The sequence below is a fragment of the Rossellomorea oryzaecorticis genome, from assembly GCF_045897515.1.
GTDB classification, from domain to species: Bacteria; Bacillota; Bacilli; order Bacillales; family Bacillaceae_B; genus Rossellomorea; species Rossellomorea enclensis.
In genome coordinates this window covers 1-44,131 of the sequence record NZ_JBJOSA010000027.1, presented here as the reverse complement: position 1 = coordinate 44,131, position 44,131 = coordinate 1, and the positions used below count along the sequence as shown (strand labels likewise).

The following is a 44,131-nucleotide window of genomic DNA, read 5'->3' as shown; positions in this document are numbered from 1 at the left end:
CTTCAGCTAACCGTTACTACTGCCTTCACGGCTCGGGACTTGAACCCTGTAGATTGTGCGCATGCCTGGCACACACAGAAGAACAGGCCCCCTCGGGAGCCTGTTCTTTTCATATATGCCTCTTCTCCATCAGATTGATTCCAACGCCGATCATCAGCACACCCATTAATATCAGGATTGCAACGGGAAACATTAATTGTTCTGCACCCCATCCATTAATGGTTGCTCCTTTCAATGCTTCCATACCATAAGTGATCGGCACCACTTTCGACAACGCCAACAATATGTTAGAAGTGACGATTTCAAGCGGCCAGTAAGCCCCGCCGATCATCGCCATGCTTACAGCTACAATCGGGATGACTGCGTTGAAATGCTGAACTTTTTTCACCAGTCCGGTGATCAGCATCGACAGTGCCACAATGGAAAAGACATAAGGAATGAGCAGAAGCAGGACAGTGGTGAATCCGCCATAGAATTCCACATCGGTTATATACCTGAACACGAAGAAGATCAATAGCAGCTGGATATACCCGAGGATAAAGCTGTAAACCAGGTTCCCGGCATACATTTCCCACTTGCGTATCGGCGACAGGATCATCCGGTCCCAGACCCCTTCCCTTTTTTCAAAAAGGATCGTCGCGACATTATAAGCGATCGTGTAGATGACAAAAAACAATGAAAAGCCAAAAAGCGACTGCAGTTTCGGGTCATAGATGAACGTATCGCTGCCTTTGAATGAAGACTGATTGATTGAAAATACCGGGGACGATTCTGCTTCTGAATACCATGAGTCCACCTCTTCTGCATCGATTCCTTTGGAATCTGCAGACACTTTCAATGCTTCCCTATGTGCTATGCTGCCATATGCTTTACCGACTGCCTGCTGCAGCAGGGAAGTCGTGCCGGTTCGGGATGAAGTGATGATATTGAACTCACTTTCTTTTAAAATGATGCCTCCATCCCTTTTCCCTTCACTCACCAGCTCTGTTAACTCCTCCTGTGTCACCTCATGAAAAAGGAAGGCTTCTTCTTGGGACAGCTCCTTAATAACTTGGTCTGTCTTCGCGGATTCACCAGCAACACTGTATGGAATCTGAATTTTATCGACCCCGCCATTACTTGTGAAAAAAGCAAACATCACACAGACCGCTGACATGATGACAAAGAGCCAGGGTTTTCGAAGGAACATTTTCATTTTCGCAAAAAGGATTCCGCTCATTTCGCCATTCCACCTCTCTTCGGGAATAGTAACGCAGCTGCAGTCAGGATAATGAGGGTGAAAATCAGCAGCGTAAGCATTTCACTGTATACGGATGATAACGGGTAGCCCTGGAACAACTTGAAATAGGCTGCCATGCCGGCACCATTCGGTGTGAGTACTCCGACTTTTTGAATAAAGTCTGAGGAGAACATTTCTCCAAAACTCCCGCCGACAAAAGCAAATACCGTGACCGCAACAGTAGAGAAAAAGTTTGAGAATGTCTCAGAATTCGCCCGATAATTTAACGATGTCAACAGTGCCCCGATGCTCCCCACTGCCAGACTGAGTGCAGTCGTCACCAGTAAAAAGGAGCCGATATCAGGCCATGTTACATCAAAAATGATTGCACAGACCCCAAAGAGGATACCCAGCTGCAAAATCGCCAGAATGACCGTGGTCACCAGGATGCTGACAAAGTATTTCCAGACCGGGACGTTCGCCAGTATCATCCGGTCGAATACGTGGTCCTCTTTTTCCTGATAGGCGAATGATCCCATATTGGAGGCAATGTACAAAACAAACATGACGCTCATCCCTACCGCAAAATAAGTCACAGAAGTCAGGGGTTCCCGGTCTTCCACATTTGACACCGTCCCCTTTACCCCGGTATCCATTGTGTCTGTACTAAGAGCGGTCTCACTGGACCTGCCGATGACCGCGGATAGCGAGTATTGCTTCTGAAAACTCACCAATAAATCTTCTACTAGATTGGAGGTCAGTTCTTTTCCTTCGTTCCGGTAAAGCTTGAGCTGCGGAGTCTGTTCTCCTTCGAGGAACATAGAAGAAAGACTCTGAAGCGTGAATCCCTCTGGAATTTCGATGATGGCAGAGTAGGAATCGTCCTCTTTCGTCTTTGCCAGGTCACCCGGCTCCACCTCATCGACGGATATATATTTTTTCAGTTCCGGCCTCTTTAATACCTCACTCTTTAACAGTTCAACCGGCATTAGCCTTCTGGCAGATTGAGAGACGGCTTCCCTTGCTTCCGGGGGAAGGGTGGAGGTTTCCAGTTTCTTTTCAAAATCTTTTAGTTCCTGTGCGCTGTCCCCGTGTTCAATGATCGCTACTTTTGCTTTCACGCTCACATCTTCCCCGTTCATCACGCTGCCGAGGGCGAATCCGAGAATCGTGATCAGGATGAGCGGCATCCCGATCAGAATAAGCAGGACCTGTGGATTCCGGATCATCATGAGAAGTTGTTTTTTTATGAATTGGACAATCATCTCTTACCCCTCCTAATCCCTCAATGCTCTTCCTGTGAGATGCAGGAATACATCTTCCAGGGTCGGTGTCTGCCGGTCGATCGTGACAATGATGGCTTCCGTTTCATCAGCGATTTGAAAGATCTGATTGAATGGGTGCACTTCTTTCGGAATGACGACCGTGACCGTTTTCTCATGGGAGGTGACGGACTTGAAGACTGCAAGTTCTTTCAGCTTTTCCACAAATGCCGGCGAATTCTTATCCAGCTTGATGAGAATGGTAGATTCAGAAGAAAGGATAGACTTGATTTCATCTTTTGTTCCAGAAGCGATAATGGTGCCTTTATCCATGATATAAATACGGTCACACAGGAACTCCACCTCTTCCATGTAATGACTGGTGTATAAGATCGTCATGTTTTTTTCCTTATTCAGCCTTTTTACCTCTTCCAGGATATAATTTCTGGATTGTGGATCGATTCCCACCGTCGGTTCATCCATGATGAGGATTTCAGGGTCATGCAGGAGTGCCACCCCTATATTAAGTCTTCTCTTCATTCCTCCAGAGAACGTCTTTACAACATCGTTCTGGCGGTCTGTCAGACCGATCTGCTCTAAAATGTCCTTTATTTTCCCCTTTAATTCCCTGCCGCTCAGACGGTGGATCTTTCCGAAGAATTCAAGGTTCTCTTTAGCCGTTAAATCGGTGTATAATGCAATCTCCTGAGGGACCACCCCCAGTACCTTTCTCAGCTTACCCGTCTCTTGAAGGATGCTGTCATTATGCAGTCTTACATCTCCTTCTGTCGGGGAAATGAGTGAAGAAACCATGGAAATCGTCGTTGATTTCCCGGCTCCGTTTGGCCCGAGAAGCCCCACTGTTTCTCCTTTCTCCAAAAAGAGATTCACACTGTCCACCGCTTTATTTTTCTTGAAACGTTTTGAAAGGTTCACCACTTCCAGCATCAAATCAGCCCCTCTGTCCTTTATACTCTTATTGTATTTCGTATAATTAAATCCTCACACTTACCTCTGTCACTACTTTGCCTGAATCGGTATGACCTCCGTCACTTTTTAAGAAAAGTTCTTTTGCATACTTTGTTGTTTTACACATGGTATTTTCAGCTTGTCTGTCCTATTATTGTTGGAACTTGAGTTCGAAAAGAGCACGTCCTCAAGCTATATTCAGGCTGCAATCAAATTTTTGAAAAGCAACAACCTTTTAGAAAACAACCTTCAAAAAGCGCAAAAAAATGACCGGCCCATGATCGGGTCAGTCAGGCGATGTCATGTTTGACTGCATATATAGCCAGCTGTGTCCGGTCCCGGAGTTCCAGTTTCTGAAGAATCTGGGTCAGGTGATTTTTTACGGTGCCGACGGATAAATGAAGCTCACCGGCTATCTCTTTATTTGTCCTCCCCTGGCCCACCAGCCGGGTAATCGATAGCTCCCTTTCGGTTAAAGGATGATCTGCTTCAGGGTTTTTCTTACGGGACAGCAGTTTAGGAACCACTTTCGCTGCCACTTCATCCTGCAGGCTCATGCCGCCTTTCAAGCAGCTGTGTATGGAACCGATCAGCTTATCCCCTTGAGAGGTTTTCAGCAGGAATCCGTTCGCTCCTTCTTTTAACGCCTGCAATGCATATTCATCATCATTGAAAGTGGTCAAAATAAGGATCTTCACCTGTGGCCATTGTCTTTTTATGAGCCGGGTCGCTTCCAGTCCATTCATTTCAGGCATGCGGATATCCATGACAACCAAATCAATGACATGAATACCCATTTGATCGACGGCTTCACATCCGTTTTCAGCTTCGGCAACGACCCTTAACGCGTCGTCCTGTTCAATCATCATTTTCAGACCCTGCCTTACGATCCCCTGGTCTTCAACCAATAAGATCCTCTTCATGCCGTAGCCACCTCTTCCAACGGGAACGCCCCTCTCAGTATGAATTCTTTATCTGTTTGATGGATTTCAAGCTTGCCGCCAAGCTCCTCCACCCGTTCTTGCATATTGGTTAATCCGAAGCCCATTTGGAAGGGACGGACATCATCGAGTTGATTGGTGATTTTAAAATGGAGATGCCCGAGCGCCGTCTTGCCGAGCATCACCTTCACTTCCTTAACGGAACTGTGTTTCATGGCATTCGTTATCCCTTCCTGAATGCAGCGGTACACCGCAATATTCTGTTTGTTCGACAGCCGGGTTGAGAGCACCCCCTGCTGGGTCGTCAGCTCAACCATGACGGCACTTTCCGATTCCAGTTTCCTGATCAACTGGATGACAGATTGGATTCCTTCGATTTCCCCTTCTTTAAGCGCCTTCACCGCTTCCCTTGTTTCATCCAGGCTGTCTGCGGCAAGGTTTTTTATTTCTTTGAAAAGGGAACGGCCATGCTGAATGGATAACATCTCGATTTTCATCAGGAGTGCCGTCAAATTGTGACCGACAGAATCATGGATTTCCCTTGCAATCCTCGTCCTTTCCTCGGCTTTTGAATTCCGCTCCGTAACATACAGCACTCTTTTCAGCTTCCTGTATTCTCCTAGCAGCTGATCATAAAGATTTCTTTGTTCCTTCAAATCATGACTCCCCTCATTCACTTTCCATGTCATAAAGAAGAACATGGCGAAGAAAGGGATGACAGCAGGTGTATAGGAATCCCCAAAAAGAAAAGCTTCAATCCCAAAGAAAAGAATGCCACTATACATGAACATCCGGTATGTTCCGGGAAGAAGCTGGATGCTTGCTTCAAGATGGAAATAACAGAAGATGCACCAGGCCAGCAGCGGTTCCGGGCTCACTAAGCTTGAAATCAGAAGCAGCAGGGTCTGGCATATGTAAAGGAAAAGCCTGCTCCTTGAAACAGGTGTGATGAAGAAGAGTGCAAATGAAAGAGAACAGATCAACATCAACACAATCATCGAAATGGAATTTTGAGAAGAATCGTAGATATACGTCCCCCAAAGCACGCTCAGAAAAATTGTCCGTACGATAATAGCTGCCAACAAGACTCCCCCTTCCCCTCACTTACTTTGAAACTACTAAAACAACAGGTTCAAGTCAATAACATAATTGGTATATTTCAGTGCGGGTTGGCGGATTTTCATTCATATTCGTCCTGAATGCCAGATATACCTATCTAATGATTGATTGAGGAAACTGTTTGTTTTAGTTCGTTCCAGCAGTTGATTGGAGTGCAAGACGCAGACTCCTGCGGGAAAAGCGGTGCTGGTGAGACCCCGCAGGAGCACAGCGACGAGGAGGCTCACCGCCCGCCCGCGGAAAGCGAAGTCTTGCACGGAAATCAACTGCGTTGTATAAAACCGGCATTGCCAATTCCATCAGATAAAAGCATAATAAAGACATAGAAAATTAACGGACTGAGAGGAATGAGACCATGAGTGTACATAAAGACATCACTAAACATTCAACCAGGCAAAACCAGCTTGTACAAAAGTTTATGAAACTGGACGAAGAACGGGAGATGGCGATCGATGAAGCGGTGAAGCTTTGTCAGGCCGGCGAGGCTTTTACGACAGACCGGATCAACGAGGCAACCCGGGAAATCAACACCCTTGCACGACAGGGAGTCGTTCCGCAGAGGAAAACAGTGACCGTTGAAATGGTCGAGGAGTATGCAGCAAGGCTGAATAAACAATAAAGAAAAGGCTGACCCCGCAGATTCGGGGTCAGCCTTCTTCTTATTATGCTTTTAACGCACTGTTCCAGCCGTCATAAACGAATACCGGCTGTTTGTCATTCTCTGCTCTTTCGACGATGACGTAATTTTTATGGGCGACAACCGTCTGGTTATCTGGAAGATCCAGTTTCTTGGCAGTCTCATTATCTACTTTAATGATGACGGTGTTTTCTCTTAAAGTGGTCACCACTCCGTTTACTATATGCTTCTTACGTTTGAATTCAATTTTATCTCCAAGGTTTGCATAATTTTTCGAGTACACGAAGTTGTTATTCATTTGAATTGTCTCCTTTTATAATTAGTGGTCTATGGCTCGATCTATTTAAGTTGATTGATTATAATTTTCTTACCGTATTTGTACCACTTGTTGAGAAAATTCAAACCTTTTCTGATAAAATTTTTTCCGAAAACTATTTTCTATACCCTGCCAGTCCACTTTCAAAAGCTTGCCTGTCTCCGTTTTCCGCCCCAAACAATGCTTCCTGCAGTGCAAACGTACTCTTGTAAAAATGGATTCTCTCTTGAAATGAAATTATTTCAGGATAATGAGGAATCATCATATTCATAAATTCTTCACCATAGCTCGCTAATATCCCCGCCACATCATAGGCAGGGTCCCCGATACCGGCCCCGCCGAAGTCGATGATGCCGGATACCCTCTCATTCTCCCATAGAATATTCGAGCATCCGAAATCCCCGTGCACGATACTTGCTTCCGCAGATTGAAAGGACCTGAAATAAGCAGTAAAGCGCTTTTCCGTTTCTTCAATCGCCTCCTGTTTCATGAACGGAAATACCTTTGTCTCCAGCCTTCTATACAAATCTTCCATTTCTTCAACGACCGGATTCTGTTGAGCCGGGCTGAGTACAGTGTCCGCGGGAATGCTGTGCAGTTCTTTAAGGAATACAGCCAGGTCCCCTGCTGCCTGCCGCCTCCCTGTATCATCAAGGCCTGTCATCTCTTCTCTCCATAATGGAGATCCGGGTAAAAGGCGGTAAGCTGTAAAAACCTGTCCCGGTTCTTCCGGTTGAAAGGATTGAAATTCCGGCTTCGGTACAGGGATGGAGAGCTTTGGTGAGACACTCTCCAGAATCACTGTCTCTTTCTTCAGCTGTTCGATCCCCCCTTTATACTTTGGAAACCGGAAAACCCATTCGTCATTGATGATCAACACATCATTATTCTGACCTTGTTCATTTTTAGAGTAATGGTGGATGATGAAGTTCGGTATCTTCTCTTTAATAAGATTGATTTTATCTTGCATATTCTTCTCCTCTTCCTGACACATTTATCATTTTCCTTATCTATTAATTTGATGTCACTTCGTTAAATACCTTTTCTGCTATAAAAAAGACGCTCTCCGTTCAGTAACGGGTTCGGTTTTCGAGTACAAAAACTTGATTCGCCCGTAATTTAGCAGTCCAATTCGTAACTATATTGGACTGCTTCTTTTTGTTGATATCAAGGTTTTCAATGATCTTATAAGAGTTTTAGCACCCGAATTCGCACTCCTTTTAGCAAGGTGACAGAAGTTATTGGCAACGTGTGTATTCGAGTGCTTATTGATATACAAATCAAGGCCTATTCAACTAACGGGGCAGTTTTGTCTAATTTTAGATTTTGGGGAAAATGATGTTTGTTAAAGTAAACCAGCAATAAAGCATGCTGCTTAGATGATTCTATTTTGGCGGTAAATTTATAAGCGGAGAAATTCCGTCTAAGGCAGCTGGAGGAGGGTTAAAACGCTGAAATAAGGGGAGAAGTTCCGCTTAACTGCTCAATATGTAACAATATTTAATGGATATTTTACTATAAGCGGAAAAACTCCGGCTATTATTCGTGAAATAGCCGCATTTTTCGATTTAAACGGAATTCTTCCACTAATTTTCAAACGCCAGGGAACCGGCTCTCCTTGTTCTACATAAGGGTGCTAATTATTAATAAAGAATGATGATAAAAAAGCTCGAAACATAATGGCTTCGAGCTTTTTTACGTGCTCATTTCACTGCTAAAGTGTCTACTAATTGAACTGGAAATTACCGTGCGAAAGCACTGCTAATTCAAATGGTGTACTTCAAAACCGAACCCGTTACCGTTTCAGGGAACGTCTTTCTCCTTAATAAGCCAGTGCCTGCTTCTTTTCTTCTTTCATCAAGACAAAGCAAAGGAGGATGCCGATCATGGACAGGAAGGCGAAGAATAGATACACGGCGTAGATGGAGAAGGTCTCCAGGATAAAGCCTCCCACAAACGTGCTGAACCAGTTGCCGAGTCCGTTTCCGATCGCCGAATAAATCGTGACGGCCGTTGCGGTGATGTGAGCGGGCGTAATTTCCCGGATATAACGGAGGCCTGCCGGGACGAACAAACCGATCGCAAGACCCTGCATGACAGCAGAGCTGTATACAAGCCACAGGCTCGGTTCAGTGAAATAAAAGAGCCAGCGGATCATGGAGGCAGCTCCTGCGAGGGCCGCGACCGACAAAAGTCCGAACCTGTCGATCCAGCTGCCTGCGATTCTCATGAACGGAACTTCCGATAATACAGCAATCAAGAATGCGAGCCCTATCCCTGCATATGTCCCGCCCGAATCTTCGACGAATAATCCGAAGTATGTATTATTGGCGAGATTCGGTCCGAATACCATGAAGGTGACGACCAGGAATATGAGGAATTTTTTCAGTCCGAACAATTCTTTCATACCCGCTTTCAAATCGAGCTTGGCCGAGGCTCGTTCCTTTGGGAACCGGAAAGCAAGTACAGCCGACAGCACCAGACATATGAAGAATGTATAGAAAATGATAGTCGGGCCGATGAACCCTTCGGACAGTTTTCCCATCACATATACCGCGACACCAAAGCCCAATGAACCAAATAATCGTATATTTCCATAATTATATTTCACTTTACTCGTATATTTCAGGCTGATACTGTCAGAAACGGGTATGATCGCGCTCTGGAAAACAGCGACAAGGATGGCTGTCAGGAGAATCCCGTAATACAGGTCAGTCACCAGGTATCCCAGTGCAAAAATCCCCGCAACAAGTGACGTAAAAGAGAGTACCTGGGTCGGACGGTTTGTCGTGTCGCTCACCATCCCCCAGACCGGCTGAAAGAAGATCATCATGATGGGTCCGATCGACATGATGGTCCCGATCTGGTAGCCATTCAAACCGACACTTTCACTTAAATAGACGCTTAACAGCGGGTATAGACTGCCCACCCCAAAAAAAGTCAAAAAATAAAAGCCTTGCAAAGTAAAGACTTGATTACGCACCGTTTTTTCCACTTCCGTATCCCCCAGATGTTTTTTTATCCCTATAATACTAGACCTATTTTAGAAGATTGTAAATCCTTTTTATGGATAAAAAAAGACCCTGCGTCTTTCGTCCATTATAAAGGATCCTGTTAGCATAGGGCTTCCCCGGATTGGATCGAATGGACTGGAAATCTTTTATAGTCCCATTAAAAGAATACGGACAAATTTACGTTTGACTTTTTCTCTTAAACGCCTTAAAGTATGTAAGTATAATTTTTAAATGAATATAAACGTATTCTTCTTATCCAGAGAGACGGAGGGACTGGCCCTGTGATGTCTCGGCAGCGGACTCATTTTGAGTGCTGTGCCACATCCAGCAAGCATGATGCTTGAAAGATAAGGGGAGAGTTTCTTTTAATGGAAACCTCTTCTTACCCAAGAAGAGGTTTTTTATTTTCCAACACCATATGCCAAAGGAGTTGTTCAAATGTTTAACGAAAAAGGAAATTTTCTGGCGTTACTGCCATTAGTCATATTTGTTGCACTGTTTCTCGGTGCGGGAATCATTTCAGGTGATTTCTACGCATTCCCGGTACTCGTTTCCATTATTATCGCAGCCGTAGCGGCACTGCTTATGAACCGTAAAGAGTCACTGAATGCAAAAGTGGAACGCTTCGCCAAAGGGGCGGGACACCCTGATATCATGATCATGGTGTTCATCTTCCTATTAGCAGGGGCATTCTCCGGAGTCGCTGAAAAAATGGGTGCCGTTGATTCAACGGTGAACCTGGCTTTATCTGTACTTCCGGAAAATTTGATTATCGTTGGTTTGTTCATCATTGCAGCATTTGTTTCATTATCCATGGGGACCTCAATGGGTACGATCGCAGCGCTTGCGCCGATCGGTGTGGGAATCAGCAACGGCACTGACATCAGCATGCCTATTGCCATGGCAACAGTCATCGGGGGTGCGATGTTCGGTGATAACCTCTCCTTCATTTCCGATACAACAATCGCGGCAGTGCGCACGCAGAAAACAGAAATGAAAGATAAGTTCAAAGTGAATTTCTTCATCGTCCTGCCTGCTGCCATCCTGACGATGCTCATCTTGTTCTTTATCACGGCAGGCAATCAGTCTGCGGTTGAGGCAGGAACGTATGACTGGGTGAAGATCCTCCCTTATCTCGGTGTCATCATCGGGGCATTGGCAGGACTAAATGTGTTCGTGGTGTTATTCGGAGGCATCGTTCTTTCAGGCATCATCGGGTTAGCCGATGGAAGCTTTACCCTTTCGAGCTATTTTGGAAGCGTCGCTGACGGAATGACAGGTATGGCAGAAATCGTCATTCTTTCCGTCCTGATCGGAGGCGTTGTAGAACTGATCCGGTATAACGGCGGCATTCAGGCGCTGCTTTATCTTGCAACACGCAAGATCCGCTCGCCAAAAGGAGCCCAGCTTGCAACTGCAGGACTTGTAAGCTCAACAAATCTTTGCACTGCGAATAATACAATCTCTATCATCATTGCGGGTCCGCTTGCGAAAGAAATCGGTGATAATTACGGTGTCGACGCACGTAAATCGGCAAGTATTCTCGATATCTTCTCCTGCTCCGTGCAAGGCCTGATCCCTTATGGAGCCCAGGCGCTGCTCGTCGCAGAAACAGCGGGAATCTCTCCACTGAGCATCATTGCATATGCTTTCTATCCGATCCTGACAGCAGTATGCGGATTGGCTGCGATCCGCTTTGCGCTGCCGAAGTTCACGCGGGCAAAAGCGCCAAAGGCAAGCACAGCACGCTCATAATATAAAAAGAGACAAAACCGATTAAGGATTTGTCTCTTTTTCTTTTTATAACAAGTCATTCACGTGATACAATTTGCCGGACTCCACGTCTTTTTCCGTTACAAGATCCACAAGGGCGCCAGCTACTGTATCCGCACCCCTCAGCATCCCCTGCTCCTTGTATCGCTTGAAGTTTTCTACATCTGCGAAAGCTTCTTCAGAAGAAGAACGGATGGTGCCCTGCATATCCGTGTCCATCACTCCCGGACTGAACGCAATCACTTTGTGGCGGCTGCCCATTTTTGAAAGTTCAAGACTGACGGTTTCGGTCAGCATATTGATGCCGGCCTTCGTGGAACAATAGGTACTCCACCCATAGACTGGCCTGCTCCCCGCCCCGGAACTCACATTGACCATGATCAGCTTGCTTCTATCAGATTCTTGCAAGGCTTTCAGCATTTCATTTGTAACAATCATGGGGGACAGCAGATTGACATTCACGCTTGTCTCAAGATCGGCATTCTCCACCTGCCCCGATGGATTGATAGGTGTCACCACTCCGGCGTTTTGAATCAAAAAGACTCGTTCGGCGTTGGCTTCCAATACTTTTTCTCCTGCCTTCTTCGCTGCCTTCCCGGTTTCATCGGGATTGGAAAGATCGCATCGCACGAACTCATAGGAGACTCCTTCTCCTTCACACATCGATTTTAGTGCCTCATTATCCGATCTTGAAATATTGATCAGTGAAATCCCCTTTTCAATGAAGAGCTTTGCGATTGACTCCCCAAGTCCCCTGGTGGCACCCGTTACGATTGCATAATCCATCCTATCCTCTCCTTTCTTATATGAATTGATTATATAGGAGAATAGGTGAATCAAGAAAGTTTTTCGTCCTTACCGCTTCTCGTCCCAAGCCTTTGTCGGACGGTCAGTGGGATAGCCGTGTTCAGCCCTGTATGCTTTTCTTTCAGCGGTGAAGTCCCACCAATTCTTTTCACTGTCAGGATGCCGGGCATGGTGGACAACACAACGTAAGGAATCTTCTACACAGGGATCCATCCACACTCCGTATTTTTTCTCGAGTGCGATAATGAGGTCTTCCCCTTTTTCATCCTTGATCTCTTCAAATGTATGAAACTGCAAATCTTCGACGACGTTATGGGCCATGTTCGGACCGATGGAAGGAATCTGCTGGAAATTGGACATCCCGACCAGATATCGAGCTCTTTCAAGCGGGATCCCCAGTCTTTCACCCAGTTCTTCCGGGGAATATGTGTTGATTTCCTTCAATCTTATTTTTTCCCGGCGCAAGGAACTTCTTTCTTCATCCGTCAAAGGAAGCTTCGGACTCTTAGCGCTCATTTTTCACAACTCCTTTTACCCTTTAAAAGTCTGATGATTCGTCAATTTGAAATCCTCCATGACCGGTTGGTACTCTTTCCTTTTCACACGCTTCTTTTTGCTCTTGATCGGTGTGTTGTTTACGAGTACGCCGACCTTCTTCTGCTGAATTTCCTTCACTCCCTGGACGATGAGCTGCATCGCGATGATAGCGATCATGAAAGCAAAAAGCGGGGCAAGTACGACCCAGTATTTACCCGTCATCAGTGAATACCTTGCAGAGCTTATCAGCCCTGACCACTCAAAGGTACCGGTCTTAGGCGGGTCAGGCATGTCGCCGCGCGTGATGATCGTTCCTCCCAAGAATAAGTGAAATAAACCTAGGTGAACTAATATGAGCAGCGTCTGAATGAATTGATGGCCGAAAATAATGAATAGCCGAGGTGCCAAATGGGGGAATAAATGGGTCCACAGCAAATGCTTATTACTTCCTCCAAGCAGCTTGGCAGAAAGAACAAAGTCTTTCTTTCCTATCAACTTCAATTCATTCCCGATAAGCACGGTGGTTAAGGGTAATACCAGTATCGTCAGCAGGATAGCTTCAAAAATCAGCCGTTCAAATATTGAATTTTGAAATCCCTGAGCAGGAGAACCCCATAATACGGGTCTCAGCAATAAATAAGCAATCAAACTCAAAGGAAGGAAATGGATGGAATCCACCATCCGGTCCAGCCAGTTTTTCCGGTATTCTTTTAAATGAAAGTGATACACCACACCAAGGTAGAACCCTCCTACGACCCTTAAAAACGCAACGATCAACGCAAATAAAAGTGTATATTTAGCCCCCACAATCATTTGATCCATGATGCTGTATCCAAAAAAATCAGATCCTAAAATCATCTCTTTGGATGGAGGATGCGGCGGTGCTGAGATAATCCGCCCTTCATCATTTTTCATGTAATTAATAAAGTTGATAGGTTTTTCTTTAAACAGCGGAAATATGAAACTATACGCGATCATGATAAAAATCATGCTGAATCCGGCTGCAAACTTAGGGTTATGCATATGCTGCCACCATAACTTTCTGAGGGTGGCAGCCCATACCCATATTCTCCATTCCCGAAAGTGATTGCGGTCTTTCTTATATTTAGTAAGGTCTTCCCCGCTTCCATCATTCACCCACAGATATACTCCTTGATATATGACAAAGAATGGGGTGAAAATGAGTAATAGGGAGACTGCAATGACAATCGGCCTGAAATCATCAGTGATGAAGTACGTTATTCCTCTCGTATTAAAAATTGTTTCGATGATGAACAAACTTGAGAGCATGCCCCAGATAATGATTTTTCCATGATAAAAAAAGCTCGGTGACACATTTTTCATTACATGTGAACGGAATATTTTCCATTTTGATAACCCTTTGCTTTGTGCGAATTCAATATGGGGTTTCATAAATTCCTCTTCTGTAATTAAAAGAAGAATCCGAAAAAAAGAGATCATCGGTATGACAGCGAGAGTAATCATCGGGGCAAGATATACCGTCTCTTCCCCGTAAGCGGTAAATAGCATTAACTCAACACCGAATTTTTTGAATATAAAAACAATGAATAATTGGAGAAGAAAAGCAAACATCAGATCCGGAACAGTTTCAAGCAGATTTAGAAGCTTCTTGATCGGTTCAGTCAACCAGCGGGGCAGAAAGACGGTAATCAAATTTAAAATTAGTGCAAGCCCGAGACCTATGGCCAAAGCTCCCCCCAAAATCTTTAAGGAGTATAGGTATGGCGTCCATAGAAATTCCAACAGCTCAACAGGTTGATTCTTGTAATAATAAATCCAATTCTCCGGCTCAATGAAATAAAATATAAACTTGATGAATTCTTCGAAGTAACCTATGAAGTTATACACTCCTCGCTCACTGAATGCTTGAGGAGCTATACTAACAGCCAAAATACCCATCAAACCAAGAAAATAATAAAATATCATTTTCATCGGAAACTTCAAAACCCTCATAATAATCCCCTTTTTCCTTTTTCTTCAGTTTAAAGGAAGCTGTAAATTTTTTCAATTTCATTTCAATTAAAACAATTTCATTTCATATGAAGTTTCCGTTCCCCGACAACTCCTATTCAAGCCTTTTTGTTATTATGCAAGCAGCTTACTCGGCTTCCCGAGAAAATATCCCTGCCCAATGGTAATGCCAAGTTCTTTGGCTGCCAGCATATCTTCTTCCTTTTCAATTCCTTCCAAAATAATGATTGCATCATTTCCGTAAAATTGTTGAAAGAAAGAGATGAATCTCTGTTTCCTTTTACTCCAGGCAAGCTCTTTGGCAAAATACCGATCAAGCTTGATGATATCGGGTTCAAATTCGATGGACTTCTTTATCGAGGCCGTCCCTTGTCCGAAATCATCAATAGCATATAAAACATCGTATCGTTTAAGGCTTTTCAGCGTTCTCAACAATAAAGGGTTCTGCCAAAGTTCGTCCGGAGTCGATTCATTCAATTCCAGGATCAACCGGCCGCGTGCTCCGGGGTATGTTTCCATGAGATGATCGAAGTAAGTGTGGAAGCTTGGATGTAAAAGTGTCGTCACATAGACATTCACGAATAGCTTCCCGCTTCCATTGTGATGACCGAGAAAACCCTCGATTGCCTTTGTGATCGACAAGGTATCCAGCTTATATAAGATGTTCGCCCTCATCGCTGTCTGGAAAAGCGTTTCAGGATTTTCCTTATGGGTATTCCTCATCAGCGCCTCATATCCATAAAGCGACGGGGTATGCCCCATCGTGAATAACGGCTGATAATCATGATAGATATAGTCATTTTGAAAAATCGTAAAAATATTCATAAATCCCCTGTACTTTCTTTGTTAAGAGTTTTTGGACGTTTGAACGGCATAAAAAAAGACCACATGAAAGAACGTAAATTCCTTCGTATGTGGTCGGTTGCGCCACTAGCTCCCCTGAATGCAAGCGCCCATCTATCAGTCAGGTTCACAGCTCCCAATGCGAAATGTATCATTTTATGTAGAATAAGGTCTTATTAAGTAAAATATACCATAAAACTAGTACATTGGGATTATTTTTCTATTATTTATTTGAAAATTTAGAATCTGGTTGTTCATCTGGAGACATAAGGATTTCCCTTCACCCAGAAGCGCCACGGATAATCTTTTGCTTCCCCCGAGTTATCGATTCCAATTCTTTTACCGGCGGCAATCTCAGGCGGGGTATACCCTTCTGATATGATAAGCGGGGGTTCAGTATAGAACCTTCCATAGTCCTCCATCGTGATCCCTAATGCTTTCGTCAATTTGCCCGGGCCGCTCGTCCAGTTTTTCATCGGATGGCCCTTCCTTCTCTCTGTCATTAAGTCGAGTCCCTCCAGCGGTTCGACTGCCCTTATCAGGATGGCATTCGGCACCCCGATTTCTGCAGCGACAACATTCACAAGGCAATGGGTATGCATCAAATATGTATAAACCCGGCCGGCTTCATGAAACATGATTTCCGTCCGTTTTGTCCGGCGGTTGCCGAAGCTGTGGGCGGCCCTGTCTTCCGGACCGAGATACGCTTCTGTTTCCACGATATAACCCGAAGCGATTCCTTCTTCGGTTTCCTTCACGAGCACACATCCTAATAAGCCCTGCGCCAGTTCCAGCGTGGGCTGCTCGTAAAAAGAGAGAGGCAGCGGTGTGTAATTCATCGTTTCACTTCCTTTCATTCTTCAACCTTCATCTTATCCTTCCTCTTTTCCCTGGGAAAAAGTCATTTTAAAGGCAGGATACCATTTCCCTTTTCCTTATTTCCTTAAACCGGCAAGCAGCTCCGGCGGAATGGCTTCCACAAGCCGGCCATTCCTTCCGGTGGTTGTTTCTGCCTTGGCCAGGGCATTCCAAATCGCTTCTTCGACACACTCAACAGCCATTTCGAACAGGGTAGAAATGAGCTCTCCGTCTTCTTTGATGAACGGATAAGTGGTTGTATTGGACTCGTCCGGTTGATGCGGGACCTTATGGGCAGTGGAGAATGCGAGGACAATATCACCGCTCCCGTGCGCAGCATACGATCCGGTCCTGGACAGGCCGAATGAAGCCCGCTTGGCCAGCCGCTTGAGCTGTCTATCATTCATTGGGGCGTCTGTCGCGAGGATGATCATAATCGATCCGTCGGGGACCTCCTGTTCTTCCTTCGGGAGGCCGGTATCGAGGGAAAGGTCCCGCCGCCTGCCGAAATTAGCCACTACTAATGCTCCTACAGTATATTCATCCGCTCCAACGGTGCCTCGCCTCGAGCTTGTCCCGGCGCCTCCCTTATACCCAAGACAAAGCATCCCGGTCCCCGCCCCGACACATCCTTCATCCACCAATCCTGAACGGGCATTTCTAATCGCCTGGCATGCATCGTCCGCAGTCACATGAAGCCCCCGGATATCATTCAGGTATCCATCATTGCACTCACCGACAAACACATTCACCGTCCCTGTCGTGTCTCCAATCTCTGGACACTGCTCCATCAAAAACTCTACGGTCCCCTTCATGACATCACCGACTGAAAGTGTATTCGTCAGCATGATCGGACTCTCCAGCACGCCCAGCTCTTCGATTTGGATCGTGCCCGCGGTTTTGCCAAACCCGTTGATCACATGGCTCGCTGCAAAGACTTTTTCCCTGAATAGATTCCCTCCATGGGGCAATATAGCCGTCACCCCTGTCCGGACCACCCTCCCATTTTTCTCATAATGAAGCGTTTGATGCCCCACCTTCACCCCGCCAATATCCGTGATACTGTTATCCGGGCCGCATGGAAAAGAACCGATTTCCACACCGAGGTCCCGAAGCCTTTTTCTGTCCGTCATGATGAACCCTCCTTATTTAACATGGTTGTTTATGTATTCGATTGGTGGTTGGCAATCCCCTTTTTATAAGTATCAAATGTCCTGCCAATGCGTGGTGCCAGGCACAAACGAGGCATTTTGTTCCTGGCACAACCTTGATACCTTGTACCTGATAACTACCAACGCTTCGTACCTGGTACAAAGTGATCTAATGTACCAGATACATCGGCGCCGGGATCCAGTTGATAATTGGTTCCTGGCTCAAATCATATGTTTTGTGCCTGGCTCAAAATCCCCATTTTGAGCCAGGCACCACTTCGGGAATTCCATACAATCTCAGAACGTCTTTTCCTCCCCCATTTCCCACATATTTCACGGCATACCCCTCATCCCGGGTGCAAATATTAAGAACTGTCTCGACCCGCACCGGACGGGAAAATGCAATAAAAACAACTGGAGGAAAAGGACTTGAAAAAACATTTTAAATGGTTAAGCATATGCACAATGATTCCCCTTATGCTGTTAACGGCATGCAATACGAATAACGGGGATGACAACCTCACCGATACTCAAAACGTACGCTATGACCCTGTGAACTACAAAATGCAGACAGACCCCGTACCGATTTAAATCAGGACAAAATGGCTGATATGAACGGAAATAATGTAAACGAAGGTAATCAAAATGCTCTTCACCGCTTCATGGCCCCCATTGACCCTAATGGACAGTTACGAGAGTTCACCCACTTAGACCCGGGTGAGGATTTCACCCAACAGGGCGGAGAAACTGCTCAGGAACCAAACAAAGCACAACCAGAACCCAATGCAGATCAGACTCAGGAAGAAGCTCAGCCTTCAGAGGCAAGCGGATTTGTGAAACAGGTAATCGACTTAACGAACCAGGAACGCAAAAAGAACGGACTGGGCGAACTTAAGACAGATGGAGAACTTTCCAATGTGGCTGAAATGAAATCAGAGGATATGAAAGATAAGGACTATTTTTCCCATACCTCTCCGACTTACGGATCTCCATTTGAAATGATGCAGAATTTCGGGGTCCAATATTCATCTGCAGCTGAAAATATTGCAGTTGGTCAAAAAACCCCCGAATCAGTTGTAAACGCCTGGATGAACAGTCCCGGTCACAGGAAAAACATCCTGAACGGACAGCTGACTCATATCGGTGTCGGAATTGCCAAGGATGACAGTCAAGGTATGTACTGGACCCAGATGTTCATCGCGAAGTAATCGTTCACTGAAAGACCCATATACTAAAAAATCCGAACTCATTCGAATTCTCCTTAAAAGAATATCAAATGATTGTTCGGATTTTTCTTCGCTTAAAACACTTTTTCCCGAATTGCTTTCACAAGTCAAGCTTCATAAATTTATTTAAATCTCGGAACCCCATTTTTTCGTACAGCTTTATCGCTTGCTCATTGCTGCTGTAGACATTTAAACGGACTTCATCATAGTTCATCCCTTTCAGCTCTTCTGCTGCCTGTCTCAATAAGGATGAAGCCAGGCCTTTGCAGCGAAATGATTTTTTTACGTACACATCATTGATCCATCCGATTTCTTTTCCACTTATCCAATCGGTGCTTTTATCTACCTGGACCCAGCCTGCCAACTGTCCCTCTATTCTGGCAGCAAGAAAATAAGCACCAAATTTTTTGGAGTGCTCATAAGCCTTTATCATTTCTTCCTTATGATTTTCAAAAGGAATTCCTGTTGCCTCTTCTCGGTTAACCCCTGCCAGTTCATAAATCTCGGTAATTTCTTCTTCAGTAGCTCTTCCAACTGTAACGGACATGAATGATCCTCTCCTCTGGTAATGACAGATTCATTTTGATTATAAATCAGAATAACCCAAGAAAAATATCTTTTTCTCTTTTCGCTAAGCATTGCTCGCTATCCAATACGCCTTAAGTCCGAGTGAAAAATAATCCTGCAGCGTCATTGTTGGAAAGGGATTCTTCGCTTAAAATGATAATATAAATTGGAAAATCAAACCAAAGTGAGGGGATCCAGATGAAAAACATCTTTGCTGTTATCATTGCACTATTGGCGTTAGGGGCACTTTACACCATCTTAAATGATCAGACATCGTTGTTTGCCAAAGAAAACAAATCCGGAGATTCAATTGAAGTCACAAGTGATATTGATTCACTTGAGCTGATGATGGAAAGCGGGCAAACGGAAATCATTCCAACAGATGCAAATGAGGTGAAAGTCGAAATCGACGGGAAAGGAAAGCTCTCCCTGAAAGAAAAGGGAAATGCAATCGAGGTCAAGGTTAAACATAAATGGTATCAATGGATATCCTTCAATCGCAAGTCGGATATCAACGTCTATATCCCAAAAGATTATGACCGCAGCATGACCATTGAGCTGGGTTCCGGGGAAGTCGATTTTACAGGAGGTACTGAATCCGCTCCAATGAAGCTGGATGAACTAACGGTAAAAATGGGTTCAGGCGACATTGAGCTTGCAAATCTGGAAACAAAACGATTCAGGCATAATGGGGCTTCGGGTGACTTTATTGCCGATCATTTAAAAACGGAAGACGGAATGGTGGATCTCAGTTCAGGAGATGTCGAACTATTACATTATGAAGGGCCGCTTAAAGGCGACGTTTCTTCCGGTGAACTCTCTATCATGATGAAGAAGTTGACGGGAGATATTGAATTTGATGTCAGTTCAGGGGACGTAAACCTGGATCTCCCTGAAGATGCTGACTTTGAACTCGATGGGCATGCAAGCAGCGGCGATATTTCCACAAGCTTTCCATTAAAGAATAAATCCAAAGAGGGTGGCGACCTGTCCGGCACGGCAGGAAACGGAAAGTATGAAGTAAAAGCTTCTGTCTCCAGTGGCAGTGTGGATATTTATTAGGGAACCCCACAAGAAGTGTCAGGCATCGCTGCCTGACACTTTTTTACGCTTTATGATGAAACGGACATTTGCCCTCGATAGGTTTTATATCATCACCGATAAAATACTGCTTCCATTCTCGGTGCTCGGGATCTCCATAGTGGCTGATATTCGGATGCTTCGGCAGTCCATCCCATTTCTCCACCCGCTCCCTTACTTTCTCGCGGGACATGATTCCGCCTCTGGAGGTGCCTTCAAGCCCTTCAAATATTCTCCTCGGCTGAAATCCCAATACAAGGCTGTTACCGAGGTCTCGTGTTTTCCGCTGCTTGTAGGCAGGGGTATTGCCGAAAACGAAATACGGCTCTTCAGCAAATGAAAAGGCCCATAAATGGTGATCGGGATCTTCCGGATAATCCTCAGGCCATGGTTTCTCATCCTTATCATGAAGGAACTGAAGGATCTTCCAGAAATAATCCCTGTAATAAGGGATATCCTTCTCTTCTTTCTCGGGTTCGACAAATAGGAAAAAACCGTGGCGTATGAGCCGCTCACCTTCCGGGATATCGAATAGAGAATTGAATTCCTCAAGGGTATCGGGGAGATGCTCCCAGTCATCATGACTGATATAGGAGTATCGCAGCTCCCCTTTTTTCTCGCCTGTCATCCCGAAATAGCAGGGGAATGTCTTGTCCGTGACCACTTCATGAAACTTCTTGTATTCCTCTATCACCCACTGAGGCACAACCTCTGGATCGACCATATCTTCTTTCGTAAATAAGAAACTTCTTTTGTCTGACACAACTGCCACCTCACATTTTTTACAGATGGTAGTTTGTACCCTTCGATAAGCCGCTGTAAACTAATCCTTGAAGTAAAAAGGAGAAAGCAGCCTCAGCCGTTTTCTCCTTTTGTTTCAATCACCTCTGCTCCAATATCCTTTCCTATGGCAAGGATCGACTGGTTGATGCGCCAGACATAATAGAGATGGTGGATAATATCGAATTGTGATTGAAGCCTGCTCGGGGCAAGCTTTTCAATTGCAGCACGTTCTCCGTTCAGACTCATGAGCCGTCCTTTGCTCTCAGTTCCTTTCAACAGTGCGCGCAGTGTTTCTATGTTACCAGTCAGCTTGCTTTCCGTTTCATCAAGGATGGCATGCAGGTGCTCCGTCACCTTCGGATCCGCTTTTCGGTTCGATGAGGCCAAAAGATGTTTTGCATAATAATTGATGGCAGTCGTCACCGTGATCCATCTTCCGATACCCGACCTCGTCAGCGCCCCCGGTCTCTGTAGGATCGATGCCGCTTCGTCCCTCACAGCCTGCAGCTTTTGATCAAGGTCGAATGCCTGATCGGCAAGGGGCGTGCTTTCGGTTTTCATAAAGCTCTTTAAATAGGAAGAAACATAGCTTTCCAGCTCATTAAAGAACTCATCAAGCGAATCTCCGAACTTATCCCTGGTTTTCTTCGGCAGTACAAAAGCCGATACACTGAGGGCGATAACAGCTCCGGCAATCGTATCAAGCACCCTTGCCCCCATGAGTTGAACGCTGATCCCGCCCAGCAGCAAGTCATACATCAGGGCGATGAGCATCGTTATAAATAAACTCATCATTGTATAGGAAACGGAAAATAAATAAAGAGCCAGAAATAAGACCAGGAATAAAAGGAAGACCTCAAGTTCGGATTGCCCGGACACAAGCCTCGCAGCACCGAAGCCGATGATCGCACCGATCACCGTACCGACCGAACGCTGGAATCCTTTCATATATGTCCTGCCCACCGATTCGGTACCGATCTGGATGATAAACGTAGTCAGGAGCACCCAATACGGCTGGGTCGGGGAGATGATTTCGCCGACGATGATCGCCAGGGTCCCAGCGACCAGCGCCTGAATCCCTTTTCTCGTCTGCGGCTTTAGTGACCGGTCTTTATCGGGTTCTTCTTCTTTTTCTTCCTCTTTTTCCTCAGCTGCTTTTTCAGCAGCTTCCATTTCGGCGCGTGGTTCTTTCAACGATTCCTGTATCGTCAGTGCCGCCTCCAGCACGTGATTGGCGATGGATTCGATTCTCCTTAGAAGGTACACCCCTTTAGGTTTATCCTCCTGATTAAGGAGCTCCGTCAAAAGCAGTCTGAGTCCTTGAATCGCTTTTTCCGCTTCCTCCAGATTGTGAGGCTCATAATTATGGGCGAGCACCTCTGCATCCCTCAATGAGCGGATGACCCAGATCAACAGGCGCCTCACTTCAATCGATTCCAATGCGTCGAGTTCCTTCAGCTGCCGGAGCGAATCCGTGAGCGTCTGGACAAGCATCTCCGTATCGAACACATATAGCCGCAGCTGGGACGATTCAATACCTGGCCATAGTTTCTTCAAATCCTCATCATTGATTTCCGAAGATACGATCCGTGCATAGTCATTTAAGCGGTTCACATTCCGATAGAGAACCTTCCTTCTCTTCCCACTAGTCTCCGGATCTTCTATCATTTTGATGAGAATCGTAAAGGTGAGATTCGATTGGATATGAAAGGAACGCATGCTCCTTCTCAGAACGTGCACGGATCCCCTGAAGAGGACAAAGCTGTATACAAATGCATAGACCGCCCCGATCACGATCCCTATATAAAACCACATTAGATGAGCGGCATCCAATTGAAGGATGAACGACATATAGATGGCCATGAACCCGGCCATCCCCATTGAAAAATAGCGGATCGCAAACCTTGAAAAGTAAAAGGCTGAAAAGATCACCAGCACCATCAAACCATTCACAAGAAGGCTGTAATGTGCGAGCAGGGAACCGATTGTGATCCCTAAAGTGACCGATACCCCGATTAATATCGTCGTCACTTTCTTCTTCGCCTCGGTGTCATCCATCACGATCATGACACCGAGCATGCCGACCAAACCTGCAACGATGGCCGGAGTGATTGTCGGATAATCCCACATATTAAGAAGAAAAAGCGTCGTGAACACAGCGGAAATCAAACTGATCGTCGCCTTCCCGGCCTGCTGAAACCTCTTCCTTCCCGGGTCGGATGCCAAAAACCTCCCCAGCCATACATGTTGTCTATGTAAATGCTTCATCATCTCATCAACCCTCTGCCCTCAATGCTCGATTTCTACTATCGTACCCTTCTCAATAAAAAAGTAACCTGGACTGACTCGGTCAGCAGGTTACTTTTAGTGTTGGTGCAACATAAGGAACGATTCCTTTATGTTATTTTTTCGATTATACGGGTTTTCGTGTATACGGTAAAGCAATATGCTTATCATTGAAGGTCGAGGAAGAATGTCTCCAAATTAAAAACCCATTACCGCCTAAAAAAAGCGGTAATTGTTATCTAACAAAAAAGTTCTATCGTAACATATCTTCTAACCCGCAATGTTGCGTTACATTCAAAAATATTTTAACAAAAAAGATGTATCTTGGATTGACCTCAATATTTTAAGGTTTTTACAAAAAAGTTCTATCATTATCAATTATCTGTTGAAGAATAGGAATATAAAAAACTCACCTTAGATACTGAGGTGAGTTTTCTTCATAGCAATTGAATCAACTTGCTTTTCAATTTCATTATTTACCCGTTCAGAAATATCAGGTTTTAATCCAGCTCTTCTCATGATCATCCATTCCTTGACTTCGAGATTTTCCTTTTCCAAAACTTTTGCCGCCCAATAAACCCTTCTTATTTGAAAATCGTCCACACTTTCAGTGACCCTTTGCAAATACTTCTTTGTTTTAGGCAGTTTATCAATTTTCTTTTCAAGTAATGGAAGTTTATTAATTTCTTTCCCGATGCTCGATACCGTCAAACGGACTGGTTTTTCTTTTGCTAACAATTCTTTTGTTGCATTTTTGACCTCATTTAAAACTTCCTGATCTCTTTCTTTCCAATCAACTCGATTGTTCACTGGTGTTTGTTTCTTCTTGGTTGGTGAATGTTCATCAAGCCATTCTCTTTTATTTCGATAAAGCCAAGTATAAACAGCAGGAGCCGATTTTCGCAATTCCGTTTTGGAATAATCGGGATAGCGGATTTGCAATTCTCTCCATGTTTGTTTATAAAACTTTTCATTTAAGACCTCGGTTTCATCTTCTATATCTTCCTCAATCGAATGGCTAATTGCACCAAAATGATTTGCATATTTGATTACCGTATTTGTATCTACATTTAAAAGTCTTGCTGTTTCGCGGTAGCTTTTCTTTTCTATTCGAATGTACTCTTCAAGTTTTTTCATCCATATATCGCCAAAGTTCTTGATTCTGCCGATTTTTCTTTTGTCTTCTGGCTTTTGATCTGGACCTCTTCTTGAGTACATAAACCCGCAACGACATTCAAAGGTTCCAACTGGAAGTCTTGTGTCTGTACACCTTGTAACAGTTACTTCTTTTATCACAGGTTTTAAATAGCCCTTACAAGCAGCATTTAAACAAAGATATGGTCCCATACCGAATGGCTCATACGTTTTATTTTGATAATCCAAAATGGATTCTACTGTTTCACCCAAAAACAGAATGAAAAGCAAATGTCTAATTGGATGAAATCCTTTTTTGTGTATTCTAGCAATTCCTTTCAACCAACAATGGGCGTTATCAAAATCCACATTGGATTGCATTAAATCAAGAAACTCTTCACCGAAATAGTTTTTAAAATCGGTTGTTAGCTTTTCATGATGAGTTTTACCTTTTATGGTTTGGTAGCCTTTTACCTTCAATAGATAATGATAAATCAGCTCCATAGTTTTCGGTTCAAATTGAAATTGTTTTGTAGCAAGTTTTTTACTTTGTTCGGCTATAACCAATAAAAATTCCATGGTTTTAGAAGAATACACTGGGGAACAAGATTGTTTGCTGCAATTGTCCTTTGTGGCATGGATGAACTGATGTTTGTTTTTCTCCCGAATTAAAACATCGCTATCCTGGAGCAATTCCTTGTGTTTTAAACAAATCATCACGCTTGGCAGTTGATGTGTCATTCTCCAATACGTTTCCCCGTATTTATCCATGTCTTCTGTTGCACAAGTCGGACAATATTGGAAGAATGGATTGGTTTTAACTGTACTTGTGGTTAATCCGATCAGTGTTTGTAATGTGGTGTTATCTTTTTGTTTCACCATTGTTTTATATATTTTTTCTCTTACTTTTTGTTTAAGGAAATTGGAGTAATAATTAAACAATGTTTGTTGATGAATCCACGCTTTAAGTGGTGGGACGTTAAATATTTTGACCGTTCCATACAGATAACCTAAATCCGTTGGAAAGTCCGCTGTTGCATATGCCGACTTATTGCCAAACAAATCATTTACAGTATCTTTTATAACGGTATTGCCAGAACGAACATGGTATCTGGCAAAAACACTATATAACATCTCATCTTCATAAAAGTTCGGAAAAAAACCTAGCATGTTGACCTCCTATATGACTAATTCTGTTAAAGGATTTTTAATATAGTCGTTTTGTAAAAGTGTTTCATAAGCTGATTCTTTTTTCTTTTTCCCTTTCTCTACAAGTTTTGTAAGGTGACTTTCGCTTTTCTTTGGTGTTGTTTTCTTATTGATAACAGTTGGTTTTTTCTCATCCAATTCTTCAAGAGCTTGAATGAGCACTTCTTTTTTAGTTGGTTCAACCATCGTTTTTAAAACCTGTAAAACAGTCTTTTCTGCTTTTACTTCTTCGTACCCCAATGAAACAAGTGACCCAATCACTTCTACAAGCAATGAAAATTCATGTGTTTTTCTTCTTTTTGCATGCTCTTCTTTTTTTGCTTGAATTTTTGCCTTAAGATCCACTTTCGGCATTTGTTGACGCAGGTAATCTTCAATATCCATCGGAATAATATCTTCGTATTTTTCAATTTCTGAAATTAGTCCCGATCGAAGGGCATTTAACATCGGTTGAACTAATTGCAGTTCTTCTTTTGCAACCTTTGTTATTAACTTAGGCGTGATTTTTTCTACCCCAGTATGAATCGCTCTACCTTGCGAGAGGGCAAAAAGTTTAACCGCAATGTCGGTTATTCCTTGGCTTTCTTCGTAGATAGTGTCATTTAGTTCCTGGGTTAATTCTGTGAAATTTTTCGTCCATTGGTATTCCCACATGGATTCGATAAAAATATCCCAGTCTTCTCCTTTTTCCATCTGCTGCCACACCATATCTCCTTGTCCACTTCCTCGTCTTGCTTGTCTAAAATCTCTTTGCAAAACCGCTCTCGCTTTCATAGTACCTATCATCATGACTGGAATCCCTATTTCATTAACTAGGGTTACGAAAAAATTCATCATTTTTTCTGATCCGTTGTCCTTGGAAGTTAACAAGTGTTGGATTTCATCAATAATTAAAGCTCCAATACAATGCAGCCTTGCAATTTGTCCCATTCGGGTAATCATAGAACTTATTGAATTTCTCCTAGTTCCGTATTTTTCATAATAATTTGTACCTAGCAAATTATCGATTTTTAAAAAGAAATCCATGCAAAGTGATTTAAGAGAACCATCATGTGGACAGTTTAGTTTCAAATAAACAATTTGAATAAGGTTGATAGGATTTTCATGAACAACAAGCTGAGGGTATAGGGAAAGTATTCGTTCAATCGCGGTTGTTTTCCCTATACCTGAAAAACCCATAAGCGTAAAACTTGAAGCAAATGTCCGAATATCGGGTGATGTTATTAATTCTTTTCCACCTTGTAATGAATGGTGGAATTCATTTAATATTTCTGTGTGATTTTTAGACATCGGATTTCTCCCTACATACCCATGTCGAACGAAACGAGAGAAACGATCTTGTAAATCGAGATGGGCACGAACGGGCTGGAAAAATCGGGTCAAATTCATCAAAGCATGATAACGATGATGAGGGCTTAACTGCCTTTCTAACGGATTGTACTTTGGTTCATAGCTTAAACGGTCAAATGCTTCTTCATAAGATAAAATCGGAGGCAACGCTTCAATTAACGGATTTCCATCATACAATTCAATTTCCTGTTTATGATACATTGCCTTTTGTGCCAAATTCCCATTTGGAAGTTTTATTGATGAATATAATTCGGTCAAACTGATGCCCCCTTACGTTTTTTAAACAAACCTTTAATGGATGGCAAATCAAAATCTGCTTCTTTTTCTTCATTTGGAAAAGGATGAACTACTTCTATTTTATCAATAGCATTTTCATGTTGTATTTTTCTAGAAGCCTTTAAATCAAACGCTTCTTTTTCTCGATTCTTTTCTTTCTCCAAAGCACGATTCGCTTTAATAGCCCCTGTCTTCTGAGATTTACTAATGTGTTTTAGTGGGGTCTGTTTTTGATTAGCTTCTTTAACCGCTTCTTTCACAACAGATTCGATGCCGCTAATAAAGTCGATTTCACCTTGTAAAATAACATGCTCTTCTTTTTTGTAATCCGTTTTTTCGCGATTTAGCAAATCTTCTACTTCTTCAATCGTTTTTTCTTTATATCGTTCTTGGTGGTCAAGAAGATAGCACGCTTCAAATAATTCCCCGTTATCTTTATGAAGGTAGATATTTGACATATTTCTTGGATCATATGAAATATCAACTTTCCAACTTCCTTTTTGACCGTTCCTTGCTAATACAAACCATGATTCTTTTATAGCGGATTCACAACTGTATAACATGTTTTTAAACTTAATGCCTTTATAAGTGACCGTAGCCTTTGCCTTTGGCATCAAATAGAATTTAAGTTCTTCGCTTTGAGCACTTTTCAATTTCCCTGCTCTATTTTGAAGTCCCCATTTCCATAGTTCGCTTGGAATTGGTTTAACATTGGCTTCAATCATTTCTTCATCACGAACATAATCTTTCATATAGTGATTATTGTTGTAATGAACGATGAAATGGATGATTAGTTTTGTATATTGTTCCAATGTCAATTTGGCTTTTAAGCGATAATCTTCAGCCCCACGTTCTCTGAAATCTTTATCGATATAACCTGGTAAAAATGGCTTTAGATGCTGCTGGGACGTATCAAATAATTTTTCCACTATCCCTTTCCAGTCAGGTCTATACGGAGGTGTGTTTTCTACTTTAATATTGAAACCATCAGCAAGAGGTTCAACTTTATATCCTTCAAACTCACCTCTATCTGCGAGAATAACTTCAGGTAAATGTTCCGCCGCCCATTGGTCACTGGAGATGTTAATTCCAAATTGACGACAAAATTCCTGTTTGTTACTTGCGGTATTCACCAAAGCCATCATCGCACCTGCCCACGAGGGACCTTCTAAACCAATATACACACCTGTTATTAATCTGCTGAAAACATCCACTACGAAATAAACAATTGGTCTTCCAATAATCCAATTTGCGTTATAACTAGAAATCAGGTACACATCAGCTATGGTTGCATCGATTTGATAACGAGATCCAGGTCCAAATACTTCATAGGAGGAAGAACCTAACACTTGGCGATGGTCTTTTTCGTAAATCTTTTTACCCATCCTCGAAGAGATTACTTCTTTCATTTCAAATTCTTTTTTAAAGAAGTACCGTAATTGTCGCTCCGATGGTATTTCTTCTTTATTTAAAATGACGACTTTTTTCACTCCATCTTCGTAATAATAATCGTCAGCAAAATGTTCCTTAATCATCATTCTGTATGCGTGAGACAAAGATGGCTTCTTTGATGAGAGGTAGTATTTTTTAATTGCTTTTTCAAACACTTCTTTTACTTTTTCATCCGCATTGATCCCAACAGAATCATAGGATCTTGGTTTTCCAACCTTTTTATCAGATAATTTTTTCGCCTTCCCTTTTCCACCTGATTTATGAAAGTCAGGTAGCAAAGAATCCTTTCTCATCCCTCTTTGCCAGTACCTTCTTAGGTGTTTGTATATTGTCACCCTATTGAAATTGCGTTCTTCCATCAACTTTTTAATGATTTCCCCGCGTTTTTCTTTCTGGAAAATATCTGGCTCCATTTCAACAATGGTTTCAATCATATCCCATGCCCTATTTCTAAACTCAATTTGTTTTTCGTTCGAATTTTGAAGAGATAATCGGGAAACGTTCATATCCTTAATTTTCATAAATTGATCAGAAATAAGTTGTTCTCGTATTTCCTTTGTTGTTTTTACAAAAGGCAAAGCTGTCTCACTATCAATGTCGATTAAATAGGCGATAACATCTCCCTCATCAATCCATAAAATTCTATAAGTGAGATCTGAAATTTCATCTTTGATCAACTCGTTAACTGACAACAAAATCATAAACGGTTTCTTCACTTCCTTTACTAATGATTAATTGTTCTACACATAACTGCCTAGAAAACTTCTGTTCCATATTAAAGCGAATCATTTTTTGGGCAAATAAATACCTTAATAAATGAATAGCAGCTCCTTTGTCAAGATTATAATCTGCCTCGAACTTTGATACGATTTCAGACAGTTTCTTTGCTTTTTCTTCGTTTGCAATTGTGTGATATAAAATATCAGCAAAATACCTTTCATCATCATTTTCTAAATTGAAAGCATTATAAAGCCAAATAATATTTTTTACATATTGCATAGGGATTTCACGCTCTGTCACAATACCCCAATCAATATCTTTTTCTTGCCAATAAGCCCTTTCGATTTCGAACTTCTCAATCGTTCTTGGATGATTCAATAATTCGCTAGGCTTTATCGTCCTTGCGAAATATTGAATCCTTCCGTTAATTCTTTTGGTAATTAAAAAATCAGTTGTCAACACAATAGGTGTGCCCGTTTTAGAATCGATTGGATGATTTATATTTCTTTCGCTTGCGATTTCATACGTTTTCTCTCTATCTAATGGAAACTGCTCACGAATATCAATCACATCTTTAGCCCAGTTCAATAAATAAAAGTAGTCACGTTCTAGGTCAGATAGAAGATGATGAATTCGATTGGTTTTCCAACCATTTATTCGGTGTGAGCGTCCGTCTGAAGGTACATCCTGTACGGTTAACCATGGTTTATATGATTTTAATTCGCCACTTCCGCGTCCTTCTTTGATATACTTTGCGATTTTCTTTTCAGTCCATTCTAATTTTCTTTTTGCCACAGTTGTCACTCCTTAGTTGAAAATTTCCATGTTCCTATCATAAACAGGAAGTGCTCCCCTTACATGCTGTAAAATTTTCTAGTGCCGATTTTTTCCAAAAAAATATTTTTGATAAAAATTATTATTAAAAAATATTTTTTTGTCTATTTTTTATCCTGTTGTTCGATTCATTATTTGAAATAAATTTGTTTTCCAGTAATTTACAAACCACATTTTTCTATCATTATGAACAATAATCGTCATTTATAAACAACAAAATACAAAAAAATAACCTATTACTTTAGTAACAGGTCATTTTTTGTTTGTTCTTATCTTTAAAAAATAATTAAAATGATAAAGGTTTTCAAAGAACCGATCTCGATTTTCGTCCTTACAGTATTCGATTGATTGATAAAATAAAGCCTTTATTTCAATTAATATTTGTTCATCTTCTAAATGTTTTACCACTTCTGGTGAAAGTGTTCGGTCTTCGGTCACTTTTAATAATAATTGCCGCCAAGTCTTTGGCATTTTTACTTTTTTGTTATGTAAGGCGTTAATCGCTCCATCTGTTGTTAGCTCGTCAAATGTTATTAAATAGGATTCGAAATAATCAATTTTAGGATCTTTCCCTTTAACAAATTCATCTACACGCTGTTTTATTTCTGATGGCTTTACATTTTTATTGTATTTCCTCGTTAAGACTGACCGTAGCCTCTTTAAGTATTCATAATATTCTTCATTATTTAATTCATCAATAGCCCTTCGTACATTATAGATATACATTTTCCTTCTCTCCCTATTTACCTCTATATATTAAGTAATTTCCGATTTTTCTGAATAAATACTCTGTAATTTGTATTTTTTTTATAGAAAAAACATCTCCTTATATTGGAAGGAGATGTTTATCTTTTACTTATTCACGATTTTATTGTAAGTGTTAACCGTCAATACATAATAGGCTACATAAATGAGAACAAAAGCCGCCATCGCAGTTAACATCGGAACAAACATATTTGCTCCTATTAGGTTTGACATAAAATTACTAACAAAATGTAATATAGCACTTCCGTGTAATATCCCAATCATTAAAGGTAGCCCGAACACAAAAAGCATCTGTTTACCGATGGATTTACGAATTTGTCTTTTACCGACACCAATTTTACCTATTATTGCATAATTTGGCTTTACTTCATTCGCTTCTGTTAATTGTTTAAAGTAAAGAATACTTCCTGTTGCTACTAAAAACACAAGACCTAAAAACCCAAGGATAAAGAGATTGAGTGCGTTCCCTTCTTTTCCTTCCTTGTACTCTATAAAAAAGGCTGAAGATGCCTGAAAGTCATTACCAGTTAGTTTGTCTATTTTTATGGCAGTTTCTTCAGTGGTCTTTTCATTTTCCACCTCATATAATTTATAAGTTAATGGTGTAACCTGTTTTGCTATTCCATCAAATACTTCATCGCTAACAACAACAAAAAAGTCAGGGTAATCAAAGGGAAGCAAACTCCCTTCGATCATTTTTGTAAAAATAAGGTTTTGATTTGAATGTGGATCTTGCAAAGCCACTTCTTGACCTTTAAATTCCTTCTCAGTAAATTCAGTTGCCCTTGGCTTTATCACCGCTGCCTCGTTCCCTGAAAGTGATACCCTTACCTTTCTGTCTAAAGCAATTGATGCTTGATTAAATGAACTCTCAGGTATCAATTTAATCGGTTCAGTTAAATAATCCAATTGAAACAATGGTTTCCCCTTCACTTCGATAACTGGAAGATCAAGTTGTGCCTTTATTGGATGGTTCTTATCATTTTTGATAATATTTTCTATATTAGTATCAAAATCTTCACCCTTTGACAAGTGAGAATAACTGAATGCTGCATCTTCTACCGCTTGCTTTTCATTTCCATAATATCCGCCGTAAGTTGCCCCGAATAAACTAATTGTAAAAGCACTCGATAATGCAATCATCGTAAAGGTGCGTGCATTCCCTTTTATTCGATGTAGATGTTGTGCTGTTTCAATTAAATTCGTACCTCTGTAATAACGCGATTTATTTTTTTGCGATAGCTTTAATAAATACACAGTTACAGAACGGAAAAAGAACTGCGATCCAATGATAAGTGAAACTAATGCAAATCCATAATTAAGCTGTATATATTCCATTGTTAGTTTTTCAGGAAATGGTCTTAATATAAGCCAGTAACTAACCACAAGAAGAATAAGCCCAATTGCAGTTGATATAGGGGAAACCTTTGGTATTTCTTCTCCTTTTTTTTCTGCATGGAATAATTCAATTAATTTAAAGCGATAAACCAAACGATAACCTTGGATAGATGTAAATAAAATAATTACCATAAACACAAGAGCTGTTTGGATTATCGCTTCAAAAGATAGACCAAAACTTATTTCCACAGTTGAACCCATTAAATTTATCAAAATCATTGAAAATAGCTTTGAAATTAGGGTTCCAAGAACAATTCCAATGATAAGTGCAATGATGCCCATAATAAAATTTTCATAAAACAACATTTTCCCGATTGTCTTCTTACGCAGTCCAAGCATCGAATATAGCCCAACTTCTCTTTTTCTCTGCCTTGTGAAGAATGAATTTGAATATAATATAAAAACAGTAACAAATATAATTAATACCACAGATGAAGCCAGAAACATAAAGTTCATCGTATCAGACAATAAAATACTTTTTTGAATCTCTTCACTATATTGCAAAGAAACAAATGTATAGTAAATGACCATGCTAAATACTAGCGAAACAAAATAGACGATATAATTGTTAAAATTTCCTTTAATATTTTTCCTCGCCAAACTAAATAACGTCACTTACTCCACCTCCAAGTGTAGAAAGTACATCTAACACTTTATTAAAAAATTCTTTACGAGATGTTTTGCCTTTCACTAATTCAGTAAATAATTTTCCATCTTTGATGAAAACCACTCTTTGACAATAACTTGCCGCAAATGCGTCATGCGTCACCATCAAGATTGTTGCTTTATCTTGTTCACTTAAGTCCTTTAGGCTCTCCAACAAATCGGCTGCTGACTTTGAATCTAAGGCACCCGTTGGTTCGTCTGCTAGAATTAAACTTGGTTTTGCAACAATAGCACGAGAAGCAGCGGTACGTTGTTTTTGCCCACCTGAAATTTGATAAGGATACTTTTCTAAAATAGGGTGAATCCCAAATTTATCAGCCACTTCATCTACTTTGCGTTCCAACTCTTTTACATTCATTTTTGCCAAGGCTAAAGGAAGCAATATATTTTCTTTTACCGTTAATGTATCAAGAAGGTTGTAATCCTGAAAAATGAATCCAAGTTTATCACGACGGAAAGATGAAAGTTGCTCTTCGTTCATTTTGACAATACTTCTCCCATCAATGGTGATGTCACCAGAAGTCGGTTCATCAATAGTTGCTAATACATTAAGCAATGTTGATTTACCAGCACCTGAAGGACCCATAATACCAACAAATTCACCTTCTTGAACGATCAAGTCTATTTCGTCCAGGGCTGTAAATACATTCCCTTTTGATCCATATATTTTTTTAATCTTTTTCGCCTCTACAATTGTTTTCATAAATTTCCCTCCATTTAAATGTTGTATTTATCTTGAAGAACCTTGAGAAATAACCTTTGGAAAAAACAGACTTTATTAAAGCACGATGGTTCGTACAAATTTTTAAGCAGACTGCAAATTCAAGATCTAATTGAAAGCATAATGTAATGATACAAAATGCTATGAATAAGTTAAACCAGCCAGAGCCCAATCATCGACTAGGTCCCAAGCCCTATTTTAAAAAGTAAGAACCCTAATTTTAGTATTTCTCACAATTTTTATTCTACACTAATAATTCAATCATCAATCTTACTCTCTTGAACGATAGCCTTGCAATTTAGTCACCATAATCAAATAAGTTTTATTAATGTGCAAGTTCCTTACAAAAATAAATAGGAGTAGCCTAGGCAACCCTTATTTAAACCGCCGTGAAACTGTACAGGAATAATCTTGATAAACAATCATATTTGTTTTTTACAATCCTAAAAGTTCCCTTATTTTCACAATAATATGTTTACATTTATTTGGGTGAAATCCTATAATAACTTTGTGTTTAAACAAAAAGAAGACCCGACACAATAAAAATTGAATCGGGTCTTCTTATGATAGAACTTTTTTGTAAGGGTTAGATCTTTTTTGTCAATGACAAAACTTTTTTGTTAAAGACAGAACTTTTTTGTCAAACAACAGTAATGGGTTTCATCTATATTTCCTTACTCAACCGTAACCGACTTAGCCAGGTTACGCGGCTTATCTACATCGCAGTCGCGGTGCAGGGCAGCGTAGTAAGAAATCAATTGTAACGGAATGACAGAGATAAGAGGTGTTAACATTGGGTTAACCTCTGGGATGACGAAGCGGTCTTCTTCGTCTTCTAAGCCTTTCATGGAAATGATGCAAGGGTTAGCGCCACGAGCCACTACCTCTTTCACATTTCCACGGATGCTTAGGTTTACAGCTTCCTGCGTTGCAAGAGCGACAACCGGTGTTCCTTCTTCGATCAGGGCGATCGTACCATGCTTAAGCTCTCCTCCGGCAAATCCTTCTGCCTGGATGTAAGAGATTTCTTTTAGCTTCAGTGATCCCTCAAGACCTACATAGAAGTCAAGGGAACGGCCGATGAAGAAGCAGTTGCGTGTTGTTGACAGATATTCGCGGGCGATTTCTTCGAATTCTTCCTTCGTATCACAAAGAGCTTCCATAGCAGTCGCTACGATTCCAAGCTCCTGGATCAAATCGAAGTCCTGAACAGTACCGCAAGACTGGCCTGTTACGTGAGCCAGGATTGCCAATACAGCAAGTTGAGCTGTATACGCTTTTGTAGAAGCAACTGCGATCTCAGGTCCTGCGTGAAGAAGAAGTGTGTAATCCGCTTCACGGGATAGAGTAGATCCTGCTACGTTTGTAATCGTAAGCGCTTTGTGGCCCATCTCTTTGATTTGAACAAGAACGGCACGGCTGTCAGCCGTTTCACCGCTTTGAGAAATAAAGATGAATAATGGCTTCTCGGATAGAAGCGGCATATTGTAGTTGAACTCACTTGCAACATGAACTTCAACAGGGATACCTGCACTCTTCTCGATGAACTGCTTTCCTACAAGTCCAGCGTGGTAGCTTGTTCCGGCAGCGATGATGTAGATGCGGTCCGCTTCTTTCATTGCACCCACAACCGGCTCATCGATGTGAAGCTCGTTGTTCTCATTTTGGTATGCCTGGATGATTTTACGCATCACCAATGGCTGCTCATCGATTTCTTTCAGCATGTAATGAGGGTATGTTCCTTTTTCGATGTCACTTGCATCAATTTCAGCAGTGTAAGGAGCACGTTCCATTACTTCCCCGATCAGGTTTTGAATTTCAACCTTCTCTTTTGTCACGATGACCATTTCTTTATCCATCAGTTCAACGAATTGATCTGTTACCTGGATCATTGCCATTGCATCACTTGCTACAACGTTGAAGCCTTCACCAAGACCTACAAGCAGCGGGCTCTTGTTTTTGCCGACAAAGATTGTTTCATCGTTTTCAGCATCCAATAACGCGATTGCATAAGATCCTTTAAGCAGCATCAATGTCTGACGGAACGCTTCATCTACAGCATTTCCTTCTTCTACAAGCTTCTCGATCAGTTGAACGATGACTTCTGTATCCGTTTCACTTTTGAACTCAACATCCGTAAGATATTGACGCTTCAACTGTGAGTAGTTCTCGATTACACCGTTATGAACGATTGTAAAACGGCCTGAAGTACTTTGATGAGGGTGAGCATTCACCTGGCTTGGTACACCATGTGTCGCCCAGCGTGTGTGTCCGATCCCTGTGTTGCTTGCTACGTTCTCATCAACGATTCCGCGAAGATCTGCGATGCGGCCTTTTTCTTTGAAGACGTGAATCCCTTCAGCATTCTGAACGGCGATGCCTGCAGAATCATAACCGCGGTACTCAAGCTTCTCAAGACCTTTTAATAAAATTTCCTTTGTATCCGAATTTCCGATATATCCTACGATACCACACATAATTAAATATCCTCCCTGAATGAAAGGGGGCAAGATATCTTTTGGGGACAGCCTGCCCCCTTATCTCAATTGTCATAGTTTTTTAGTAAGTCACTGCTTATCTTCCCTTTGTGCATCAAGTTGCCTCGATGTTTTAAGAAAGAATCTTACGGCTCCGCGACTTTACGAACCGGGAGGCATCCGCCGAACACTCGATTGAACCTCCACCTCGTCAACTAAACGGCTCTCTTCCGTTTAGTCCTGGCGCTTTATTAATTGTTATTTATGAACAATCCACCTTTCCTTATCTGAATCAATTGCACTGTTTCCAAATTATTTGAAAATCAAAAACAAAATCATCATACACCAGCAGGAACTCTTGCGTCAATAAAAATATGAACGCCGGATAGAGTTGTTACCACTTTGTTAACTTCCCGAAACAAAGTAATCATAAACACATGATTTAAAAAATCTCACATTATTAAATATGCACAAGGAGTGAAAGATGTACCCCTTGTGCATAAAAACGGTTTATTCGTTTAAACCCATTTCTTCTTTTACCACATGTGCGATCTCATCGACGTATTGTACACACAATTCTTCAGTCGGTGCTTCAGCCATCACGCGGACGAGCGGTTCTGTCCCCGATGGGCGCACGAGGATACGGCCGTTTCCGTTCATTTCCTCTTCCACTTTTTCAATGACGCTTTTCACCTTTTCATTGTCGGTTACGTGATGCTTGTCCGTTACACGCACATTCACAAGCTTCTGAGGGAACTTCTTCATTTCCCCTGCAAGCTCGGACAATGATTTACCGGTCACCTTCATGATATTCACCAGCTGAATACCTGTTAAAAGACCATCGCCGGTCGTGTTGTAATCAAGGAAGATGATATGTCCCGACTGCTCTCCGCCAAGATTATATCCGTTTGTCTTCATTTCTTCTACAACATAGCGGTCACCGACAGCAGTCTGGAGACTTTGGATTCCGTGCTCTTCAAGCCCTTTATGGAAGCCAAGATTACTCATGACCGTGGATACAACAGTCGATTGTTTCAATCTGCCTTCAGACTTCAGGTACTTACCGCAGATATACATGATTTGATCTCCGTCCACAATCGTTCCGTGTTCGTCCACAGCGATGATGCGATCCCCGTCTCCGTCAAATGCGAGTCCGACATCAGCACCTTTTTCCTTCACCATTTCAGCAAGTGCTTCCGGATGGGTCGATCCGACACCTTCATTGATATTCAATCCATCCGGGGACGCGCCCATAGTGGATATATCCGCATCAAGATCAGCAAACAAGTGGGTCGCCAAGGAAGAAGTCGCACCGTGCGCGCAGTCCAGCGCGATATGTAATCCATCGAAATCTTCGTCTACAGTCTGCTTCAAATACTGGAGGTACTTCTGTCCGCCTTCGAAATAATCGCTTACCTGGCCAAGGTCTGCACCAGTAGGGCGCGGAAGGCTGTCTTCCGTTTGATCCAGCAGCTCTTCTATTTCCAGCTCCTGCTCATCCGATAACTTGAAACCGTCGGGACCGAAGAATTTAATTCCATTATCCGCAACTGGATTATGAGACGCAGAAATCATCACTCCAGCCTGGGCACCCAGTGCTTTCGTCAAATAGGATACTCCCGGAGTCGAGATGACGCCGAGACGCATCACTTCCGCTCCGATCGAGAGCAGGCCGGCAACCAGTGCCCCTTCAAGCATATGCCCGGAAATTCGGGTATCTCTTCCGATCAGGATTTTTGGACGTGTCGCGTCCTTTGTGAGGACATAACCGCCGAATCGGCCAAGTCTAAATGCCAATTCCGGTGTCAATTCCGCATTCGCTACACCTCGTACACCATCTGTTCCAAAATACTTACCCATTGAAATTCTCTCCTTTTCACAGCTCTTATGCTGAAGTGTTCTTTTCTTTAATCTGTATTTTCACTGTATCTTGAGATAACGTCCAATCTATATTTTCAGGACCCTTCGCATCAATTTCGACTTCATGCTCGCCCGGTTCAAGACCCGTCAAATCAAGTGCCAGGTTGAAATCTTCCTTTGTTATTTTCTCGACTGCCCCGTTCTCTCCCGTTAAGGTGGCATCTACCGCTCCGCCCTCAGGCTCCAGGATCGTCACTTCGTACTCTTCTCCGAGGCCCTCAGGCGACAGTTCGAGACCCGATAGTTCTTTCTCGGTGCTGGTGGTTACATCCACATTCACATTCACTTCTTCAGGCGCAACTTTATTTAAGCCATCCTTCAACGATAACGGTACAGTGAGGGTCGTATCTTTTTTGATCTTACTTAGATCGACTTCAGCTGTAAGCTCTTTGATCGTGTCCAACACATCCTGCCTTCCGAAAACGTCGGCCGTTTCGGGTTCAACCGATATGGACTCAAGGGTGACGCCTTCAGGTAAAGAACCTTTTTCCTTGACGGTAACCGGGACTTCCTTGCTCGGATTCACCACCGAGACGGTGACATCCACCACTTCCGGTTCGAATTGGACATTCAATTTGTTATATTCACGGTCAAGGACCTGAACTTTCGCTTCTTTTGTGACATTCTCACTTATTTCACCCTCTATATCAAGGGTTGCCTTTACATAGGCGATCTGATCAATCTGACTCTTAGCGCCAGTAACCTTGACCGTCTTAGGATTGACGGATAAGCCTTCCGCTTCGAATCCGTTTGAAAGGACTCCAGAATTGAACTCGGGTTCCACCCCGAACTCTTCGGTCACTTTCTCCTCCACGGTGACGGTTACAAATTCAGGATTGATCTTCACATCTAATTTGTCTGAGATATTATCGATCTCGACAGGGACCTGATGCTCCCCGATCCCTACGTCATTCAAATCGACATATACTTGAAAATCCTTTAATGTCTTCGTCGGCTGTACGATCGACTTCGGGCCGTCAACCGTCAAATTGACGGTTTCGGGCAGCCCCGAGACGACAAGGTTCTCTGAATCATAAAACACTTCCAGAGGAATATCCTGGATAGTATCAAAAGACGTCTGAGGATTTCCGCCTCCACTGTTGGATGCGGTTTTCTGGATGTCATCAAAGTTCACTGATAAATAGAGGATGAAAGCCAGAAGCAATCCAACCACTCGCATAAACCATTTCGATTCCATGAATTTATCCATTTTCTTTCTTCCCCCTCCAGCTCCATTTTGATGAGGAAGCACTCGTCTTATCGCCTATCAATTCCACTGTCAGCATTTCCTTGAATCGCTCGATTGACAGGTCGCGATGCAGTTCTCCATTCTTCGTGATGGAGATTGCCCCCGTTTCTTCAGACACGACAATGGTAATACTGTCCGTCACTTCACTCACCCCAAGGGCCGCCCTGTGCCTCGTTCCGAGCTCCTTTGAAATAAAAGGGCTCTCCGATAGCGGCAGATAACACGCTGCAGCAGCGATCTGACGCTTCTGGATGATCACCGCACCATCGTGCAGCGGGGTGTTGGGGATGAAAATATTGATGAGCAGTTGAGACGTGATCTTTGCATCGATCGCGATGCCCGTTTCTATGTAGTCACTCATCCCGGTCTCCCTTTCAATGGAAAGAAGGGCTCCGATCCGGCGTTTCGCCATATAGCTGACCGCCTTCGTCATGGACTCGATCATTTGCTCCTGCTCCTCCTCCTCCTGCATGCCGGTACGGGAGAATAAATGTCCCCGTCCAAGCTGTTCCAAGGCCCGGCGCAATTCAGGCTGGAAGATGATGATGATCGCAAGGAAACCCCAGGTGAGCGCCTGCTCCATCATCCACCCCAATGTATCGAGGCCGAAGATGCTGCTGAGTCCCCTGACGATGATAATGACAAAGATACCTTTTAATAATTGGACTGCCTTGGTACCCTTGATCAGCATGATTAATTTATAAATAACAAACCATACCACAAGAATGTCTACGATATCCGAGACATAATCCAGGGCAGAGTAATCTGAAAATAGATCGATAAACGGCATATTACATCCTCCAATAGCTTAATCGAAAGCGTAAGCCGCCATGTGGCTTCTTTTTTCGTAACCTGTATATTATAGCACAATCCCACTCCGTTACAGAAAAGAACCCCATGACTCTATATAATTAAAAATTACCAAATACCTTACCTAAAGTATTCCGCAAAAAAACTGACATGAAACAAGGAACTTCCCCGCATGTCAGCCCATCAAGGACGAACATGCAGCTTTTCGTCCCTTTCATCATATCTTACTTTTCATCAAGTTGCGAATTTCCCCATTCAACTAAATCTTTGGCCCCGCTTTTGATCTGGTACCAAAGCCACTCGAATGCCTCATCGATTTCCTTGATCTCCCCGGTCACCGTGCCTGCGGAAGCCAAGTATTGATTATTGTTGAGAACATTTCCATTGATGACGGTTACGTCACCTGTGACTTTTCCTTCTATTCTCACGTCGCCGTTACGGACCGTCAAATCTCCCTTGACCACTTTACCTTCGGGAACCACAACGGTGTGATCCTGTACGACCAGCGCCTCATCTTTTGTAAAGGAGAAATCCTGTTGATCATTCCATGAGGCAAAGAGGCTTCCCGTCATAAAGAAGATGAATAAAGCAGCCGCTGTCATCAGCGGATGGTGGCGAAGCCACCTCTGCACACCAACCTTTTTCTTTTCCTTCGGTAATCTGTCCATCACTTTATTTGTAAAATCATCAGGTGCACTGATGTGTGAAGTACTCTGTACAAATGCAATCGCTTTTTTCAGCTCATGAAAGTGATGCTGGCACTCCCCACACTGCTGCAGATGATGCTTTAATTCCTGTTCATTTTCACTTGATATGTCATCGTCTAGATAATCGTGCATATAGTCGATCATTTCTTCAGGACAAGTTTTCATTTCCACTCACCCTCTCTATAGAGATTTTAATTGCTTACGAAGAGCTTCCCGCCCTCTATGTACCCTTGTTTTGACAGTACCCAAAGGCATATCCAGTATTTCACTGATCTCCTGCAGCGGCAATTCTTCGATATATTTTAACACGATGACCGATCGATATTTCTCCGGCAGCTTGGAAATTTCCTTCTGTATCGTTTCTTGAAGTTCCATGTTTTCAACTTCATCCTCAGGCATCTGTACATCGGCTGCAACCTGTGAATACATTGTCAGTCCATCCGTTCCTGCCACTTCTGCATCCAAATAATAATCCGGCTTCTTCTTCCTGATCCGGTCGATGCAAAGATTCGTCGCGATCCGGAACAGCCATGTCGAGAACTTCCTCTTCTGGTTAAAGGTTTCAATGTTGACATAAGCCCTGATAAACGCTTCCTGTGCTATATCTTCCGCTTCATGCCGGTTCCCGAGCATCCGGAAACATATCTGAAACACTTTATCCTTATAAAGCTCCACCAATTCTGAAAAAGCACTTTGGTCGCCTTTTAATACTTGTTTTATCCGTTTCTTCACTAATGCTTCCATCTCAGTTATACCTCCGCTCTATGCGGCTATATTTATATACGTTACACCCTATAGAAAGGTTTCATTTTTTTCATAATATAATCCTAACAAATTTTTGATTAAAAATGTTTACATTTTATTGAAAAGGGGTATAAAAGGACTAATATTTATTAGTACTGGGGGACTCACCATGAGTGGAAGGGTTAATAAAGAGCTTTTGTACCAAATTGAAGACTGTCGTCGCCAAATGGTAGAACTCGCAAAAGAGTCATCATACGCCGATGAAAAAGTCGTGCATTTAAGCACACGACTGGATAATCTGTTAAATCAATACCAATTAGTCAAACAAAATTGAAAGAAGATAGAAAAAGGCTGAAAACCTGTTTGGAGGTTTTCAGCCTTCTTTGTTTTAATCTATCGGACGAGGGGTGCCCCTGCCTTCAATCAGAGTAGTTTCTCACCAAACAAAGACCCCATTAGTGCTACGGCTACGGTTGCCGTCTTATTCTTCTCATCCAGGATCGGGTTGACTTCCACAAATTCCGCGGACGTAATGAGCTTAGACTCTTCAAGCATTTCCATGGCCAGGTGGCTTTCACGGTAGCTGATGCCGCCAAGAACCGGTGTGCCCACTCCAGGTGCATCGCTTGGATCCAAACCATCAAGATCAAGAGACAGGTGTACACCGTCCGTTTTACCTTTCAAGTACATAATCGCATCTTCCATCACCTTCGCCATACCCATGCGATCTACTTCATGCATCGTATATACCTTGATGCCTCTTTCCTTAATAAGCTCCCTTTCACCTTCATCGAGGGAACGTGCCCCGATGATCACGATGTTTTCAGGCTTTATTTTCGGTGTGTTTCCGCCGATGCTCGTCAAGTCTTCATGGCCGATGCCCAGACTCACAGCGAGCGGCATTCCATGGATATTTCCGGATGGAGAAGTATCACCAGTATTCAAATCGCCATGCGCATCATACCAGATGACCCCAAGATTCTCATAGTGCTTGGAAACCCCGGCCAGCGTACCGATGGCAATACTATGATCCCCTCCGAAAATCAAGGGGAAATCACCGCTTGAAATCACTCCATCAACAGTGGATGCAAGCTTCCCGCTCGCTTCAGCAACCGCTTTCAAATTTCTCAAATTTGTATCAGGATTATTATGTACACGCTCAGCCTGGCCAATTTCAATATCGCCGAGATCCTTTATTTCATACCCCAGATTTTCAAGTCTTTCGACAACCCCCGCATAACGGATTGCACTTGGCCCCATGTCGACCCCGCGTCTCATCTGTCCCAGATCCATTGGTACTCCGATGATTGATATGTTTTTGTTCATGTAAATTCCTCCTATCCCAATTATCTGAATCTTCCTCTATTGTATCTTGATAGTGATGGATGACTCAACTGGACAGGATTGTGTATATATATGCGGTTGGGCGTGGGTTTGGGGCGGGGTTTTTGGAAGAATATGAGGAGGGTGGTGAGTGTGGCTGGTGCTTGGAGTTGAACTAGCGTTGGAGGATGTCCAGTTGGTCCTCTGTCGAGTTCATGGAGATTTTTCGACAAGTGGCGCAATTATTTCGAAAGTGGCGCAATAATCTGGAAAGTGGCGCAATTATACTGAAAGTGGCTCAATAATCCAGATTCAGGCGCAATTATTTACATATCGGCAAAATTATCGACCAAACCGGCACCATTCTTTATTGGAGGAGGCAAGCAACGATGATTCCAAGTCTTATTTTGACTGAAAACTCGCCAAGGAATGCCGCCAACCTTGTAAATAAGAAAAAATTCTCTCTCAAATGAATGGTTTCACCCCAAATATCTACATTTCCCCCGCTGCCAAGGACATGCCACATAAAAAAACCCCAACTCCATAAAAGAGTTGAGGTTCCAATGTCGTATGTATGGTGGAGCCTAGCGGGATCGAACCGCTGACCTCCTGCGTGCAAAGCAGGCGCTCTCCCAGCTGAGCTAAGGCCCCGATTTAGATATAAGAATTTCTCACATCCATGGGTAAGATGTGAGAAATGTTTGATGAGCCATGAAGGACTCGAACCTTCGACCCTCTGATTAAAAGTCAGATGCTCTACCAACTGAGCTAATGGCTCACAATGGCTGGGCTAGCTGGATTCGAACCAACGCATGTCGCAGTCAAAGTGCGATGCCTTACCGCTTGGCTATAGCCCAATAATGTGACATAAAAAAGGGACATTACTAATATGTCCATTTCATTCTTAAATATGCAATGGTGGAGGGGGGCAGATTCGAACTGCCGAACCCGAAGGAGCGGATTTACAGTCCGCCGCGTTTAGCCACTTCGCTACCC

General features: G+C 42.6%; 37 protein-coding genes, 3 tRNA genes and 2 riboswitches. Of the genes, 6 read left to right on the top strand and 34 right to left on the bottom strand.

The genetic code is table 11. The features are described from left to right. Nucleotides 1-109: 109 nt before the first annotated feature. The 5 genes from ACKA06_RS19745 to ACKA06_RS19725 all read right to left on the bottom strand — a co-directional run bounded on the left by ACKA06_RS19745 (nucleotide 110) and on the right by ACKA06_RS19725 (nucleotide 5,473). Nucleotides 110-1,219 (bottom strand): ABC transporter permease, encoded by a 1,110-nt coding sequence (locus tag ACKA06_RS19745; RefSeq protein ID WP_411160449.1) that lies wholly within the window; start codon nucleotides 1,217-1,219, stop codon nucleotides 110-112. Then, on the bottom strand, nucleotides 1,216-2,484 hold the full coding sequence (locus ACKA06_RS19740; RefSeq protein WP_411160448.1) for an ABC transporter permease: 1,269 nt from the start codon (nucleotides 2,482-2,484) through the stop codon (nucleotides 1,216-1,218). Before ACKA06_RS19740 ends, ACKA06_RS19745 begins: the two co-directional genes overlap by 4 nt. Before the next feature lie 12 nt (nucleotides 2,485-2,496). Further along, nucleotides 2,497-3,429, bottom strand: a complete 933-nt coding sequence (locus tag ACKA06_RS19735) for an ABC transporter ATP-binding protein (protein ID WP_411160447.1) — start codon at nucleotides 3,427-3,429, stop codon at nucleotides 2,497-2,499. A gap of 311 nt (nucleotides 3,430-3,740) precedes the next feature. Continuing rightward, nucleotides 3,741-4,373 (bottom strand): response regulator transcription factor, encoded by a 633-nt coding sequence (locus tag ACKA06_RS19730; RefSeq protein ID WP_064563331.1) that lies wholly within the window; start codon nucleotides 4,371-4,373, stop codon nucleotides 3,741-3,743. Continuing rightward, nucleotides 4,370-5,473: a sensor histidine kinase gene (locus ACKA06_RS19725; RefSeq protein WP_411160446.1), complete on the bottom strand. Its 1,104-nt coding sequence runs from the start codon at nucleotides 5,471-5,473 to the stop codon at nucleotides 4,370-4,372. Before ACKA06_RS19725 ends, ACKA06_RS19730 begins: the two co-directional genes overlap by 4 nt. 392 nt (nucleotides 5,474-5,865) lie before the next feature. Here ACKA06_RS19725 and ACKA06_RS19720 point away from each other — a divergent pair, with 392 nt between their 5' ends. After that, entirely contained in the window at nucleotides 5,866-6,129 is a 264-nt protein-coding gene (locus ACKA06_RS19720; protein WP_197669900.1) for a DUF2533 family protein, read from the top strand. Between the two features lie 43 nt (nucleotides 6,130-6,172). Here ACKA06_RS19720 and ACKA06_RS19715 read toward each other — a convergent pair whose 3' ends face one another. From ACKA06_RS19715 to ACKA06_RS19705, 3 genes are all read right to left on the bottom strand, one after another. Next, the gene (locus ACKA06_RS19715) at nucleotides 6,173-6,445 is read right to left on the bottom strand and encodes a DUF2187 family protein (RefSeq protein ID WP_052011218.1); all 273 of its coding nucleotides are present in this window, start codon (nucleotides 6,443-6,445) and stop codon (nucleotides 6,173-6,175) included. Between the two features lie 133 nt (nucleotides 6,446-6,578). Beyond that, nucleotides 6,579-7,433 carry a phosphotransferase family protein gene (locus ACKA06_RS19710; RefSeq protein ID WP_411160445.1) on the bottom strand — a complete coding sequence of 285 codons (855 nt, stop codon included), beginning with the start codon at nucleotides 7,431-7,433 and terminating at the stop codon, nucleotides 6,579-6,581. A gap of 852 nt (nucleotides 7,434-8,285) precedes the next feature. Next, nucleotides 8,286-9,458: an MFS transporter gene (locus tag ACKA06_RS19705; RefSeq protein ID WP_411160444.1), complete on the bottom strand. Its 1,173-nt coding sequence runs from the start codon at nucleotides 9,456-9,458 to the stop codon at nucleotides 8,286-8,288. Nucleotides 9,459-9,726: 268 nt separating this feature from the next. Beyond that, nucleotides 9,727-9,831, top strand: a riboswitch (SAM riboswitch). 84 nt (nucleotides 9,832-9,915) lie between these two features. On the opposite strand from ACKA06_RS19705, the gene ACKA06_RS19700 reads away from it, so the two are divergent. Beyond that, nucleotides 9,916-11,232: a Na+/H+ antiporter NhaC family protein gene (locus ACKA06_RS19700; RefSeq protein ID WP_411160443.1), complete on the top strand. Its 1,317-nt coding sequence runs from the start codon at nucleotides 9,916-9,918 to the stop codon at nucleotides 11,230-11,232. Between the two features lie 45 nt (nucleotides 11,233-11,277). Here the strand turns inward: ACKA06_RS19700 and ACKA06_RS19695 are convergent, their stop codons facing one another. From ACKA06_RS19695 to ACKA06_RS19670, 6 genes are all read right to left on the bottom strand, one after another. Continuing rightward, nucleotides 11,278-12,036, bottom strand: a complete 759-nt coding sequence (locus ACKA06_RS19695; protein WP_411160442.1) for a (S)-benzoin forming benzil reductase — start codon at nucleotides 12,034-12,036, stop codon at nucleotides 11,278-11,280. 69 nt (nucleotides 12,037-12,105) lie between these two features. Then, entirely contained in the window at nucleotides 12,106-12,573 is a 468-nt protein-coding gene (locus ACKA06_RS19690) for a helix-hairpin-helix domain-containing protein (RefSeq protein ID WP_411160441.1), read from the bottom strand. Nucleotides 12,574-12,588: 15 nt separating this feature from the next. After that, a complete protein-coding gene (locus ACKA06_RS19685; RefSeq protein ID WP_411160440.1) occupies nucleotides 12,589-14,568 on the bottom strand; it encodes an ABC transporter permease subunit in 1,980 nt (659 codons plus the stop codon). 132 nt (nucleotides 14,569-14,700) lie between these two features. Next, the gene (locus ACKA06_RS19680; RefSeq protein WP_411160439.1) at nucleotides 14,701-15,411 is read right to left on the bottom strand and encodes an EAL domain-containing protein; all 711 of its coding nucleotides are present in this window, start codon (nucleotides 15,409-15,411) and stop codon (nucleotides 14,701-14,703) included. Between the two features lie 82 nt (nucleotides 15,412-15,493). Continuing rightward, nucleotides 15,494-15,575, bottom strand: a riboswitch (cyclic di-GMP riboswitch). 108 nt (nucleotides 15,576-15,683) lie between these two features. Next, on the bottom strand, nucleotides 15,684-16,286 hold the full coding sequence (locus tag ACKA06_RS19675) for a DNA-3-methyladenine glycosylase (protein ID WP_411160438.1): 603 nt from the start codon (nucleotides 16,284-16,286) through the stop codon (nucleotides 15,684-15,686). 78 nt (nucleotides 16,287-16,364) lie between these two features. Beyond that, complete coding sequence (locus tag ACKA06_RS19670) at nucleotides 16,365-17,420, bottom strand: DmpA family aminopeptidase (protein WP_411160437.1); 1,056 nt, start codon at nucleotides 17,418-17,420, stop codon at nucleotides 16,365-16,367. A 447-nt stretch (nucleotides 17,421-17,867) separates the two neighbouring features. Here ACKA06_RS19670 and ACKA06_RS19665 point away from each other — a divergent pair, with 447 nt between their 5' ends. Then, nucleotides 17,868-18,029: a hypothetical protein gene (locus tag ACKA06_RS19665; RefSeq protein WP_411160436.1), complete on the top strand. Its 162-nt coding sequence runs from the start codon at nucleotides 17,868-17,870 to the stop codon at nucleotides 18,027-18,029. Nucleotides 18,030-18,049: 20 nt separating this feature from the next. Next, nucleotides 18,050-18,646, top strand: a complete 597-nt coding sequence (locus ACKA06_RS19660; RefSeq protein WP_411160435.1) for a CAP domain-containing protein — start codon at nucleotides 18,050-18,052, stop codon at nucleotides 18,644-18,646. Between the two features lie 118 nt (nucleotides 18,647-18,764). On the opposite strand, the gene ACKA06_RS19655 is transcribed toward ACKA06_RS19660, so the two are convergent. Further along, nucleotides 18,765-19,211 carry a GNAT family N-acetyltransferase gene (locus tag ACKA06_RS19655; RefSeq protein WP_411160434.1) on the bottom strand — a complete coding sequence of 149 codons (447 nt, stop codon included), beginning with the start codon at nucleotides 19,209-19,211 and terminating at the stop codon, nucleotides 18,765-18,767. A gap of 218 nt (nucleotides 19,212-19,429) precedes the next feature. On the opposite strand from ACKA06_RS19655, the gene liaG reads away from it, so the two are divergent. Then, complete coding sequence (gene liaG, locus ACKA06_RS19650; protein ID WP_411160433.1) at nucleotides 19,430-20,293, top strand: LiaG family protein; 864 nt, start codon at nucleotides 19,430-19,432, stop codon at nucleotides 20,291-20,293. Nucleotides 20,294-20,336: 43 nt separating this feature from the next. Here liaG and ACKA06_RS19645 read toward each other — a convergent pair whose 3' ends face one another. The 15 genes from ACKA06_RS19645 to sigW all read right to left on the bottom strand — a co-directional run bounded on the left by ACKA06_RS19645 (nucleotide 20,337) and on the right by sigW (nucleotide 41,812). Further along, nucleotides 20,337-21,035 (bottom strand): YqcI/YcgG family protein, encoded by a 699-nt coding sequence (locus tag ACKA06_RS19645; RefSeq protein ID WP_411160450.1) that lies wholly within the window; start codon nucleotides 21,033-21,035, stop codon nucleotides 20,337-20,339. Between the two features lie 131 nt (nucleotides 21,036-21,166). Further along, entirely contained in the window at nucleotides 21,167-23,365 is a 2,199-nt protein-coding gene (locus ACKA06_RS19640; RefSeq protein WP_411160432.1) for an FUSC family protein, read from the bottom strand. Between the two features lie 429 nt (nucleotides 23,366-23,794). Next, nucleotides 23,795-25,684 carry a TnsD family transposase gene (locus ACKA06_RS19635; protein WP_411160431.1) on the bottom strand — a complete coding sequence of 630 codons (1,890 nt, stop codon included), beginning with the start codon at nucleotides 25,682-25,684 and terminating at the stop codon, nucleotides 23,795-23,797. Between the two features lie 9 nt (nucleotides 25,685-25,693). Next, a complete protein-coding gene (locus ACKA06_RS19630; RefSeq protein ID WP_411160430.1) occupies nucleotides 25,694-27,331 on the bottom strand; it encodes an ATP-binding protein in 1,638 nt (545 codons plus the stop codon). Beyond that, nucleotides 27,328-29,502 carry a Mu transposase C-terminal domain-containing protein gene (locus ACKA06_RS19625; protein WP_411160429.1) on the bottom strand — a complete coding sequence of 725 codons (2,175 nt, stop codon included), beginning with the start codon at nucleotides 29,500-29,502 and terminating at the stop codon, nucleotides 27,328-27,330. The genes ACKA06_RS19630 and ACKA06_RS19625 overlap by 4 nt, the downstream gene beginning before the upstream one ends. Beyond that, nucleotides 29,483-30,316, bottom strand: a complete 834-nt coding sequence (locus ACKA06_RS19620) for a TnsA endonuclease N-terminal domain-containing protein (RefSeq protein ID WP_411160428.1) — start codon at nucleotides 30,314-30,316, stop codon at nucleotides 29,483-29,485. Before ACKA06_RS19620 ends, ACKA06_RS19625 begins: the two co-directional genes overlap by 20 nt. Nucleotides 30,317-30,607: 291 nt before the next feature. Then, on the bottom strand, nucleotides 30,608-31,081 hold the full coding sequence (locus tag ACKA06_RS19615) for a hypothetical protein (RefSeq protein WP_411160427.1): 474 nt from the start codon (nucleotides 31,079-31,081) through the stop codon (nucleotides 30,608-30,610). Nucleotides 31,082-31,207: 126 nt separating this feature from the next. Then, nucleotides 31,208-33,133: an ABC transporter permease gene (locus ACKA06_RS19610; protein WP_411160426.1), complete on the bottom strand. Its 1,926-nt coding sequence runs from the start codon at nucleotides 33,131-33,133 to the stop codon at nucleotides 31,208-31,210. Further along, a complete protein-coding gene (locus tag ACKA06_RS19605) occupies nucleotides 33,120-33,887 on the bottom strand; it encodes an ABC transporter ATP-binding protein (protein ID WP_411160425.1) in 768 nt (255 codons plus the stop codon). The genes ACKA06_RS19610 and ACKA06_RS19605 overlap by 14 nt, the downstream gene beginning before the upstream one ends. Before the next feature lie 692 nt (nucleotides 33,888-34,579). Then, nucleotides 34,580-36,382, bottom strand: coding sequence for a glutamine--fructose-6-phosphate transaminase (isomerizing) (gene glmS / locus ACKA06_RS19600; protein ID WP_032085320.1), 1,803 nt, complete (start codon nucleotides 36,380-36,382; stop codon nucleotides 34,580-34,582). A gap of 510 nt (nucleotides 36,383-36,892) precedes the next feature. Next, a complete protein-coding gene (gene glmM, locus ACKA06_RS19595) occupies nucleotides 36,893-38,242 on the bottom strand; it encodes a phosphoglucosamine mutase (protein WP_032085319.1) in 1,350 nt (449 codons plus the stop codon). Nucleotides 38,243-38,267: 25 nt separating this feature from the next. Continuing rightward, nucleotides 38,268-39,512 (bottom strand): CdaR family protein, encoded by a 1,245-nt coding sequence (locus ACKA06_RS19590; protein ID WP_411160424.1) that lies wholly within the window; start codon nucleotides 39,510-39,512, stop codon nucleotides 38,268-38,270. Next, nucleotides 39,505-40,341, bottom strand: coding sequence for a diadenylate cyclase CdaA (gene cdaA / locus ACKA06_RS19585; RefSeq protein WP_032085317.1), 837 nt, complete (start codon nucleotides 40,339-40,341; stop codon nucleotides 39,505-39,507). Before cdaA ends, ACKA06_RS19590 begins: the two co-directional genes overlap by 8 nt. 244 nt (nucleotides 40,342-40,585) lie before the next feature. Then, complete coding sequence (locus ACKA06_RS19580; protein WP_032085316.1) at nucleotides 40,586-41,233, bottom strand: zf-HC2 domain-containing protein; 648 nt, start codon at nucleotides 41,231-41,233, stop codon at nucleotides 40,586-40,588. Nucleotides 41,234-41,248: 15 nt separating this feature from the next. Then, nucleotides 41,249-41,812, bottom strand: coding sequence for an RNA polymerase sigma factor SigW (gene sigW, locus ACKA06_RS19575; RefSeq protein ID WP_032085315.1), 564 nt, complete (start codon nucleotides 41,810-41,812; stop codon nucleotides 41,249-41,251). Nucleotides 41,813-41,981: 169 nt separating this feature from the next. On the opposite strand from sigW, the gene ACKA06_RS19570 reads away from it, so the two are divergent. Further along, nucleotides 41,982-42,146 (top strand): aspartyl-phosphate phosphatase Spo0E family protein, encoded by a 165-nt coding sequence (locus tag ACKA06_RS19570; protein ID WP_071617040.1) that lies wholly within the window; start codon nucleotides 41,982-41,984, stop codon nucleotides 42,144-42,146. Nucleotides 42,147-42,235: 89 nt separating this feature from the next. Here ACKA06_RS19570 and rocF read toward each other — a convergent pair whose 3' ends face one another. From rocF to ACKA06_RS19550, 4 genes are all read right to left on the bottom strand, one after another. Further along, the gene (gene rocF, locus ACKA06_RS19565; protein ID WP_411160423.1) at nucleotides 42,236-43,138 is read right to left on the bottom strand and encodes an arginase; all 903 of its coding nucleotides are present in this window, start codon (nucleotides 43,136-43,138) and stop codon (nucleotides 42,236-42,238) included. Between the two features lie 572 nt (nucleotides 43,139-43,710). Next, nucleotides 43,711-43,786: transfer RNA gene (locus ACKA06_RS19560), tRNA-Ala, on the bottom strand. Between the two features lie 54 nt (nucleotides 43,787-43,840). Beyond that, nucleotides 43,841-43,913, bottom strand: a tRNA-Lys gene (locus ACKA06_RS19555). A 4-nt stretch (nucleotides 43,914-43,917) separates the two neighbouring features. Continuing rightward, a tRNA-Gln gene (locus ACKA06_RS19550) sits at nucleotides 43,918-43,992 on the bottom strand. Nucleotides 43,993-44,131: the final 139 nt, after the last annotated feature.

Coding starts and splice junctions, on each gene's coding strand:
- ACKA06_RS19745 (WP_411160449.1), bottom strand. CDS start 1,219: ATGAGCGGAATCCTTTTTGCGAAAATGAAAATGTTCCTTCGAAAACCC.
- ACKA06_RS19740 (WP_411160448.1), bottom strand. CDS start 2,484: ATGATTGTCCAATTCATAAAAAAACAACTTCTCATGATGATCCGGAAT.
- ACKA06_RS19735 (WP_411160447.1), bottom strand. CDS start 3,429: ATGCTGGAAGTGGTGAACCTTTCAAAACGTTTCAAGAAAAATAAAGCG.
- ACKA06_RS19730 (WP_064563331.1), bottom strand. CDS start 4,373: ATGAAGAGGATCTTATTGGTTGAAGACCAGGGGATCGTAAGGCAGGGT.
- ACKA06_RS19720 (WP_197669900.1), top strand. CDS start 5,866: ATGAGTGTACATAAAGACATCACTAAACATTCAACCAGGCAAAACCAG.
- ACKA06_RS19715 (WP_052011218.1), bottom strand. CDS start 6,445: ATGAATAACAACTTCGTGTACTCGAAAAATTATGCAAACCTTGGAGAT.
- ACKA06_RS19710 (WP_411160445.1), bottom strand. CDS start 7,433: ATGCAAGATAAAATCAATCTTATTAAAGAGAAGATACCGAACTTCATC.
- ACKA06_RS19700 (WP_411160443.1), top strand. CDS start 9,916: ATGTTTAACGAAAAAGGAAATTTTCTGGCGTTACTGCCATTAGTCATA.
- ACKA06_RS19695 (WP_411160442.1), bottom strand. CDS start 12,036: ATGGATTATGCAATCGTAACGGGTGCCACCAGGGGACTTGGGGAGTCA.
- ACKA06_RS19690 (WP_411160441.1), bottom strand. CDS start 12,573: ATGAGCGCTAAGAGTCCGAAGCTTCCTTTGACGGATGAAGAAAGAAGT.
- ACKA06_RS19685 (WP_411160440.1), bottom strand. CDS start 14,568: ATGAGGGTTTTGAAGTTTCCGATGAAAATGATATTTTATTATTTTCTT.
- ACKA06_RS19680 (WP_411160439.1), bottom strand. CDS start 15,411: ATGAATATTTTTACGATTTTTCAAAATGACTATATCTATCATGATTAT.
- ACKA06_RS19675 (WP_411160438.1), bottom strand. CDS start 16,286: ATGAAAGGAAGTGAAACGATGAATTACACACCGCTGCCTCTCTCTTTT.
- ACKA06_RS19670 (WP_411160437.1), bottom strand. CDS start 17,420: ATGACGGACAGAAAAAGGCTTCGGGACCTCGGTGTGGAAATCGGTTCT.
- ACKA06_RS19660 (WP_411160435.1), top strand. CDS start 18,050: ATGAACGGAAATAATGTAAACGAAGGTAATCAAAATGCTCTTCACCGC.
- ACKA06_RS19655 (WP_411160434.1), bottom strand. CDS start 19,211: ATGTCCGTTACAGTTGGAAGAGCTACTGAAGAAGAAATTACCGAGATT.
- liaG (WP_411160433.1), top strand. CDS start 19,430: ATGAAAAACATCTTTGCTGTTATCATTGCACTATTGGCGTTAGGGGCA.
- ACKA06_RS19645 (WP_411160450.1), bottom strand. CDS start 21,035: ATGGTCGATCCAGAGGTTGTGCCTCAGTGGGTGATAGAGGAATACAAG.
- ACKA06_RS19640 (WP_411160432.1), bottom strand. CDS start 23,365: ATGATGAAGCATTTACATAGACAACATGTATGGCTGGGGAGGTTTTTG.
- ACKA06_RS19635 (WP_411160431.1), bottom strand. CDS start 25,684: ATGCTAGGTTTTTTTCCGAACTTTTATGAAGATGAGATGTTATATAGT.
- ACKA06_RS19625 (WP_411160429.1), bottom strand. CDS start 29,502: ATGATTTTGTTGTCAGTTAACGAGTTGATCAAAGATGAAATTTCAGAT.
- ACKA06_RS19615 (WP_411160427.1), bottom strand. CDS start 31,081: ATGTATATCTATAATGTACGAAGGGCTATTGATGAATTAAATAATGAA.
- ACKA06_RS19605 (WP_411160425.1), bottom strand. CDS start 33,887: ATGAAAACAATTGTAGAGGCGAAAAAGATTAAAAAAATATATGGATCA.
- glmS (WP_032085320.1), bottom strand. CDS start 36,382: ATGTGTGGTATCGTAGGATATATCGGAAATTCGGATACAAAGGAAATT.
- glmM (WP_032085319.1), bottom strand. CDS start 38,242: ATGGGTAAGTATTTTGGAACAGATGGTGTACGAGGTGTAGCGAATGCG.
- ACKA06_RS19590 (WP_411160424.1), bottom strand. CDS start 39,512: ATGGATAAATTCATGGAATCGAAATGGTTTATGCGAGTGGTTGGATTG.
- cdaA (WP_032085317.1), bottom strand. CDS start 40,341: ATGCCGTTTATCGATCTATTTTCAGATTACTCTGCCCTGGATTATGTC.
- ACKA06_RS19580 (WP_032085316.1), bottom strand. CDS start 41,233: ATGAAAACTTGTCCTGAAGAAATGATCGACTATATGCACGATTATCTA.
- sigW (WP_032085315.1), bottom strand. CDS start 41,812: ATGGAAGCATTAGTGAAGAAACGGATAAAACAAGTATTAAAAGGCGAC.
- ACKA06_RS19570 (WP_071617040.1), top strand. CDS start 41,982: ATGAGTGGAAGGGTTAATAAAGAGCTTTTGTACCAAATTGAAGACTGT.
- rocF (WP_411160423.1), bottom strand. CDS start 43,138: ATGAACAAAAACATATCAATCATCGGAGTACCAATGGATCTGGGACAG.